This is a genomic window from Mycobacterium sp. (assembly GCF_049647605.1).
GTDB lineage: Bacteria > Actinomycetota > Actinomycetes > Mycobacteriales > Mycobacteriaceae > Mycobacterium.
This window is the reverse complement of the sequence record NZ_JBARXZ010000090.1, coordinates 1-56,722: the sequence shown is the minus strand read 5'-3', so window position 1 is coordinate 56,722 and position 56,722 is coordinate 1. Positions and strand designations below refer to the sequence as shown.

General features: G+C 66.5%; 55 protein-coding genes (1 of these 55 cut by a window edge). 34 read left to right on the top strand and 21 right to left on the bottom strand.

What is annotated here, in order from left to right:
- From WBB07_RS11605 to proB, 15 genes are all read left to right on the top strand, one after another.
- Positions 1-140: the final stretch of a protein glxC gene (locus tag WBB07_RS11605; RefSeq protein ID WP_526307745.1), read on the top strand. It extends 547 nt beyond the left edge of the window; the window shows 140 of its 687 coding nt (coding positions 548-687); its start codon lies off the left edge, out of view; the stop codon is at positions 138-140.
- Positions 141-167: 27 nt separating this feature from the next.
- Positions 168-1,508 (top strand): FMN-binding glutamate synthase family protein, encoded by a 1,341-nt coding sequence (locus WBB07_RS11600; RefSeq protein ID WP_526307743.1) that lies wholly within the window; start codon positions 168-170, stop codon positions 1,506-1,508.
- Complete coding sequence (locus WBB07_RS11595; RefSeq protein ID WP_526307741.1) at positions 1,501-2,688, top strand: NAD(P)/FAD-dependent oxidoreductase; 1,188 nt, start codon at positions 1,501-1,503, stop codon at positions 2,686-2,688. Before WBB07_RS11600 ends, WBB07_RS11595 begins: the two co-directional genes overlap by 8 nt.
- A 37-nt stretch (positions 2,689-2,725) precedes the next feature.
- Positions 2,726-3,373 (top strand): helix-turn-helix domain-containing protein, encoded by a 648-nt coding sequence (locus tag WBB07_RS11590; RefSeq protein ID WP_526307739.1) that lies wholly within the window; start codon positions 2,726-2,728, stop codon positions 3,371-3,373.
- A 111-nt stretch (positions 3,374-3,484) separates the two neighbouring features.
- Complete coding sequence (locus WBB07_RS11585; RefSeq protein WP_526307737.1) at positions 3,485-4,744, top strand: saccharopine dehydrogenase family protein; 1,260 nt, start codon at positions 3,485-3,487, stop codon at positions 4,742-4,744.
- An 89-nt stretch (positions 4,745-4,833) separates the two neighbouring features.
- Positions 4,834-5,424 (top strand): DUF937 domain-containing protein, encoded by a 591-nt coding sequence (locus tag WBB07_RS11580; protein WP_526307735.1) that lies wholly within the window; start codon positions 4,834-4,836, stop codon positions 5,422-5,424.
- A 112-nt stretch (positions 5,425-5,536) separates the two neighbouring features.
- On the top strand, positions 5,537-8,203 hold the full coding sequence (locus WBB07_RS11575) for a valine--tRNA ligase (protein ID WP_526307733.1): 2,667 nt from the start codon (positions 5,537-5,539) through the stop codon (positions 8,201-8,203).
- The gene (folC, locus tag WBB07_RS11570; protein WP_526307731.1) at positions 8,200-9,723 is read left to right on the top strand and encodes a bifunctional tetrahydrofolate synthase/dihydrofolate synthase; all 1,524 of its coding nucleotides are present in this window, start codon (positions 8,200-8,202) and stop codon (positions 9,721-9,723) included. The genes WBB07_RS11575 and folC overlap by 4 nt, the downstream gene beginning before the upstream one ends.
- Positions 9,720-10,127 (top strand): DUF4233 domain-containing protein, encoded by a 408-nt coding sequence (locus WBB07_RS11565; protein WP_526307729.1) that lies wholly within the window; start codon positions 9,720-9,722, stop codon positions 10,125-10,127. Before folC ends, WBB07_RS11565 begins: the two co-directional genes overlap by 4 nt.
- A 54-nt stretch (positions 10,128-10,181) precedes the next feature.
- On the top strand, positions 10,182-10,592 hold the full coding sequence (gene ndk, locus WBB07_RS11560) for a nucleoside-diphosphate kinase (protein ID WP_526307727.1): 411 nt from the start codon (positions 10,182-10,184) through the stop codon (positions 10,590-10,592).
- A 320-nt stretch (positions 10,593-10,912) separates the two neighbouring features.
- Positions 10,913-14,116, top strand: a complete 3,204-nt coding sequence (gene rne / locus WBB07_RS11555; protein WP_526307725.1) for a ribonuclease E — start codon at positions 10,913-10,915, stop codon at positions 14,114-14,116.
- A 208-nt stretch (positions 14,117-14,324) separates the two neighbouring features.
- On the top strand, positions 14,325-14,648 hold the full coding sequence (gene rplU / locus WBB07_RS11550; RefSeq protein WP_526307723.1) for a 50S ribosomal protein L21: 324 nt from the start codon (positions 14,325-14,327) through the stop codon (positions 14,646-14,648).
- 15 nt (positions 14,649-14,663) lie between these two features.
- The gene (rpmA, locus tag WBB07_RS11545) at positions 14,664-14,921 is read left to right on the top strand and encodes a 50S ribosomal protein L27 (RefSeq protein WP_526307721.1); all 258 of its coding nucleotides are present in this window, start codon (positions 14,664-14,666) and stop codon (positions 14,919-14,921) included.
- 91 nt (positions 14,922-15,012) lie between these two features.
- Positions 15,013-16,464 (top strand): GTPase ObgE, encoded by a 1,452-nt coding sequence (gene obgE, locus WBB07_RS11540; RefSeq protein WP_526307719.1) that lies wholly within the window; start codon positions 15,013-15,015, stop codon positions 16,462-16,464.
- On the top strand, positions 16,461-17,561 hold the full coding sequence (gene proB, locus WBB07_RS11535) for a glutamate 5-kinase (protein ID WP_526307717.1): 1,101 nt from the start codon (positions 16,461-16,463) through the stop codon (positions 17,559-17,561). Before obgE ends, proB begins: the two co-directional genes overlap by 4 nt.
- Before the next feature lie 62 nt (positions 17,562-17,623).
- Here proB and WBB07_RS11530 read toward each other — a convergent pair whose 3' ends face one another.
- The gene (locus tag WBB07_RS11530; RefSeq protein ID WP_526307716.1) at positions 17,624-18,259 is read right to left on the bottom strand and encodes a TetR/AcrR family transcriptional regulator; all 636 of its coding nucleotides are present in this window, start codon (positions 18,257-18,259) and stop codon (positions 17,624-17,626) included.
- Between the two features lie 65 nt (positions 18,260-18,324).
- On the opposite strand from WBB07_RS11530, the gene WBB07_RS11525 reads away from it, so the two are divergent.
- Positions 18,325-19,605: a cytochrome P450 gene (locus WBB07_RS11525; protein WP_526307714.1), complete on the top strand. Its 1,281-nt coding sequence runs from the start codon at positions 18,325-18,327 to the stop codon at positions 19,603-19,605.
- Between the two features lie 16 nt (positions 19,606-19,621).
- Here the strand turns inward: WBB07_RS11525 and WBB07_RS11520 are convergent, their stop codons facing one another.
- The 3 genes from WBB07_RS11520 to WBB07_RS11510 form a co-directional block, all read right to left on the bottom strand.
- Positions 19,622-20,455 carry an NAD-dependent protein deacetylase gene (locus WBB07_RS11520; RefSeq protein WP_526307712.1) on the bottom strand — a complete coding sequence of 278 codons (834 nt, stop codon included), beginning with the start codon at positions 20,453-20,455 and terminating at the stop codon, positions 19,622-19,624.
- Positions 20,456-20,548: 93 nt separating this feature from the next.
- Positions 20,549-22,027 carry a serine/threonine-protein kinase gene (locus WBB07_RS11515; protein WP_526307710.1) on the bottom strand — a complete coding sequence of 493 codons (1,479 nt, stop codon included), beginning with the start codon at positions 22,025-22,027 and terminating at the stop codon, positions 20,549-20,551.
- Complete coding sequence (locus WBB07_RS11510; protein ID WP_526307708.1) at positions 22,024-23,184, bottom strand: BTAD domain-containing putative transcriptional regulator; 1,161 nt, start codon at positions 23,182-23,184, stop codon at positions 22,024-22,026. The genes WBB07_RS11515 and WBB07_RS11510 overlap by 4 nt, the downstream gene beginning before the upstream one ends.
- Before the next feature lie 259 nt (positions 23,185-23,443).
- Here WBB07_RS11510 and WBB07_RS11505 point away from each other — a divergent pair, with 259 nt between their 5' ends.
- Complete coding sequence (locus WBB07_RS11505) at positions 23,444-25,501, top strand: NAD(+) synthase (RefSeq protein ID WP_526307706.1); 2,058 nt, start codon at positions 23,444-23,446, stop codon at positions 25,499-25,501.
- On the opposite strand, the gene WBB07_RS11500 is transcribed toward WBB07_RS11505, so the two are convergent.
- From WBB07_RS11500 to WBB07_RS11490, 3 genes are all read right to left on the bottom strand, one after another.
- The gene (locus WBB07_RS11500) at positions 25,487-26,089 is read right to left on the bottom strand and encodes a methyltransferase family protein (RefSeq protein ID WP_526307704.1); all 603 of its coding nucleotides are present in this window, start codon (positions 26,087-26,089) and stop codon (positions 25,487-25,489) included. The two genes, WBB07_RS11505 and WBB07_RS11500, sit on opposite strands and share 15 nt — an antisense overlap.
- Before the next feature lie 63 nt (positions 26,090-26,152).
- On the bottom strand, positions 26,153-27,010 hold the full coding sequence (locus WBB07_RS11495; protein WP_526307702.1) for a ribokinase: 858 nt from the start codon (positions 27,008-27,010) through the stop codon (positions 26,153-26,155).
- Complete coding sequence (locus tag WBB07_RS11490) at positions 27,007-27,627, bottom strand: maleylpyruvate isomerase N-terminal domain-containing protein (protein ID WP_526307700.1); 621 nt, start codon at positions 27,625-27,627, stop codon at positions 27,007-27,009. The genes WBB07_RS11495 and WBB07_RS11490 overlap by 4 nt, the downstream gene beginning before the upstream one ends.
- 124 nt (positions 27,628-27,751) lie before the next feature.
- Here WBB07_RS11490 and WBB07_RS11485 point away from each other — a divergent pair, with 124 nt between their 5' ends.
- The 8 genes from WBB07_RS11485 to WBB07_RS11450 all read left to right on the top strand — a co-directional run bounded on the left by WBB07_RS11485 (position 27,752) and on the right by WBB07_RS11450 (position 34,801).
- A complete protein-coding gene (locus tag WBB07_RS11485; protein ID WP_526307698.1) occupies positions 27,752-28,999 on the top strand; it encodes a glutamate-5-semialdehyde dehydrogenase in 1,248 nt (415 codons plus the stop codon).
- A gap of 63 nt (positions 29,000-29,062) precedes the next feature.
- The gene (locus tag WBB07_RS11480; RefSeq protein ID WP_526307696.1) at positions 29,063-29,938 is read left to right on the top strand and encodes an ATP-binding protein; all 876 of its coding nucleotides are present in this window, start codon (positions 29,063-29,065) and stop codon (positions 29,936-29,938) included.
- Positions 29,938-31,380 carry a vWA domain-containing protein gene (locus WBB07_RS11475; RefSeq protein ID WP_526307694.1) on the top strand — a complete coding sequence of 481 codons (1,443 nt, stop codon included), beginning with the start codon at positions 29,938-29,940 and terminating at the stop codon, positions 31,378-31,380. The genes WBB07_RS11480 and WBB07_RS11475 overlap by 1 nt, the downstream gene beginning before the upstream one ends.
- 143 nt (positions 31,381-31,523) lie before the next feature.
- A complete protein-coding gene (nadD, locus tag WBB07_RS11470) occupies positions 31,524-32,165 on the top strand; it encodes a nicotinate-nucleotide adenylyltransferase (protein ID WP_526307763.1) in 642 nt (213 codons plus the stop codon).
- Positions 32,162-32,551 carry a ribosome silencing factor gene (gene rsfS / locus WBB07_RS11465; protein ID WP_526307692.1) on the top strand — a complete coding sequence of 130 codons (390 nt, stop codon included), beginning with the start codon at positions 32,162-32,164 and terminating at the stop codon, positions 32,549-32,551. Before nadD ends, rsfS begins: the two co-directional genes overlap by 4 nt.
- A 2-nt stretch (positions 32,552-32,553) precedes the next feature.
- Positions 32,554-33,231, top strand: a complete 678-nt coding sequence (gpgP, locus tag WBB07_RS11460; RefSeq protein ID WP_526307761.1) for a glucosyl-3-phosphoglycerate phosphatase — start codon at positions 32,554-32,556, stop codon at positions 33,229-33,231.
- The gene (octT, locus tag WBB07_RS11455; protein WP_526307690.1) at positions 33,221-33,973 is read left to right on the top strand and encodes a diglucosylglycerate octanoyltransferase; all 753 of its coding nucleotides are present in this window, start codon (positions 33,221-33,223) and stop codon (positions 33,971-33,973) included. Before gpgP ends, octT begins: the two co-directional genes overlap by 11 nt.
- Before the next feature lie 3 nt (positions 33,974-33,976).
- Positions 33,977-34,801 carry a DegV family protein gene (locus WBB07_RS11450; protein ID WP_526307688.1) on the top strand — a complete coding sequence of 275 codons (825 nt, stop codon included), beginning with the start codon at positions 33,977-33,979 and terminating at the stop codon, positions 34,799-34,801.
- Between the two features lie 18 nt (positions 34,802-34,819).
- On the opposite strand, the gene WBB07_RS11445 is transcribed toward WBB07_RS11450, so the two are convergent.
- A complete protein-coding gene (locus WBB07_RS11445; RefSeq protein WP_526307686.1) occupies positions 34,820-35,878 on the bottom strand; it encodes an NAD(P)H-dependent amine dehydrogenase family protein in 1,059 nt (352 codons plus the stop codon).
- A gap of 178 nt (positions 35,879-36,056) precedes the next feature.
- Here WBB07_RS11445 and WBB07_RS11440 point away from each other — a divergent pair, with 178 nt between their 5' ends.
- The 3 genes from WBB07_RS11440 to holA are packed head-to-tail and all read left to right on the top strand — an operon-like array spanning position 36,057 to position 39,451.
- Positions 36,057-36,920, top strand: coding sequence for a ComEA family DNA-binding protein (locus WBB07_RS11440; protein WP_526307759.1), 864 nt, complete (start codon positions 36,057-36,059; stop codon positions 36,918-36,920).
- 6 nt (positions 36,921-36,926) lie between these two features.
- Positions 36,927-38,483 carry a ComEC/Rec2 family competence protein gene (locus WBB07_RS11435; protein WP_526307684.1) on the top strand — a complete coding sequence of 519 codons (1,557 nt, stop codon included), beginning with the start codon at positions 36,927-36,929 and terminating at the stop codon, positions 38,481-38,483.
- Positions 38,480-39,451: a DNA polymerase III subunit delta gene (gene holA, locus WBB07_RS11430; protein WP_526307682.1), complete on the top strand. Its 972-nt coding sequence runs from the start codon at positions 38,480-38,482 to the stop codon at positions 39,449-39,451. Before WBB07_RS11435 ends, holA begins: the two co-directional genes overlap by 4 nt.
- Positions 39,452-39,677: 226 nt before the next feature.
- On the opposite strand, the gene rpsT is transcribed toward holA, so the two are convergent.
- Positions 39,678-39,938: a 30S ribosomal protein S20 gene (rpsT, locus tag WBB07_RS11425; RefSeq protein WP_526307680.1), complete on the bottom strand. Its 261-nt coding sequence runs from the start codon at positions 39,936-39,938 to the stop codon at positions 39,678-39,680.
- Between the two features lie 186 nt (positions 39,939-40,124).
- On the opposite strand from rpsT, the gene WBB07_RS11420 reads away from it, so the two are divergent.
- From WBB07_RS11420 to WBB07_RS11410, 3 genes are read left to right on the top strand one after another with little or no spacing between them, the layout of a single operon-like run.
- On the top strand, positions 40,125-41,822 hold the full coding sequence (locus tag WBB07_RS11420) for a circularly permuted type 2 ATP-grasp protein (RefSeq protein WP_526307757.1): 1,698 nt from the start codon (positions 40,125-40,127) through the stop codon (positions 41,820-41,822).
- Positions 41,822-42,799 (top strand): alpha-E domain-containing protein, encoded by a 978-nt coding sequence (locus WBB07_RS11415; protein ID WP_526307678.1) that lies wholly within the window; start codon positions 41,822-41,824, stop codon positions 42,797-42,799. Before WBB07_RS11420 ends, WBB07_RS11415 begins: the two co-directional genes overlap by 1 nt.
- Entirely contained in the window at positions 42,800-43,639 is an 840-nt protein-coding gene (locus WBB07_RS11410; protein WP_526307676.1) for a transglutaminase-like domain-containing protein, read from the top strand. It begins immediately after the preceding gene.
- Positions 43,640-43,648: 9 nt separating this feature from the next.
- Here the strand turns inward: WBB07_RS11410 and WBB07_RS11405 are convergent, their stop codons facing one another.
- The 3 genes from WBB07_RS11405 to WBB07_RS11395 all read right to left on the bottom strand — a co-directional run bounded on the left by WBB07_RS11405 (position 43,649) and on the right by WBB07_RS11395 (position 45,318).
- On the bottom strand, positions 43,649-44,152 hold the full coding sequence (locus tag WBB07_RS11405; RefSeq protein ID WP_526307674.1) for a DUF5994 family protein: 504 nt from the start codon (positions 44,150-44,152) through the stop codon (positions 43,649-43,651).
- Entirely contained in the window at positions 44,149-44,292 is a 144-nt protein-coding gene (locus WBB07_RS11400) for a hypothetical protein (protein WP_526307672.1), read from the bottom strand. Before WBB07_RS11400 ends, WBB07_RS11405 begins: the two co-directional genes overlap by 4 nt.
- A gap of 195 nt (positions 44,293-44,487) precedes the next feature.
- A complete protein-coding gene (locus tag WBB07_RS11395) occupies positions 44,488-45,318 on the bottom strand; it encodes a ribonuclease Z (RefSeq protein ID WP_526307670.1) in 831 nt (276 codons plus the stop codon).
- A 214-nt stretch (positions 45,319-45,532) separates the two neighbouring features.
- Here WBB07_RS11395 and WBB07_RS11390 point away from each other — a divergent pair, with 214 nt between their 5' ends.
- Both WBB07_RS11390 and WBB07_RS11385 read left to right on the top strand, forming a co-directional pair.
- Positions 45,533-45,961 carry a CBS domain-containing protein gene (locus WBB07_RS11390; RefSeq protein ID WP_526307668.1) on the top strand — a complete coding sequence of 143 codons (429 nt, stop codon included), beginning with the start codon at positions 45,533-45,535 and terminating at the stop codon, positions 45,959-45,961.
- Positions 45,962-45,969: 8 nt separating this feature from the next.
- On the top strand, positions 45,970-46,569 hold the full coding sequence (locus WBB07_RS11385; protein ID WP_526307666.1) for a GNAT family N-acetyltransferase: 600 nt from the start codon (positions 45,970-45,972) through the stop codon (positions 46,567-46,569).
- A 5-nt stretch (positions 46,570-46,574) separates the two neighbouring features.
- Here the strand turns inward: WBB07_RS11385 and WBB07_RS11380 are convergent, their stop codons facing one another.
- Positions 46,575-47,213 carry a type II toxin-antitoxin system PemK/MazF family toxin gene (locus tag WBB07_RS11380; protein WP_526307664.1) on the bottom strand — a complete coding sequence of 213 codons (639 nt, stop codon included), beginning with the start codon at positions 47,211-47,213 and terminating at the stop codon, positions 46,575-46,577.
- Positions 47,214-47,270: 57 nt separating this feature from the next.
- Here WBB07_RS11380 and lepA point away from each other — a divergent pair, with 57 nt between their 5' ends.
- Positions 47,271-49,190, top strand: coding sequence for a translation elongation factor 4 (gene lepA, locus WBB07_RS11375; protein WP_526307755.1), 1,920 nt, complete (start codon positions 47,271-47,273; stop codon positions 49,188-49,190).
- Between the two features lie 266 nt (positions 49,191-49,456).
- Here the strand turns inward: lepA and WBB07_RS11370 are convergent, their stop codons facing one another.
- The 8 genes from WBB07_RS11370 to WBB07_RS11335 all read right to left on the bottom strand — a co-directional run.
- Positions 49,457-50,266 carry a nitrilase-related carbon-nitrogen hydrolase gene (locus WBB07_RS11370; protein WP_526307662.1) on the bottom strand — a complete coding sequence of 270 codons (810 nt, stop codon included), beginning with the start codon at positions 50,264-50,266 and terminating at the stop codon, positions 49,457-49,459.
- Positions 50,266-51,645 (bottom strand): aminotransferase family protein, encoded by a 1,380-nt coding sequence (locus WBB07_RS11365; RefSeq protein WP_526307660.1) that lies wholly within the window; start codon positions 51,643-51,645, stop codon positions 50,266-50,268. Before WBB07_RS11365 ends, WBB07_RS11370 begins: the two co-directional genes overlap by 1 nt.
- A complete protein-coding gene (locus WBB07_RS11360) occupies positions 51,642-52,205 on the bottom strand; it encodes an amino acid synthesis family protein (RefSeq protein ID WP_526307658.1) in 564 nt (187 codons plus the stop codon). Before WBB07_RS11360 ends, WBB07_RS11365 begins: the two co-directional genes overlap by 4 nt.
- Complete coding sequence (locus WBB07_RS11355; protein WP_526307656.1) at positions 52,202-53,065, bottom strand: nitrilase-related carbon-nitrogen hydrolase; 864 nt, start codon at positions 53,063-53,065, stop codon at positions 52,202-52,204. Before WBB07_RS11355 ends, WBB07_RS11360 begins: the two co-directional genes overlap by 4 nt.
- Before the next feature lie 2 nt (positions 53,066-53,067).
- A complete protein-coding gene (locus WBB07_RS11350) occupies positions 53,068-54,204 on the bottom strand; it encodes an ABC transporter substrate-binding protein (RefSeq protein ID WP_526307654.1) in 1,137 nt (378 codons plus the stop codon).
- 14 nt (positions 54,205-54,218) lie between these two features.
- Positions 54,219-54,953: an ABC transporter permease gene (locus tag WBB07_RS11345; protein WP_526307652.1), complete on the bottom strand. Its 735-nt coding sequence runs from the start codon at positions 54,951-54,953 to the stop codon at positions 54,219-54,221.
- 74 nt (positions 54,954-55,027) lie between these two features.
- Positions 55,028-55,780 (bottom strand): ABC transporter ATP-binding protein, encoded by a 753-nt coding sequence (locus WBB07_RS11340; protein ID WP_526307650.1) that lies wholly within the window; start codon positions 55,778-55,780, stop codon positions 55,028-55,030.
- A gap of 53 nt (positions 55,781-55,833) precedes the next feature.
- Positions 55,834-56,722 (bottom strand): ABC transporter permease (locus tag WBB07_RS11335; protein ID WP_526307648.1); only part of this gene is annotated, 889 nt, incomplete at its 5' end.

The following is a 56,722-nucleotide window of genomic DNA, read 5'->3' as shown; positions in this document are numbered from 1 at the left end:
CCAAAGCGATGGACGACCAACACCACGCCGAATTGGCCGCGCTGCTCAAGGAGGCCGGTTTCAGCGACGACACCAGCACCTACACCCGCTACGGCTCGGCACGGTCGCTGTATCACTTCCACGCCGCCAACACCTACTGATCCTGTCCGCATAGGAGAACAACCGGGATGAGCCATCTCCCCATGACCGACGGCGACCGTGCCCACCGTGGCCTGCGCGAATCGGCCACCTTCGATCGCGCCACCATCCACGACATCCAGCGCGCCGCTGCCACCGGGGTATACGACATTCGTGGCTGGGGCGCCAAGCGGCGGCTGCCACACCTCGACGATCTGGCGTTCCTGGGCGCCAGTATGTCGCGGTACCCCTTGGAGGGGTATCGCGAGCGCTGCGACACCGACGTGGTGCTCGGCAGTCGGCACGCCAAACATCCTCTGCATCTGAGCATTCCGGTGACCATCGCCGGGATGAGCTTCGGTTCGCTGTCGGCCAACGCCAAGGAGGCGCTGGGCCGCGGTGCCAGCGAGGTGGGCACATCCACCACCACCGGTGACGGTGGGATGACCCCGGAGGAACGGGGCCAGAGCAAGTATCTGGTGTACCAGTACCTACCGAGCCGGTACGGAATGAATCCCGACGATCTGCGCAAGGCGGACGCGATCGAGATTGTACTCGGCCAAGGCGCCAAGCCTGGCGGCGGTGGAATGCTGTTGGGGCAGAAGATCACCGAGCGTGTGGCGCGGATGCGCGACCTGCCCGAAGGTATCGACCAGCGCAGCGCCTGCCGGCACCCGGACTGGACCGGTCCCGATGACCTCACCATCAAGATCGCCGAACTTCGTGAGCTGACCGACTGGGAGAAGCCCATCTATGTCAAGATGGGCGCCTCCCGCACCTACTACGACGTGAAGCTGGCCGTGCACGCCGGCGCCGACGTTGTTGTCGTCGACGGGATGCAGGGCGGCACCGCCGCCACGCAGGACGTGTTCATCGAACATGTCGGCATTCCGACGCTGGCCGCGATCCCGCAGGCGGTGCAAGCTCTCCAAGAACTGGGGGTGCACAGAGAAGTCCAGTTGATCGTCTCGGGCGGAATTCGCAGCGGTGCCGACGTCGCCAAGGCGCTGGCGTTGGGCGCCGACGCCGTCGCGATCGGCACCGCAGCTCTGATCGCTCTGGGCGACAACGACCCTCGGTATGCCGCCGAGTACGAGAAGATCGGCAGTGCGCCCGGTTTTTACGATGACTTCCAGGACGGCCGAGATCCCGCGGGTATCACCACCCAGGATCCTGAGCTCTCCGCCAGGCTCGATCCCGTCGAGGCCGGCCGCCGGCTGGCCAACTACTTGCGGGTCATCACGATGGAGGCGCAGACCATCGCCCGGGCCTGCGGGAAATCGCACGTCCAGCACCTCGAGCCCGAGGATCTGGTGGCGCTGACGCTGGAATCCGCTGCCATGGCCCGCATTCCGCTGGCCGGAACGAACTGGATTCCCGGCCATGCCTGAGGTGATCATCGTCGGCGGTGGTCTCGAGGGGGCTGCCACCGCCTGGGCGTTGGCGTGCCGTGGGGTCACCGATGTGTTGGTGCTGGAGCGCTCCACCGTCGGGTCGGGAATGACCGGCAAGTCCAGCGGCATCGTGCGCTGCCACTACGGGGTCAGTTCGCTGGCTGCGATGAGTCAGTACGGACTCGAGGTCTTCGAGGCCGCCGCCGATCATTTCGGTCAGCCCATCGGGTTCCATGGCACGGGCTATGTCGTCGGTGTGGGGGCGGGGGACGTGGAGGCACTCGATGCCAACCTCGCCGCGCAACGGGCGGTCGGGGTGCAGACCGAGCGCATCGATGTCGCTGAAGTCAAAAAGCTCTGGTCCACAGCCTATCTCGATGACTTCGCCGGATTTGCCTACGAACCGCGCGGTGGGTACGGCGACGGTTACATGACGGCGCAGGCGTTTGCGGTGACCGCCCGGGCCGCCGGTGTGAAGATCCGCCAGGGCGCCGCGGTCGCCGAGATCGTGGTGGACGCCGACCGGGTTCAGGGAGTGCGCCTGAGTGACGGTGAGTTCATCGCCGGAGGCAACGTCGTGCTGGCCACGGGGGTGTGGTCGTCGTCGTTTCTGGCGGCGCTGGGTATCGACCTTCCGATCGCGGTGGTACGTGAGCAGATCGTGATGCTCAAGCCGCCCGCCGATGTCGGCGACGTCGACGCGCTGCCGGTGTTCTCCGACCTGGTGTCGCTGCAGTACGTCAGACCCGATGTCGGTGGTGAAATCCTCTTCGGTAACAGCGATCTCGACACGGTTGAAACAGCTGACCCCGACGCGTACAGCAATCGGGCCGACAGCGATTTCCTGGAGACCACCGTCGAGAAGCTCTCGCATCGATTCCCCGGTCTGGCCGACGGAGCCGTCGCCTCCACCTATGCCGGCTGCTACGACATCACCCCGGATTTCAACCCGGTGATGTCGCGGGCGCCGATCGAGGGTCTGGTGCTTGCCGTCGGGTTCAGTGGGCACGGTTTCAAGATCTCACCCGCCGTCGGTCGCCTGGTTGCGGATCTGGTGGTCGACGGGGTGAGCAGCGATTCACGAATACCGGAGTCGGACTTCCGGCTGTCTCGGTTCGCCGAGGGGCAGAAGCTGACCAGCCCGCATCCCTATTCCGGCGCTGGACAGCTGCGTTGACGCACTCGCAGCGACAGCCGGGGTAGCGTCTCCCGCCATGACCGACGATTCACTGCGGCGAAACAGTGCTGGTTCGGCCGGGCAACGCACCCCGGCCGAACCACTGCTCGCCGCCGGGCTGGAAGGCGCGATCGCCCGCAACGTCCGCGCGTTGCGCACCCAGAGTGGGCTATCGGTATCGGACATGGCTGATCGGGTGGGCCTTTCGAAGGCGATGATGTCGAAGATCGAGAACGCCCAAACCTCCTGCAGCCTGGCGACTCTGGCGCGGCTGGCCGCCGGTCTGGACGTCCCGGTGACGTCATTGTTCCGAGGTGTGGACGCCGAGCGGGCTGCGGTGTTCACCGCGGCGGGCACCGGCCCGCAGATCGCACGCAACGGCACCCAGGTCGGCCATCACTACGAACTGCTGGGCGCGCTGCGCGGCCAGCACAAGCGGCTGGAGTCGCTGCTGGTGACGCTGACGACGGAGAGCGAAACCTATCCGCTGTTCCAGCACCCCGGTACCGAGTTCATCTATCAGCTCGAGGGGGTGATGGAGTACGGCCATGGCGCGTCGGTGTATCGGCTCCAGCCCGGGGACTCACTGCAGTTCGACGGCGAGGGTGCCCACGGTCCGACGGCCCTGATCGCGCTGCCGATCAGGTTCCTGTCCGTCATCGCCTTCCCCGATGCCACTCCGTAGCGGTCGCGCCGTAGACAGCTGATCGGGGCTCGCAAGCATCCGCACATCGGAGTGGTGTCGGGTGCCCCAACGCGCTCGCCGGGGCAGGCAACCGGCCGGTAGGTTGGCTCTATGACCGGAGCCGAGCGTGAATTCGACATCGTGGTGTACGGGGCGACGGGCTTTGTCGGGAATCTCACCGCCGGCTACCTGGCGAAGGCGGGAGGGGACGCGCGGATCGCACTGGCAGGGCGCTCGCCGGAGAAGTTGCTCGCGGTACGGGAATCGCTCGGTCCCGAGGCGCAGTCCTGGCCGCTGATCACCGCCGACGCCTCGCAGCCCTCGACGCTGAATGCGATGGCCGCCCGCACCCGGGTGGTGATCAGCACCGTCGGCCCCTACACCAAATACGGGCTGCCGCTGGTCGCCGCGTGTGCCGCCGCAGGTACCGACTACGCGGATCTCACCGGGGAGACGATGTTCATCCGCGACAGCATCGACAACTACCACAAGGAAGCCGCCGACACCGGGGCCCGGATCGTGCACTCCTGCGGATTCGACTCGGTGCCTTCGGATCTCACCGTGTATGCGCTCTACAAGAGAGCGGAGGCCGACGGTGCGGGCGAGCTGCTGGACACCAGCCTGGTGGTGCGCCGGTTCGCCGGTGGGGTCTCCGGCGGCACCGTGGCGTCGATGATGGAGGTGATGCGCACCTCGTCCACCGATGCCGGCGCGCGGGCGGCGATGGCCGACCCCTACACGTTGACCACCAATCGCCCGGCCGAACCCGATCTCGGGCCGCAGCCCGATCTGGGCTGGCGCAAAGGTGTCCAGATCGCACCGGAGCTGCGCGGAATCTGGACCGGCGCCTTCATCATGGGCGCCGCCAACGCCCGGATCGTCAGGCGTAGCAACAGCCTGCTGAACTGGTCCTACGGGCACAGATTCCGCTACACCGAAGCGATGAGCATGGGGTCCACGCCGCTGGGGCCGGTGGCCGCGGCGGTGGGGACCGCCACCCAGGCCGCGGTGTTGGGGCTGGGCAGTCGGTACTTCGACAAACTGCCCACTCGACTGGTCGAGCGGATCGCCCCCATGCCGGGCACCGGCCCGAGCGAGAGCACCCGGGACCGCGGTCACTACACCGTCGAGACCTACACCACCACCGCCTCGGGTGCGCGATACCGTGCCACGATGGCCCAGCTGGGCGACCCCGGGTACAAGGCCACCGCAGTTCTGCTCGGCGAGTGCGGCCTGGCACTGGCGCTGCATCGGGACACCCTGTCGGATCTGCGGGGTGTGCTGACCCCGGCCACCGCTCTCGGCGACGCCCTACTCGATCTGTTGCCCGCCGCGGACGGCGTGACGCTGGAGACGGCGCGGCTGAACTGACGGAGTCCACCGATCCGGCCCCGGCGGCTCCCGGGAGGACTAACGTCGCCATTCGCCAGACCATCACGTCAGCGGAGAAGGTGGAAGTCATGGCCGGACTCGACGATCTCTACGCACAGATTCCCGTCGCCGATATCGCCCAGAAACTGGGGGTGGACCAGGCGGAGGTGAGCACCGCGGTTCGGGCCCTGGTACCCACCCTCGTCGGAGGGTTGCAGCACAACGCGGCGAACGACGACGCCACAGCGAGCCAGATCCAGTCGGCAGCCGCCGACCACGCCGCAGCCGGACTGCTCGACGGCGGGGTCCGCGTCGAGGACGTGGATCAGAACGACGGTGACAAGATCGTCGCCAAGATCTTCGGCGGCAACAACAGCGGCGTCATCGGTGACAAGCTCACCGGAGCGGGCGCCGGTGGTGGCGACCTGATCAAACGGCTGTTGCCGATCTTGGCCCCCATCGTGCTGGCCTACATCGGCAAACAGGTCGCCGACGGTGCCGGCGGCGGATCGGGATCCGGGGGCGGCCTGGGTGACATTCTCGGCGGGATTCTCGGCGGTGGCAGCGGCCAGACCTCGCGAGGTGACAACCCCCTCGGCGATCTCCTCGGCGGGGTGCTCGGCGGTAAGGGAGGCGGCCTCGGGGACCTCCTGGGCGGGTTGCTGGGCGGCAAGAAGTAAGGCGGTCCCGCGGCGGTGGGGCCGCTGACCCGACGGTGGTGCCGGGTCAGCGCTTGTCGTGGCGGTGCAACCCCCGGCGGTCCCCACGCGCGTCGCTACCTAGAATTGACCGGTGACTGCCAGCTCCCACGCCGATACCGCCGCTTCCCGGGCGGAAGCCCTTCCCAAAACCTGGGACCCGTCCGCGGTAGAGAGCGCGCTGTACGAAGGCTGGGTCAACGCCGGCTACTTCACCGCCGACCCGACCAGCGACAAACCGCCCTACTCGATTGTGCTGCCGCCGCCGAACGTCACCGGCAGCCTGCACATGGGGCATGCCTTGGACCACACCGTGATGGATGCGCTGACCCGCCGCCGCCGGATGCAGGGGTACGAGGTGCTGTGGCTTCCGGGTATGGACCATGCCGGTATCGCCACCCAGTCGCTGGTGGAGAAACAACTCGCCGCCGAAGGAAAGACCAAAGAGGATCTTGGTCGCGAACTCTTCATCGACAAGGTGTGGGACTGGAAGCGTGAATCCGGTGGCACCATCGGCGGTCAGATGCGCCGCCTCGGGGACGGCGTGGACTGGAGCCGGGACCGCTTCACCATGGATGACGGACTGTCCCGTGCGGTGCGCACCATCTTCAAACGGCTCTACGACGCCGGGCTGATCTATCAGGCCGAACGTCTGGTCAACTGGTCGCCGGTGCTGCAGACCGCGATCAGCGACCTCGAAGTGAAGTACGAAGACGTCGACGGCGAGCTGGTGTCGTTCCGGTACGGCTCGATGGACGACAACGAGCCGCACATCGTCGTCGCCACCACCCGGATGGAGACCATGCTCGGCGACACCGCGATCGCGGTGCACCCTGACGACGAGCGTTACCGGGCGCTGGTGGGGCAGAGCCTGGCGCATCCGTTCCTGGACCGGCAGATCGTCATCGTCGCCGATGATCACGTCGACCCCGAATTCGGTACCGGCGCAGTCAAGGTCACGCCCGCCCACGATCCGAACGACTTCGAGATCGGGCTGCGTCACAACCTGCCGATGCCGACGATGATGGACGCCCAGGGGCGCATCGCCGACACCGGTACGCAGTTCGACGGCATGGACCGCTTCGACGCCCGGGTCGCGGTCCGGGAGGCGCTGTCCGCCGAAGGCCGGATCGTCGCCGAGAAGCGGCCCTACCAGCACAGCGTCGGGCACTCCGAGCGCAGCGGTGAGCCGATCGAACCGCGGTTGAGCCTGCAGTGGTGGGTCAAGGTCGAGTCGCTGGCCAAGGCCTCCGGTGATGCGGTGCGTAACGGCGACACCGTGATTCACCCCGCCAGCCTGGAGCCGAGATGGTTCGCGTGGGTGGACAACATGCACGACTGGTGCATCTCCCGGCAGCTGTGGTGGGGGCACCGCATCCCGATCTGGCACGGTCCCGACGGCCAGAAGGTCTGCGTCGGGCCCGATGAGACCCCTCCCGAGGGCTGGGAGCAGGACCCGGACGTCCTGGACACCTGGTTCTCCTCGGCGTTGTGGCCGTTCTCCACGATGGGCTGGCCCGACCGCACCCCGGAACTCGAGAAGTTCTACCCCACAACAGTTTTGGTGACCGGCTACGACATCCTGTTCTTCTGGGTGGCGCGGATGATGATGTTCGGCACCTTCGTGGGCGACGATTCGGCCATCACCGCCGGGGGATCCCGCAGCCCGCAGGTGCCGTTCCAGAATGTGTTCCTGCACGGCCTGATTCGTGACGAATTCGGCCGAAAGATGAGCAAATCCAAGGGCAACGGCATCGATCCTCTCGACTGGGTGGAGATGTTCGGCGCCGACGCGCTGCGGTTCACCCTGGCTCGCGGCGCCAGCCCCGGCGGCGACCTGTCCATCGGCGAGGATGCCGCCCGCGCGTCGCGTAACTTCGCCACCAAGGTGTTCAACGCCACCCGCTTCGCGCTGATGAACGGTGCCCAGCTGGCGCCGCTGCCGGCTGAGTCGGTGCTCACCGACGCCGACAAGTGGATCCTGGGACGGCTGGAAGAGGTGCGCGCCGAAGTGGATTCGGCGCTGGAATCCTACGAGTTCAGTCGGGCCTGCGAGGCGCTCTACCACTTCGCCTGGGACGAGTTCTGTGATTGGTATGTCGAGCTCGCCAAGGTGCAACTCGGCCAGGGCGCCACGCACACCACAGCGGTGCTGGCCACGGTGCTCGACACCCTGCTCAAGCTGCTGCACCCGGTGATGCCCTTTGTCACCGAGGAACTGTGGAAGGCTCTCACCGGTGGTGAGTCGCTGGTGATCGCCGACTGGCCGCAACCCTCCGGCATCGTGCTGGACTCCGCTGCGGCCGAGCGGGTCGCGGATCTACAGAAGCTGGTCACCGAGGTGCGCCGCTTCCGTAGCGACCAGGGCCTGGCCGACCGGCAGCGGGTGCCCGCACGGCTGGCCGGTATCGACGAAGCCGGCCTGACCTCCCACGTCGGCGCCACCTCCTCGCTGGCCTGGCTGACCGAGGCCGGCGCGGATTTCACCCCGTCGGCCTCCGTCGAGGTGCGTCTCGCGGGTGGCACGGTGCTGGTTGAGCTCGACACCTCCGGCACGGTCGACGTGGCTGCCGAGCGTCGACGGCTGGAGAAGGATCTGGCCGCCGCTCAGAAGGAATTGGCGGGCACCACAGCAAAACTGGGCAACGAGGCGTTCCTGGACAAGGCGCCGGATGCCGTAGTCGCCAAGATCCGGGGCCGTCAACAGCTGGCAGCAGAAGAGGTGGACCGGATCACCGCGCGCCTGGCCGGACTGGCATGACCGACTCGGATTTTCCCTATGACGGCGACTTCCCGAGCGACGAGTTCGAGGGCGGCGAATTCGGTGACGGCTTCGATGACCCTGCGGCGATCACGCCGGAGGCGATAGTCGAACCCAGCCCCGACGAGGTGGCCGCCCTGCTGCAGGTCGAGCATCTGCTCGACCAGCGTTGGCCGGAAACCAAGATCGAGCCGAGCACGGCGCGAATCTCGGCACTGATGGAGCTGCTCGGCTCGCCGCAACGCAGCTATCCGAGCATCCACATCGCCGGGACCAACGGCAAGACGTCGGTGGCGCGGATGGTCGATGCCTTGATCACCGCCTTGCATCAGCGCACCGGCCGAACCACCAGCCCACACCTGCAGTCGGCCACCGAGCGTATTTCCATCGACAACAAGCCGATCAGCCCGGCCCGCTACGTCGAGACGTACCGCGAGATCGAGCCGTTTGTCGAGCTCATCGACCAGCAGTCACATGCCGCCGGCGGCCCGGCGATGAGCAAGTTCGAGGTCGTCACCGCGATGGCCTTCGCCGCCTTCGCCGACGCGCCGGTGGATGTGGCGGTGGTCGAAGTCGGGCTCGGCGGCCGCTGGGATGCCACCAACATCGTCGACGCGCCCGTCGCCGTGATCACTCCGATCGGGGTGGACCATGTGGAGTTCCTGGGCAGCGACATCGCCGGCATCGCGGGGGAGAAGGCCGGCATCCTCGGCAAGCGCGAACACGAGGGTGTCATCCCGGAAGGGACCGACCCCAGTATGGTCGCCGTGATCGCCCAGCAGGTGCCCGAAGCGATGGAAGTGATTCTGGCGCAGGCGGTTGCCGCCGATGCCTCGGTCGCCCGGGAGGGCTCGGAGTTCGCCGTGGTATCGCGTCAGGTGGCGATCGGCGGCCAGCTGCTGGAGCTGCAGGGCCTCGGCGGGCGTTACTCCGAGGTGTTCCTGCCGCTGCACGGGGAGCATCAGGCGCACAACGCCGTCGTCGCGCTGGCTGCGGTCGAGGCGTTCTTTGGCGCCGGAGCCTCGCGGCAGCTCGACATCGACGCTGTGCGGGCCGGTTTCGCGACGGTGGCCAGCCCCGGCCGTCTCGAACGGATGCGCAACGCGCCGACGGTGTTCATCGACGCCGCTCACAATCCGGCGGGCGCGGCAGCTCTGGCGCAGACCTTGGCTGAGGAGTTCGATTTCCGATTCCTGGTCGGCGTGCTCGCGGTGATGGCCGACAAGGATGTTGCGGGCATTCTGGAGGCCCTGGAACCGGTCTTCGATCACGTTGTGGTGACCCACAACGGCTCGCCGCGCGCGCTCGAAGTCGATGTGCTGGCGATGATGGCAGAGGAGCGCTTCGGACCCGATCGGGTCATCACGGCCCCGACACTGGCGGATGCCCTCGAAACTGCCACCGCGCTTGTCGAGGAGGCCGGCGCGGACGGTGGTGTGTCCGGGAACGGCATCGTGATCACCGGCTCGGTGGTGACGGCGGGCGCGGCCCGCACCCTGTTCGGCAAGGACCCCCAATGAGTGAAGCCCCGCAGCCACCCGACCAGCCACCGCCAGCGGATCCCTGGAAGAGCTTCCGGGGAGTCATGGCCGGCGTGCTGATCCTGGAAGCCATCGTGGTGTTGCTCGCCCTGCCGGTTGTCGGTGCTGTCGGCGGCGGGCTGAACGCGTTCTCCACCGCATTCCTGATCGGCTTTGCGGTGTTCCTGGTGCTGCTGTCCGGAATACAGGGCCGACCCTGGGCGATCTGGGTGAACACCGGGGTGCAACTGCTGCTGGTGGCCGGCTGGGTCATCTATCCGGGTATCGGCTTCATCGGCCTGGTGTTCGCCGTGGTCTGGGCGATGATCATCTATCTGCGCGCCGAGGTGCTCCGCCGGCAGCGTCGCGGATTGCTGCCCGGCCAGCAGCGCCCGTCGAACTGACCCTTTGACCAGGCGATACTGTGATTTCACCCGTTTTCGGTACTGTGTGCGACCGTGACTGAGCGGACTTTGGCCCTGATCAAGCCTGATGGCGTCGAGCGGCAATTGATCGGAGAGATCATCAGCCGGGTTGAGCGAAAGGGTCTTGCTATCGCAGCCCTGGAACTCAAGAACGTCAGTGAGGACCTGGCCCGGGCGCACTACGCCGAGCATGACGGCAAACCCTTCTTCGGATCGCTTCTGGAGTTCATCACCTCCGGACCCGTTGTCGCGGCGGTCCTCGAAGGCCCGCGTGCCATCGCAGCCTTCCGTCAGCTCGCCGGTGGCACCGATCCGGTCGAGAAGGCCGTACCCGGCACGATCCGTGGCGATCTCGGTCTGGAAACCCAGTTCAACCTGGTGCACGGCTCCGACTCGCCGGAGTCCGCGGAGCGCGAGATCGCGCTCTGGTTCCCCACCAACTGACCCGTCGCTGACCTGGGCGCAGCTTGGCTGCGCCCAGTCTTGGTCGGATGTACTGCTTCGGTGTGGGATACTGGGCGAGGGTGTACGTCGCCAGACCGGCGGCGGACGCCCGGATGAAGACTTAGACGAGCGCGACCATCGCAACCTGCGATGCGGCGCCGGACGTCACAGCCATCATTCAACCCAGGCGCCGGGTGGGTTCATAAGAGCCGCCCGGGGCGAGACCACAACAAGCTCGGGTGTTGCCCAGCCGAGCCCATAACCGAAGTCCTCGCGCGGCCGCGTCGCCATGACGCGCCCGGGGGCTCGAAGGAGAGTACGTGGACGACGATGCCAAAATCCAAGACCACACTGACAGCAGCGCCGCTGGAAGCAGCGATACGGAGAACAGTGCTGCGCCTGCTGAGCTGGAGCTGCCGGCACGCCTGAGGGTCCACTCATTGGCCCGGGTTCTCGGAACCACGAGTCGACGAGTTCTGGAAGCGCTGGCCGAGTTCGACGGCCGATCACGCAGTGCACATTCCAGTGTGGACCGGACCGACGCGGTCAAGGTGCGAGACGTGCTCGCCGCCGCCGCCGCCGAGACTGCGGCCGCTCCGACACCCGCGGAACAGAAAACCCCGGCACCTGCGGAACAGAGCACGGAGCCGGCGGTTGTCGCCGAGTCTCCGGCCGAACCCGCCGAGACCCAACCCGCCGAGGCCTCACAGCCCGACCCGGTAGCGGATGTTCCGGTGGCCGAGGAGCCGGCCGTCGAGGAGCGATCTGCTCCGGCACTCGAGGCTGAACCGGAGTCCCGGCTGTTGATCGAGACGGTTGGTGGCTGGCCCAGTGCCGACGACCTCTCCGGTGTCGGCGACCTCATGAGCATCGGTGACATCTCGAGTCTGAGCGACCCCACGACCACGGACCGGAATACGGCCGCCGTGGAAGTGGTCGCCGATTACCTGCCGCTGTTCGTAGCGCCGCAACCGGTGCAGACGCGTCCGGTTCCGGACCGCGTCGAACCCGAGGATCGCGACGAGCCGGACACCGACGAAGCTGACGACGACGGCGACGACGAGCAGGCCGAGAAGCCGGCCAACCGCCGGCGTCGGCGCGGTCGTCGCGGTCGCGGTCGCGGCCGCGGTGGCGAATCCGGTGTCGATGGTGACGAGGACGGCGCCGACGACGACAGCCGCACCGACGACGACACCGACACCGACACTGACGACAAGGCCAAGGGCAAAGGCGAGACGCCCGACGCCGAGGAAGATTCCTCGGACGAAGACTCCGACGACGATGACGGCGCATCCGGTGACGGCTCCAACCGTCGCCGCCGCCGGCGCCGTCGACGCAAATCCGGATCGGGTGACGACGGCGACGCAAGTTCGCCCGATGACCCGCCGAACACCGTCGTGCACGAACGGGCTCCGCGTTCCAAGGCCGAGCGGGCGGAAAAGGCCTCCAACGAGATCCAGGGCATCTCCGGGTCCACCCGGCTCGAAGCCAAACGGCAGCGTCGCCGCGACGGTCGGGACGCCGGCCGGCGTCGCCCGCCGATCCTGTCCGAGGCCGAGTTCCTGGCCAGGCGCGAAGCGGTCGAGCGCGTCATGGTGGTCCGAGACAAGGTCCGCACCGAGCCGCCGCACGCCGGTGCTCGCTACACCCAGATCGCGGTTCTCGAAGACGGCGTGGTCGTCGAACACTTCGTGACCTCGGCCGCTTCGGCATCGCTGGTCGGCAACATCTATCTCGGCATCGTGCAGAACGTCCTTCCCTCCATGGAGGCCGCTTTTGTCGACATCGGCCGAGGCCGCAACGGGGTTCTCTACGCGGGTGAGGTGAATTGGGAGGCTGCCGGTCTCGGTGGCGCCCAGCGCAAGATCGAGCAGGCTCTCCGTCCCGGGGATTACGTTCTTGTCCAGGTCAGCAAAGATCCGGTTGGCCACAAAGGTGCCCGGCTCACCACCCAGGTGTCGTTGGCCGGTCGCTACCTGGTGTACGTGCCGGGGGCGTCGTCCACGGGAATCAGCCGCAAGCTGCCCGACACGGAACGCCAGCGTCTCAAGGAGATCCTGCGCGAGGTCGTGCCGGCCGACGCCGGCGTGATCATCCGGACCGCGTCCGAGGGCGTGAAGGAATCCGATATCCGCGGCGATGTCTCGCGCCTGCAGGAACGCTGGACCCAGATCGAAGCCAAGGCAGCCGAGACCAAGGGTAAGGCCGCCGGTGCGGCGGTCGCCCTGTACGAAGAGCCGGACGTGCTGGTCAAGGTCATCCGTGACCTGTTCAACGAAGACTTCTCCGGTTTGATCGTCTCCGGCGACGGCGCCTGGAAGACCATCACCGATTACGTCGAATCGGTCGCGCCGGAGTTGGTCGGCAAGCTCACCAAGTACGAGGCCGCCCAGAACGGTGGACCGGATGTCTTTGCCGTCCACCGCATCGATGAACAGCTGACCAAGGCGATGGACCGCAAGGTGTGGCTGCCGTCCGGTGGAACTCTGGTGATCGACCGGACCGAGGCGATGACCGTCGTCGACGTCAACACCGGCAAGTTCACCGGCGCGGGCGGCAATCTCGAGCAGACCGTCACGAAGAACAACCTGGAGGCGGCCGAGGAGATCGTGCGTCAGCTGCGTCTGCGCGATATCGGCGGCATCATCGTCATCGACTTCATCGACATGGTGCTCGAATCGAACCGGGACCTGGTGCTGCGCCGGCTCACCGAGGCGCTGGCCCGGGACCGTACCCGCCACCAGGTGTCCGAAGTGACTTCTCTGGGCCTGGTGCAGCTGACTCGCAAGCGGCTGGGTACGGGGCTGGTCGAGGCGTTCTCCACGACGTGTAGCCACTGCGCGGGACGCGGCATCGTGCTGCATTCCGACCCGGTGGACTCCGGGCCGGCGGCGCCTCCGCGCAAAGCCGAGCCCACCAGCCGGCGCAGTAAGCGGTCGGCCAAGAAGGGCAAGGCCGAAGAGCCGGCTGTCGTGGCCGACATGTCCAGGGTGCCTGCGCATGCCGCTGCGGAGCATCCGATGTTCAAGGCGATGGCTGCGGCCAACGGCAAGCACGAGGACGACGACACCGATGAGGACACCGGTGTCGTGGAAGCCGGTCTCGACGCCGACCTCGACAAGAACCTCAATGAAGACAAGTTGCACGACGCGGTCGGGGAGGAACAGCCCGACGAACTGGTCTCCGTGGAGGAGTTCGATGACTCCGAGGACGAGGATTCCGAGGACGAGGATTCTGACGACGAGCTCGGTCTCGACGAGGACGACGACGACTCCGATGACGACGACGATATCGAACTGGTCGACTCCGACTCCGACGATGACGATGACTCCGATGAGGACGACTCCGTCGAGGACGACGACAGCGAAGACGACGACAGCGATGACGACGACAGCGATGACGACGACGAGGACGACGACAGCGACTCCGACGATGACGTCGAACCCGTCGTCGACGTGATCGCCGTTGCCAGACCACGCCGTCGCCGGGCGGCAGCACGACCGGCGGGGCCGCCTGCGTCCTAGAAGTTGGGGCCGCCCAGCCTCATAACTAGGCGGTTTGACCCGTAAGACGCTGCTCACGTAGCCTTGAGCAGTTGTCGCCAGGCCATCACCGGCGACAGCGGGTTCATATTGACCCCGCACCAAGACCCGCGTGTGCAGCCTCCGGGTGGCGCGCGCCCGCAAGAAGCATCACCAGAAGTAACTAACTAGAGATAGAGAGACACCAACGATGGCAGCCGAGAACGCCACGTACGCGATCGTCAAGACTGGCGGCAAGCAGTACAAGGTCGCCGTCGGCGACGTGGTCAAGGTCGAGAAGCTCGACTCGGAGCCTGGTGCCAAGGTGTCGCTGCCGGTTGCTCTGGTGGTGGACGGCGCCAAGGTCACCACCGATGTGAAGGCGCTGGAGAAGGTCACTGTCGCGGCCGAGATCCTCGAGCACACCAAGGGTCCCAAGATCCGCATCCACAAGTTCAAGAACAAGACCGGCTATCACAAGCGCCAGGGGCACCGTCAGCAGCTGACGGTCCTCAAGGTCACCGGAATCAAGTAGCAAGGGAGCGAACACATGGCACATAAGAAGGGCGCTTCCAGCTCGCGCAACGGTCGCGATTCCAACGCCCAGCGCCTTGGCGTCAAGCGTTTCGGTGGCCAGGTCGTCAAGGCCGGCGAGATCATCGTCCGCCAGCGCGGCACCCACTTCCACCCAGGCGTGAACGTCGGCCGCGGTGGCGACGACACGCTGTTCGCGCTGTCGCCCGGCGCCGTCGAGTTCGGCGTCAAGCGCGGCCGTAAGACGATCAACATCCTGCCGGTCGACGCCTGATTTCACGAGGACCACGCCTGCGACAGTGAAGCTGCTGCGAGTTCTCGAAAGTACTTCGCACTAGCTTCACATCGCACAGGAAGGTCTTCCGATGCCCCGGTTCGTCGACCGCGTCGTCATTCACGCCCAAGCCGGCTCCGGGGGTCACGGTTGCGCTTCGGTGCACCGTGAAAAGTTCAAACCTCTCGGTGGTCCGGACGGTGGCAACGGCGGACGCGGCGGCAGCATCGTGCTTGTCGTCGATCCCCAGGTGCACACGCTGCTGGATTTTCACTTCCACCCGCATGTGGTGGCCCCGTCCGGCAAGCAGGGGGCGGGCAGCAACCGGGACGGTGCTGCAGGTGCTGACCTCGAGGTGCGGGTACCTGACGGCACTGTCGTCCTCGACAGCGACGGTCGGATGCTGGCTGATTTGGTCGGTCCGGGCACCCGCTTCGAGGCTGCGGCGGGCGGCCGCGGCGGTCTCGGTAACGCTGCGTTGGCATCTCGCGCCCGTAAGGCCCCGGGTTTTGCGCTGTTGGGGGAGAAGGGTGATGAGCGCGAGCTCACCCTGGAACTGAAGACTGTCGCCGACGTCGGTCTGGTCGGCTTCCCTTCTGCGGGCAAGTCCTCTCTGGTGTCAGTGATCTCGGCGGCAAAGCCCAAGATCGCCGACTACCCCTTCACGACCCTGGTGCCCAATCTGGGTGTTGTCTCCGCCGGTGAGCACACGTTCACTGTTGCCGATGTTCCCGGCCTGATTCCCGGCGCATCCGACGGGCGCGGTCTTGGCCTGGACTTCCTGCGGCATATCGAGCGGTGTGCGGTGTTGGTCCATGTGGTGGACTGCGCCACGATGGAGCCGGGCCGCGATCCGCTGTCCGACATCGATGCGCTCGAAGCCGAGTTGGCTGCTTATCAGCCGACCCTGCAGGGAGATTCGACGCTGGGCGATCTCGCCGAGCGTCCTCGTGCGGTGGTGCTCAACAAGGTTGACGTGCCGGATGCCAAAGAGCTCGCCGACTTTGTCCGTGCGGATGTTGCTGCTCGCGGGTGGCCGGTGTTCGAGGTGTCGACGGTGGCACATATCGGCTTGCGCCAGTTGACGTTCGCGCTGTGGGACATGGTGTCGGCGTACCGTGCCGCGTTGCCCGTGCTCGCGCCGCGCCGGCCGGTGATCCGGCCCATTCCGGTCGACGAGACCGCGTTCTCGGTGGAGCCCGACGGCGACGGTGGCTACCGCGTGCGCGGAGTTCGCCCGGAACGCTGGATCGCCCAGACGAATTTCGCCAATGACGAAGCCGTCGGTTATCTGGGGGATCGGCTGGCCCGCTTGGGCGTCGAAGACAAGCTGGTGAAGCTCGGTGCCCGGCCCGGCTGTGCGGTCACCATCGGCGATATGACCTTCGATTGGGAGCCGCAGACCCCCGCCGGCGTCGACGTGATGCCGACGGGTCGTGGCACCGATGTCCGGCTCGAGCGCAACGAACGGGTGGGCGCCGACGAGCGCAAGGCCGCCCGCAAGGCCCGCCGGGAACAGCCCGACACCGGAGAGGGTCAATGAGCGTCCATCGCGACGCCATTCGGAACGCCCGCAGCATTGTCGTCAAGATCGGCACCACTGCGCTGACCACCCCCGCCGGTGTGTTCGACGCGAGTCGGCTGCAGTATCTGGTCGACGCGATCGAGAAGCGGATGAAAGCCGGCTCGGACGTCGTCATCGTCTCTTCCGGTGCTATCGCGGCTGGTATCGAACCGCTCGGATTGCCCAAGAGGCCAACGGATCTGGCGACGAAGCAGGCTGCGGCCAGCGTCGGTCAGGTGGCGCTGGTGAATTCCTGGAGCTCGGCGTTTTCCCGCTATGGCCGCACGGTGGGGCAGGTGCTGCTGACTGCACACGACATCTCGATGCGGGTGCAGCACACCAATGCTCAACGCACCCTGGACCGGTTGCGGTCCTTGCATGCGGTCGCGATCGTCAACGAGAACGACACGGTAGCCACCAACGAGATCCGCTTCGGTGACAACGATCGGCTCTCGGCGCTGGTGGCGCACCTGGTCGGTGCCGATGCGCTGGTGCTGCTCTCGGATATCGACGGGCTCTACGATTCGGACCCGCGGAAGTCGGATGCGCGGTTCATCGGCGAGGTGACGGGACCGGATGACCTCGACGGTGTCATCGCCGGCCGTGGCAGCCACCTGGGTACCGGCGGGATGGCCTCGAAGCTGTCGTCGGCGCTGTTGGCGGCCGACGCCGGGGTGCCGGTTCTGCTGGCCGCGGCGGCCGAGGCCGCCGATGCGTTGTCGGATGCTTCGGTGGGCACGGTGTTCACGGCGCGGTCGGATCGGATGTCGGCGCGTCGTTTCTGGGTGCGTTACGCCGCTGAGAGTGCGGGCAGTTTGTCACTGGACGAGGGTGCGGTGCGGGCGGTGTTGGAGCAGCGGCGGTCGCTGCTGGCGGCCGGGATCACCGCACTGTCGGGCCGGTTCTTCGGCGGTGACGTCGTCGAGTTGCATGGCCCGGACGGTGCGGTGGTGGCCCGTGGAGTGGTGGCCTACGACGCCGCCGAACTGTCGACGATGATGGGCCGCTCGACGCCGGAGTTGCCGGCCGAGATGCGGCGCCCCGCGGTCCACGCCGACGACCTGGTCGCGCTCTAGATCAGCGCGAGCGAGCGTGTCTGTACCCAACACGCCGCGGCGGAACGTACAAACACGTGCGCTCAGGCTGGGAGCGGGGCCAGATACAGTGCCCCCCAGGCGATCTGAGCCAATGATTCGGCCAGCTCGACGTCGTGTTCGGCCGTCTGGGATGGCAGTTCCTGTTGGCAGGCGCGTTCTACCATCCAGGACAGCGCACTCGCTGTGGCGGCCGCAGACAGCTCGGCCCGGATCGAGCCGTCGGCCTGCCCGTTTTCGATCACCTCACGCAGCCGGCCGGCGATATCGGTGAGCAACTCCCGGTACGTGGCGGCCACCTGGGGGTCGTAGCCGGCCATCTCGTTGAGTGCGACCAGAAGTGATTGGTGACGTCGGTACCCGGCGACGATCCCGGTTATCGCCACTCGGATGTCAGCCGGATCGCGGCGTGAGGCGACACTCCACCAGCGTTGCGCGCTGTCGGAGAGTTCGCCGAACACCTGACCGGCCAGGCTGCGCAGCAGATGGCCTTTGTCCTCGAAATAGATGTAGAAACTGGCCCGCGAGATGCCGGCTTCGGTGGCCAGCCGGTCGACGCTCAGTTCGGTGAAACTTGCACCGTCGTTCATCAGACGCTCGGCAGCTGCCAGCAGATCACGCTCGATCTGTTCGCGGCGTTTCTGGCGCTTGGCCTGCGGCTTGCGGGTGACCGACGGCATGGGAGCAGCTTAGCGATGCGATACGCATCTTGACTAGACACACTGTCTAGACTTATTGTCGCGGCATGACTGTGCCGTCGATCACATCTGCAGCCACCGGTGACCGCCCCTATGACCCGATCGATCTGTCGTCGCGGGCGTTCTGGTCCACCGCCGCGGCCGAGCGCGAGCGGTCCTTCGCCGAACTGCGGGCACAGCGGCCCGTCAGCTGGCATCCACCGGTCGACGACGCGCTGATGCACGACCCGAACGATCGGGGCTACTGGGCCGTCACCCGACATGCCGACATCACGGCCGTCAGTCGCAACAGTGAGGTGTTCCTGTCGGGCAAGGGCGTGCTGTTCGAGAACGTCCCCGAGGAACTGCTCGAGGCGTCGCAGTCGTTCCTGGCGATGGATGCACCGCGGCACACCATGATTCGCAAGGTGGTGCACTCGGCGTTCACCCCGCGACAGGTCCGCCGCATCGAGGAGTCCATCAAGGTCAACGCCGCGGCGATCGTCGGCGAACTCGTGCAGGCCGGCAGCGGAGCCGACTTCGTCGACCTCTGCGCCAAGGAACTTCCCGTCCGGACGCTGTCGGACATGGTTGGCATCCCCGAATCGGAACGCCAACAGGTGGCCCGCGCCGCCGACGCGCTGGTGTCCTGGGCGGATCCGGTGTATCTCGCGGGCCGCAACCCACTGGAGGTGTTGCTGGAGAGCCAGATGTACCTGCACCAGGTGGCGGGAACCCTGGCCGCGGAGCGTCGCGAGAATCCCGGTGACGATCTGATCAGTGCCCTCGTGCACGCCGAGGTCGACGGTGACCGGCTCAACGATGCCGAGGTGTCCGCGTTCTTCGTGTTGCTCGCTGTTGCCGGCAATGACACCACCCGTCAGACCGCCAGTCACGCGGTGAAGGCCCTGACCGACTTCCCGCAGCAACGTGCTTGGCTGCTGGAGGATTTCGATGCGCGCATCGGCTCGGCGGTCGAGGAGTTCGTCCGCTGGGCCAGTCCGGTGATGACGTTCCGGCGCACGGCCGCAACCGATTGTGATCTCGGCGGACAGCGGATCCTGGCGGGCGAGAAAGTGGTGATGTTCTATCCGTCGGGCAACTGGGACACCGAGGTCTTCGACGACCCCGCGGCCCTGAACCTGGGTCGTCATCCCAACCCGCACCTGGGGTTCGGGGGCGGTGGCCGGCACTTCTGCCTCGGGGCGCACGTTGCCCGGACACAGCTGCGGGCACTGTTCGGCGAACTGTTGACCGCGCTGCCGGACATCCGCGCCGGCGAACCCAGCTATGTGCCGGGCAACTTCGTGCACGCCATCCGGCACCTACCGATCTCGACGCACCCGTAACCGGAGCGGACCGCAGTCACACGGGGACGGCCGGGTACAGCTCGTCGGCGAGCAGCGTCAGCATTTCCGCGCAGCCGCTGTTGACCTTCACCGTGGCCTGGTCGTCACCGCGGGTGGGGCCGCGGTTGACGATTGCGACGGGCTTGCCCGTCGCGGCGGCGTGCCGGACAAACCGGTAGCCGGAGAACACCGTCAGCGAGGACCCGGCGACCAGGAGGGCGTCAGCGGCATCGAGCAGTGAATAGGCATGTGCAACACGATCTTTCGGTACATTCTCGCCGAAGTAGACGATATCCGGCTTGAGCATGCCGTCGCAGCGGGGACAGTCGAGGTAACGGAAGTTGGAGGTGTCGCTGACCGTGGCGTCGGCGTCCGGAGCCACCGCGATGCCGCCGAGTTGTTCGGCGCGCTCGATGAACCCGGGGTTGAGCGCTTCCAGTTCGTCGGCCAGCGCTTCACGTGACATGGCGTGACCACACTCCAGGCACACCACCCGGGCGTAGGTTCCGTGCAGGTCGACGACGGTCCTGCTGCCCGCCTTGGTGTGCAGTAGGTCGACGTTCTGGGTGATCAGACCGGTGACCACCCCGGTACGTTCCAGCTCCGCGAGCGCCCGGTGACCGGCGTTGGGCAACGTCTGATCCAGATGCCGCCAGCCGACATGGTTTCGGGCCCAATACCGTTGCCGAAACGTCGGGTCGGAGGTGAACTGGCGGATGGTCATCGGATTGCTGGGCGGTGAGTCCGGGCTCCGATAGTCCGGGATACCGGAATCGGTGGAGATCCCGGCACCGGTGAGTACGGCGAGTCGCCGGCCGTTCAGGAGGGCGACGAGCTCCGGTGCTTCCACGCCTTCGAGAGTAAGCGCTGCCGACGACAGTCCGCCGCGGAGAACGCCCGACGACGCTGCTGCGCTGTGGCGCCCGGGGCACCCGCGTTCCGCTCAGACGTAGTCGACCCACCATTGATGTAGTTCATCGAGGTCGCGGCCTTGCGCCACGCCCAACATCAGATCCGAGTTCTTGGTCCACATGATGTCGGGAGCGCCTTGGTAGTCGCCGCAGGCCACCGATCCCTCCACCTCCTCGGGAGTGGAGTCGTAATCCCAGGTGCCCGGGGATTCCAGGCCACCGGGGCAGTCGCGCAGCGTGTCCTCGCCATTGCTCTGGTCGAATGCGTCGTTGAGGTCGTCGATGGTGGGGAACAACGAGTACGACGCGCTCTGGGGTCCGCCCGGGTTGGAGTTCTGGCCGCAGTCCACGGTGGCCAAGGCCCCCCTCACCGGGGGCCTGACGGGCTCACACGACTCGTATCCCGAGGGCACCACCGACAGCAGGCGGCGCAACGTCGGGGACACGGTCTCGTGTGGCGGCAGGGAGATCGGTGCCCGCGGAGCCGAGGTGACGGTGCGGGTGATCGTCTGGGTGGAGTTCATCGAGGTGCCCGGGTCCCGCAATGTCCACGTGGCAGCGACGGCGGCGACCAGGACGACGACGGCCGCCAGGGCGGCGCCCACGACCCAGCCGCGGCGTTTCGGCGGTGGTGCGTGTGTCGACGGTGCCGGGGCCGTCACCGTGAACATGCCGTCGGTGACCCCGGCTGCGTGTGCGGCCGCCGAGGCCAGTTCCCCGGCGGTGGCAAACCGGTCATCGGGCTGCTTGGCCATCCCGCGGGCGATCACCTCGTCCAGGGCCGGTGGCAGGCCCGGTGCCGCCAGGCTGGGTCGTGGCGGCGGCTCCATCAGATGGGAGGTGATCAACACGCTCACGCTGTCGGCGCGGTACGGCTGGGTGGCGGTGAGGCACTCGTAGAGGACACAGGCCAGGGCGTAGACATCGGCTTTGAAACTGACCGCGGCGCTGGTGAACCGTTCGGGCGCCATGTAGGCGAAGGTGCCGATGGCCGAGCCCTGTTCGGTGATGGTCTCGTCGGTGGCGGCGTTGGCGATGCCAAAATCCACCAGGTAGGCGAAGTCGTCGGCGGTGGTGAGGATGTTCTCCGGCTTGACGTCGCGGTGAGTGACCCCGGCGGCGTGTGCCGCATCCAGGGCCGACGCGATCTGCCGCACGATCGCCACTGCGCGGGCCGGGGCCATCGGGCCGTCCCGGTTGAGGACCGACCGCAGATCGACACCGTTGATCAGCCGCATGTCGACAAACAGGTGACCGTCGATCTCGCCGAAGTCGTGAATCGGAACCACGTGCGGCTCTTGGAGTTTGCCGGCCGAGCGGGCTTCCCGTTCCAGCCGCGTACGGAAGGTGGCGTCGTGTGACAGGTTGGCGGGTAGCAGTTTCAGGGCCACCGTGCGGTCCTTGACCGTGTCGTAGGCCTCGTACACCTCGCCCATGCCGCCTCGCCCGATCAGCCGGGTCAGCTGGTAGGGGCCCACCTGGGAACCCTCCCGGGATCTGTTGTCGGTCACTGTGCACCTTCGGTGGTCCGGACAGTTCCCGTGGTGGTCCGGAAGACGAAGGTGTAATCGCAGATTCGGATCTGGTCGCCTTCGGTCAGGGTGGCGCTGCCTTGAACTCGGTTGTGCTGCACGTAGATTCCGTTGGCCGAACGTAGGTCGCTGATCACGTAGCTGGTGCCGGTGTCGATCACGGCCGCGTGATGCCTGCTGACCTTGGCGTCGGCGAGCACGATGTCGTTGTCGTCGAGCCGGCCGATCCGGGTGGCCACCGCGCGCAGCGGGTGCTGCCCGCCCGACGGGTCCTCCAGATAGGCGGTGGACGACGACGCCGACATCGCGGTTCGCTGGTCCAGCTGCGTGACGTTGCCGACGGCGGCGGTCTTGGCCGAGGCCTTTGCGTCCAACGGTTCCTGGCGCAGGATCTTCTGGTAGAGGTCACGCAGCGACGGCCCGGGGTCGATGCCGAGCTCGTCGGCCAGGTTGCGCTTGAGTCGCCCGTAAGCCTCGAGGGCGTCGCTCTGGCGCTCGCTGAGGTAGTAGGCGCTGATCAGCTGCGCCCACAGCGGTTCCCGGTAGGGGTGCTCGGCGGTCAGGGTTTCCAGTGCGCCGAGCACCTCCCCGGCCCGCCCGCACGCGATCTCGGCCTCGGCGTGTGCGGTGACCGCGCTCAGCCGGTCCTCGGAGAGCGCGGTGGCCAGCGCGTCGACAAATTCGAAGTCCTGCAGATCTTCCAGAACCGGCCCGCGCCATTCGGCCAGCGCGGCCGCCAGGTGTCTGCTGGCCAGCCCGAACTCGCCGGCCGCGGCGGCGCGGAACCCGGCGGCTTTCTCCGTGGTGAACCGGCCGAGGTCCAGCGCCGTCTCGGACACCGTGAGCCGGTAGCCGGGTGGGGCACTGGCCAGGGTGGCCTCGGGCTCGGCTGCGGCCGTGGACAGCAGCTTGCGCAGATTGGAGACGTAGGAGTGCAGACTGGCGCGCGCACCCGCCGGCGCCGCGTCCGCCCATGCTGCGGTCACCAGTGCGTCGACGGAGACAGGCCGATTGCGATTCATCAGCAGTACGGCCAGCACAGCCCGTTGTTTGGGGGTACCGAGCGCGATCGGGTTTCCGTCGACGGTGATCTGTAGTGGACCCAGCACACCGAACTGCACAGACTGTCCCGTCATGGCGCGTGTCCAGGTCCTTTGCTGTCGGGTGGTCGTGTGCTCCCTAGATTGTGCCGTGTCCGCGACGATGTCGCGGGCAAAGGCCGGCCCTGGCGGCGCTCGTCGAGCAAACGCGCTTGTCAGCGTAGTCCGAGACCCGGCGGCAGCCGAGATGCCGGAGACCGGCGGCGGTGTCGAGGCCCTGGGCACGAAACGACTCGAGCGCAGAAGTTGGGTTAGTGCCAACGGTGTGGGGTGGGCCGGGAACAATGAGGTGGTGATGGACTTCTACAGCGCCTATCGCCATGGCTTCCTCCGGGCCGCCGCGTGCACTCTGCACACCACGATCGCCGACCCGGGCGCCAACGTCGAGGCGGTGTTGCGGGTCGCCCGGGACTGCCATGACGACGGCGTGGGGCTGGCGGTGTTCCCGGAACTGACGCTGTCGGGCTACTCCATCGAGGACATCCTGCTGCAGGACACGCTGCTGGATGCGGTGCAGGACGCCCTGGCGACGCTGATCGCCGCATCGGCGGAGCTGTTGCCGGTACTTGTTGTCGGCGCACCGCTGCGGTACCGGCACCGGATCTACAACTGCGCGGTGGTGATTCACCGGGGGACAGTGCTCGGCGTGGCGCCGAAGTCCTATCTGCCGACCTACCGGGAGTTCTACGAACGCCGCCAGGTGGCGCCCGGCGACGACGTGCACGGTGAGATCGCGGTTGCCGGCCGGTCGGTGCCGTTCGGGCCGGATCTGCTGTTCGAGGCGACGGACATGGCCGGGTTCGTGCTGCATGTCGAGGTGTGTGAAGACATGTGGGTGCCGGTGCCGCCCAGCGCTGCGGCCGCTCTCGCCGGAGCCACGGTGCTGGCCAACCTGTCGGGAAGCCCGATCACGATCGGCCGGGCCGATGACCGCAAGCTGCTGGCCAGATCGGCGTCGTCGCGGTGCACGGCTGCCTACGTGTACGCCGCGGCCGGGGAGGGGGAGTCCACCACCGACCTGGCGTGGGACGGCCAGACGATGATCTTCGAGAACGGGACGCTGCTGGCGGAGTCCGAGCGATTTCCCAAGGGCGCGCAACGCAGCGTGGCGGACATAGATGTCGACCTGCTGGCCTCCGAGCGGCTGCGAATGGGCACGTTCGACGACAACCGCCGCCATCACCAGGACATGCTCGAGTCGTTCCGGCGCATCGAGTTCACCCTCGATCCGCCGGCCGGCGATATCGGGTTGCGGCGCGCTCTGGAACGGTTTCCGTTTGTGCCGTCTGATCCGGCACGGCTGCAACAGGATTGTTACGAGGCCTACAGCATCCAAGTGGCCGGGTTGGAGCAGCGGCTGCGGGCGCTGAACTACCCGAAGGTGGTCATCGGCGTCTCCGGCGGGCTGGACTCCACCCATGCGTTGATCGTCGCGGCCCGGGCGATGGACCGTGAGGGCCGGCCGCGCAGCGACATCCTGGCGTACACCCTGCCCGGTTTTGCCACCGGTGACCGGACCAAGGGCAACGCGATCGCGTTGAGCAAGGCGCTCGGGGTGACGTTCTCCGAGATCGACATTCGCGACACCGCGACATTGATGCTGACCGAGATGGGGCATCCGTTCGGTCGGGGGGAGAAGGTTTACGACGTCACCTTCGAGAATGTGCAGGCCGGGCTGCGCACCGACTACCTGTTCCGCCTCGCCAACCAGGAGGGTGGCATCGTGCTGGGCACCGGCGACCTCTCCGAACTGGCGTTGGGCTGGTCCACGTACGGGGTGGGCGACCAGATGTCGCACTACAACGTCAACGGGGGCGTACCGAAGACGTTGATCCAGCACCTGATCCGCTGGGTGATCTCCTCGGGCCAGTTCGACGACGACGTTGACGCGGTGCTGCAGTCGGTGTTGGACACCGAGATCAGCCCGGAGCTGGTGCCGGTCGGCGAGGACGAGGAGATCCAGAGCAGCGAGAGCAAGGTCGGGCCGTATGTGCTGCAGGACTTCTCGCTGTTCCAGGTGTTGCGGTACGGGTTCCGGCCGTCGAAGGTGGCGTTCCTGGCCTGGCATGCCTGGCACGACGCGCAGCACGGACATTGGCCGTTGGGATATCCGTTGGACAAGCGGCCGCAGTATTCGCTGTCCGAGATCAGGCATTGGCTGCAGGTGTTTGTGCAGCGGTTCTACTCGTTCAGCCAGTTCAAGCGTTCGGCATTGCCCAACGGGCCGAAAGTGTCTGCCGGTGGGGCACTGTCGCCGCGTGGTGACTGGCGGGCGCCGTCGGATATGTCGGCCCGGATCTGGCTCGAGGAGATCGAGCGCAATGTCCCGGAGGGGCCGCTAGCGGCTGACTGACCGGCCGACTCCTGGGGCGAAGCGCCCCACCGAGCTGCAGTAGTCGCGATACGAATCTCCATGTTTTCCAAGAAGATACGGTTCCTCGACCAGGCGTACCTGCACCTCGATGGAGGCGACCAGGAGGATGAACCCGACCACTGCGACGACATTGGGTGTCACCAGCAGCATTCCGGCGGCGAACACCATCATGGCGCTGAAGACGGGGTTGCGCACCACCGCAAAAGCCCCGGAGCGCACCAGTGTGGTCGTCTCGCCGGCGTCCACGCCGACCCGCCACGAGTCACCCATGTCGATCTGGGCGTAGACGGTGGCGATGATCCCGGTCACCGCGACCGCGATGCCGGCACCGGGTAGCCACGGTGCCCGGAGCGCGTCGACGGCGCCGAGCAGCTGTAGCGCGGGCGCTGCCACGGCGATCGCCAGTGCGGCGACAAACCCGAGGCCGGCGAGCCATTCGAGTGATCCGGGTTCACCGGAGATGCCACGGAAACCGGTGGATCCGGTACGCCGGCGCTGTAACCAACTACGCCAGCCGAATGCGACCAGGATGAACACCGTGAACAACACCAGCGCGGGAATCGGCATACCCGGGATAGTACAGAAAATTCTGTACTAAGGGTATCCGGTGGTCACCGAGACCGGCGTCTACTAATCGCGCGCCAGTGCATCCTCGATGGTCTCGTCGAACGGTGCGCAATCGCCGGCGCCGGGTACCAGTGTTGCCAGTGCGCCGGCCGCGCAGGCACGCCGTAGCGCGTGATCTCGATCCGCGGCCCAGCCTGCGGCCAGCACACCCGCGAACACATCACCGGCGCCGGTGGTGTCGACGGCCTCGACCGCCGGTGCCGGCACCTCGAACTCCTGATCATCGCCGACATAGCTGGCGCCGCGGCCACCGCGGGTGATCACCAGATGCGGCACTGGCCAGCGCCAATGCTGATACTCGGACTCGTTGACGATGACCACATCGGTGACGGCTGCCAGCTCCGCCAGCTGGTGCTGGTCGTCCGCGGCGGGTGAGGCGTTGACGATCACCGTCGTTCCCGCCGCCTTGGCCACCCGGGCGGCCACCAGCGCGGTGGACAACGGGATCTCCAGCTGTAGCAACAGCACGTCGGCTCCGGCGACCAGATCCCGCAAGTGTCGGGAATCCAATGTCAGATGGCCATTGGTCCCGGGGGCGACGACGATCATGTTCTCGCCGTCGGCATCGACGAAGATCGCCGCGGTCCCACTCTGGCCCGGCAGCGTGATCAGTCCGTCGACACCGATGTTGTTGGCCACCAGATGGTCTCGTAGATGCAGGCCGTTGGTGTCGCTGCCGATGGCCGCGACCAGCTGAACCTCGGCCCCCGCGCGTACCGCGGCGATCGCCTGGTTACCGCCTTTGCCGCCGGGTACCGATCGCGCCGCCGACCCCAGTACCGTCTCGCCCGGAGTCGGCATCCTGGCCACGTCGAACACGACGTCCATGTTGACGCTGCCGACCACCGTCACCCGACTCATGCCGTCACCGAGAACGGTTGAGGCAGCGGTGCGCGGCCGGTCAGTGCCCGCAGCACCACGTCGCCGCGGCCCATCGTCACCGAGATCTGTGCGCTGAGCGTGGTGGCCGCCAGCAGTGCGGGCTCAGGTGGTGTGAAGTTCAGCCCGGTGGCGTCGGCGATGTCCATGCTGTGCACCACCAACTCGAAGATTCGGGTCGGCAGGTAGTCGGTCAACCGCATCCCGGTCCCGCCCAGAACGGCGATCAGCGTGTCGTCGCGACCGTCGAGGGCATCCAGAGCCCGGGACACCAGGGCCTCGACCGCGGTGGCCGGATCGGGACCCAGCTCGACCCCGGCCCGCACCCCCCGCTCCAGCACACCTGCCGCATCGGCGGCCGCCAGGTCCGCCGCCAATCGGTAGTACTCGGCCGGGCCGTCGACATCGACCTGCTCAGCGGGCAGATCGAGGTAACTGATCACAGTGATCAGGGACCGCGACGTGTGCCCGACCAGGGCCCGGAGATCCCAGGAGCCCAGACCGGGGCCGGCGAACCGGTCGGCGGGGACACGGCGCACCAGGTCGGCGAAACTGTGCGCCGCGGCGGCGTAGGTCGCGGCGACCTCTCGGACGTCCATGCTCGGTGAACCTACCGGCGAACCGGGCCGCGGCGGGGGACGGTCGGCCAATCTCGCCGGGTTGCGCCCGCCCGCCGCACCGGGCCGTTCCCCTCCACCGCCCGGAGCCCGATAAGCTGGGCTAATGAGTCTGGAGGCACCAGCGCTGTCAGGTTTGCGCGACACCGTGCACGACGCCGCCAAGCGCGCCCGGGTGGCGGCCCGCATCCTGGGAACACTGTCCACCGTGGTCAAGGACCGTGCGCTGCACACCGCCGCCGATGCGGTGCTGGCCAACAGTGAGCGCATCATCGAGGCCAACGCGGTCGATCTCGAAGTGGCCCGGGCGGCGGGAACATCCGCTGCGATGCTGGACCGGCTGGCACTCAATCCGCAACGCATCGACGGTATTGCCGCGGGTCTGCGCCAGGTGGCCGGACTGCCCGACCCGATCGGCGAAGTGCTGCGGGGGCGCACCCTGCCCAACGGGCTGCGGCTGCGTCAGCAGCGAGTTCCGCTCGGTGTCGTCGGCATCGTCTACGAGGGTCGGCCGAATGTCACCGTCGACGCCTTCGGCCTGACGCTCAAGAGCGGCAACGCCGTTCTGCTGCGGGGAAGTTCGTCAGCCTCGCACTCCAACCAAGCACTGGTGTCGGTACTGCGCGACGCCCTGGTCGATGAGAGTCTGCCCGCCGATGCGGTGCAGCTGCTGCCCAGCGAGGACCGGGCCTCGGTGACTCACCTGATCCAGGCCAGGGGACTGGTCGACGTGGTGATCCCGCGCGGTGGGGCCGGCCTGATCAACGCGGTGGTCCGCGATGCGTTGGTGCCCACCATCGAAACCGGTGTCGGAAACTGCCACGTATTTGTGCATGCCGACGCCGATCTCGACGTCGCAGAACGAATCCTGCTCAACGCCAAAACACGTCGTCCCAGTGTCTGCAACGCCGCCGAGACCTTGCTCGTCGACACCGCCATCGCCGAGACCGCGTTACCCCGACTCGTCGCGGCATTGCAGAACGCCGGTGTCGCAACACATCTGGACCCCAGTGATGAGGAACTCCGAGCGGAGTTCCTGTCCATGGACATCGCGGTCGCCGTCGTCGACGGGGTGGATGGGGCGATCAACCACATCAACGAATACGGCACCGGACACACCGAAGCCATTGTCACCGCAGATCTTGCCGCGGCCCAGCGCTTCACCGACCAGGTGGACGCGGCGGCGGTGATGGTGAACGCGTCGACGTCGTTCACCGATGGCGAGCAGTTCGGGTTCGGCGCCGAGATCGGTATCTCCACCCAGAAGCTGCATGCCCGCGGGCCGATGGGCCTGACGGAACTGACTTCGACCAAGTGGATCGTCTGGGGAGACGGCCAGATTCGACCCGCTTGATCGCCTGAACCGCGCGCACCGGTGGAGCCTCCGGCTCACCGCCGACTAGTACTAGGAGCCGTATTGGACACCCCCACACGCTCAGTGCCGTTGTTCACCGATATCGATGACGTGGCCCGGCGGTTGGCAGAGACCGGCTACCTGCCCGATACCGCCACCGCCACCGCGGTGTTCCTGGCTGACCGGTTGGGTAAGCCACTGCTGGTCGAGGGCCCCGCCGGTGTCGGCAAGACGGAGCTGGCGCGGGCGGTGTCCCAGTGCGCCGGGGCCGAGCTGGTGCGGTTGCAGTGCTACGAAGGCGTCGACGAGGCCCGCGCACTGTACGAGTGGAACCACGCCAAGCAGATCCTGCGCATCCAATCGGGCTCGAGTGACTGGGACCAGACCCGAGATGACGTCTTCAGCGAGGAGTTCCTGCTCTCGCGGCCGCTGCTGACCGCGATCCGCCGCACCGAGCCCACCGTCCTGCTGATCGACGAAACCGACAAGGCCGATATCGAGATCGAGGGCCTGCTGTTGGAGGTGTTGTCGGATTTTGCGGTCACCGTCCCTGAACTCGGCACCATCAAAGCCACCCGCACGCCGTTTGTGGTGCTCACCTCCAACGCCACCCGGGAACTCTCCGAAGCACTCAAGCGGCGCTGTCTGTTCCTGCACATCGATTTCCCCGACCCCGACCTGGAGCGGCGCATCCTGCTGTCCCGGGTCCCGGAGTTGCCGGAGAAGATGGCCGAGGAGCTGGTCCGCATCATCGGAGTACTGCGGGGCATGCAGCTCAAGAAGGTGCCGTCGGTGGCCGAGACCATCGACTGGGGCCGCACCGTACTGGCGCTGGGCATGGACACCATCGATGACGCCACCATCGCCGCCACCCTCGGTGTTGTCCTCAAACACCAGTCCGATCAGCAGAAGGCGTCCGGGGAACTGAGACTGAACTGATGACCGCCCGACGAATCCGTCCACCGCAGCCCCTGGCGCCACACGGGTTGCCGGGACATCTCGTCGAGTTCGTCGAGGCGCTGCGTCGCTCCGGTATCGCCGTCGGCCCGTCGGAAACCGTCGATGCCGGCAAGGTGCTGGCGACCCTGGGTCTCGGGGATCGCGACGTGCTCCGTGAAGGGCTGGCATGTGCGGTGTTACGTCGCCCGGATCACCGCGACACCTACGACGCCATGTTCGACCTGTGGTGGCCGGCGGCGCTCGGTGCCAGAACGGTGATCGAGCCGCAGGAACCCGAGGACGCCGCACCGGAACTGCCGGCCGAGGATGCCGAGGCCATGCGCGGGATGCTGCTGGATCTGCTCGTAGACAAGGACGCCCCGACCTCCACCGATCAACGGCTCGAGGCGATGATCGCGGCGATCGTCGAAGCCTACGGTCGCTACAACTCCAGCCGTGGCCCGTCGTACTCGTCGTATCAGACCCTGCGGGCCATGGCACTGGACCAGCTGGAGGGCAAGTTGTTGGCCGGGCTGCTGGCCGGGTATGGCGAGGCGCCCACCCCGTCGCAGGAAGAGATCGCCAAAGCGCTTGCTGCGCAACGCATCGGCCAGCTACGCAAGATGGTGGAGGCGGAAACCAAACGCCGCACCGCCGAGCAGCTGGGCCGCGATCACGTCCAGATGTACGGCATCCCGCAGCTGTCCGAGAACGTCGAGTTCCTGCGTGCCTCCGGCGAGCAACTGCGCCAGATGCGCCGGGTGGTGGCGCCCCTGGCCCGCACCATGGCCACTCGGCTGGCGGCCAAACGGCGTCGGCACCGCGCCGGGCAGATCGATCTGCGTAAGACGCTGCGCAAGTCGATGTCCACCGGGGGAGTGCCGATCGATGTCGTGATGAAAAAACCACGCCCGGCCCGTCCGGAGCTGGTGGTGCTCTGCGATGTCTCCGGGTCGGTCGCCGGGTTCAGCCACTTCACCCTGCTGCTGGTGCATGCATTACGCCAGCAGTTCTCTCGGGTGCGGGTGTTCGCCTTCATCGACACCACCGATGAGGTCACCGACATGTTCGGACCCGAAGCGGACCTGGCGATCGCCGTGCAGCGCATCACTCGCGAGGCAGGTGTCTACACCCGAGACGGCCACAGCGACTACGGGCATGCGTTCAGTTCGTTCACCGAGCTGTTCCCCGGTGTGCTGTCGCCGCGCAGCTCGCTGCTGGTGCTCGGTGACGGCCGGACGAACTACCGCAACCCGGCCACCGACATCCTGGCGCACATGGTGTCGGCGTCGCGGCACGCCCACTGGCTCAATCCCGAACCCCGGCAGTTGTGGGGTACCGGCGACTCCGCGGTCCCGCGGTACGCCGAGGTGATCCCGATGCACGAGTGCCGCTCGGCCAAACAGCTGGCCGCGGTGATCGACCAACTGTTGCCCGTCTGAGGCCGAGGCTGCCCTGAGGTGCTGGCGCGCCCAAACTCACAATCCGGCGAACTTCTACGAGAGCGCGGCGGCGAAACGTCGATCTCGACGCCTGCGCCGCTGCCGTAAGCTGCCTAGTCGTGACTCGACGCAGACTGGGGGTGATGGGTGGGACATTCGATCCCATCCACCACGGGCACCTGGTCGCCGCCAGTGAGGTCGCCGACCTGTTCGAACTCGACGAGGTGGTGTTTGTCCCCACCGGGCAGCCGTGGCAGAAGGCCGGCCGCCATGTCACCCCCGCCGAGGACCGGTACCTGATGACGGTCATCGCCACGGCATCCAATCCCCGGTTCTCCGTCAGCCGGGTCGACATCGAGCGCGGCGGCAAGACCTACACCAAGGACACCCTGCGTGACCTACAGGCGCTGAACCCTGACACCGATCTGTTCTTCATCACTGGGGCCGACGCACTGGCGTCGATCCTGTCCTGGCAGAACTGGGAGGATCTGTTCTCCATGGCACGGTTCGTCGGGGTGAGTCGGCCCGGTTTCGAACTCGACGGCAAGCACATCGCGGCGGCGCGCACCCAGTTGCCGTCGGATGCGCTGTCGCTGGTCGAGATTCCGGCACTGGCGATCTCGTCGACAGACTGCCGTCGCCGCGCCGAACAGTCTCGCCCGATCTGGTATCTGGTGCCCGACGGCGTGGTGCAGTACGTGTCCAAACGCGGGCTGTACCAGAACAACCTCAATACCGCACATGGCCGCAGCCTGGCCCACACGACGAAACAGGAGAACCCGTGACCGCCACCGACGAGGCCACCGCGATGGCAGCGGTTGCCGCCCGAGCCGCGGCGGCCAAGCTTGCCGAAGACATCATCGTCATCGACGTATCGGGCCAGCTGGTCATCACCGACTGCTTTGTCCTCGCGTCCGGTTCCAATGACCGGCAGGTCAATGCGATCGTCGACGAGGTCGAGGAGAAGATGCGCCTGGCCGGCCACAAGCCCGCCCGGCGGGAGGGCACCCGCGAGGGGCGCTGGGTACTGCTGGACTACATCGACATCGTGGTGCATGTCCAGCACCGCGACGAGCGCGATTTCTACGCCCTCGACCGGTTGTGGAAGGACTGCCCGGTGATACCGGTCGATCTCGACGACGTTGTGGCGGAGCCGGAGGCCGGTCTGTGAGCGTGCCGCGTCGAGTTCGACGACTGGTCCTGCTGCGGCACGGCCAAACCGAGTGGAATGCCAGCAGCCGCATGCAAGGTCAGATCGATACCGTTCTGACCGAACTGGGTCGGGCCCAGGCGGTGGCCGCCGCGGAGGTGCTCGCCAAGAGGCAGCCGTTGCTGATCGTGTCCTCGGATCTGCGCCGCGCCTATGACACCGCGGCCGCCTTGGGGGAGCAGGCCGGTCTACCCGTGGAGGTGGACACCCGGCTGCGGGAAACCCACCTCGGTGATTGGCAGGGCCTGGACCACCACGAGGTGGACGTGGTGGCACCCGGTGCGCGGTTGGCATGGCGTGACGACGCGCGCTGGGCGCCGCATGGTGGTGAGAGCCGGGTGGATGTCGCCGAGCGCAGTCTGCCGTTGGTGACCGAACTTGTTGCCAGAGAAAAGCAATGGGGTTCGGAACCCGAGGCGGACCGGCCGGTGGTGCTGGTGGCCCACGGCGGCTTGATCGCGGCACTGACGGCCGCGTTGCTCGGGATCCCGGTCGACAACTGGCCGATTCTGGGCGGTATGGGTAACGCGAGCTGGGTTCAGCTGTCGGGGCACTCGGGATTCGGTGCGCGGCCGCAGGACGTCAAGTGGCGACTCGACGTCTGGAATGCCTCCGCCCAGGTCGCCAACGATGTCCTTTGAGCCTGGGGTCCCCGATTCGCGGCCAGTGCTGCTGGTCTTCGCCGATTCGTTGTCGTACTACGGTCCGGCCGGCGGATTGCCCGCCGATGATCCCAGGATCTGGCCGAATCTTGTTGCCGATCAGTTGGGTTGGCGGCTGGAACTGATCGGCCGGATCGGCTGGACCTGCCGTGACGTCTGGTGGGCGGCTACCCAGGACCCCCGGTCGTGGGCGGCGTTGCCGCACGCCGGAGCGGTGATCTTCGCCACCAGTGGGATGGACTCATTGCCGTCACCGCTGCCGACGGCCCTGCGCGAGATGATCCGCTACATTCGTCCGTCGTGGTTGCGCCGGTGGGCCCGCGACGGCTACGGCTGGGCACAGCCCCGGCTGTCGCCGTACGCGCGTGCGGCGCTACCGCCTGAGATTTCGGTCGAATACCTCGAAATGACCCGCGGTGCCATCGATTTCAACCGGCCGGGAATACCGGTGGTGGCCTCGCTGCCGAGTGTCCACGTTGCCGATGCCTACGCCCGTGCGCATCATGGGCGAGCCGGTACCGTGGCGGCCCTCACCAGCTGGGCGCGCGAGCATGACGTTCCCCTGGTGGATCTGAAAGAGGCAGTGGCCGAGCATATTTACGCCGGCCGTGGCAATCCCGACGGGATTCACTGGAACTTCGAGGGTCATGAGGCCGTCGCGGATCTGATGCTCACGGCGCTGGCTGCTGCCGGTGTCGACGACCCGCGGCGCGGTGGCTGACAGATGACTGTCGGCATCGTCACGGATTCCTCGGCGCGGCTACCCCGGGGGCTGTTGGATGCGTACGGAATCCAGGTGGTGCCGATGCACATTCTGGTCGACGGCACCGACTTGCGGGATATGGTGGACGAAGTTCCCGACGGCATCCACGATCGTGATGCCTCCACAGCCGGGGCGACCCCGATGGAGCTGGGCGCTGCCTATGGTCAAGCTCTGCAGGGCAGCGGCGGCGACGGGGTTCTGGCCGTGCACATCTCGTCGGCGATGTCGGGGACCTTCGGCGCCGCCCAGCAGGCGGCGCGGGAGTTCGACGGGGCGGTGCGTGCCGTCGATTCACGTTCTGCGGCAATGGGTACCGGTTTTGTCGTGCTGGCCGCGGCAAAGGCTGCTGCAGCCGGCGGGGATCTGGACGCGGTGGGGGCGGCCGCCGAGGCGGCGGTGCGTCGCAGCCACAGTTTCATCGTGGTCCAACAGCTGGACAATTTGCGCCGAAGCGGACGTATCGGTGGGGCCGCCGCATGGTTGGGTACCGCCCTGTCCCTGAAGCCACTGCTGCGAATTGATGACGGCAAACTGGTTCTGGCGCAACGGATTCGCACTGCATCGAAGGCTGTGATGGCGATGCAGGATCGAGTCTGTGAGCTGATCGGGGATCGGGTGGCGTCCATCGCGGTGCATCACGTCGCCGACCCGGCCGCCGCCGACGAGTTGGCCGCGGCCCTGCAGTCGCGATTGCCCGGATGTGAACCGCCGATTGTCACCGACCTCGGTCCGGTGCTGGCATTGCACGTCGGCGCAGGCGCGCTGGCCGTGGTCGTCGATGTGTGAGGTCGGTGAACGGCCAGATCACCCGGAAAAGCGGCCGGTCACCGGCGGCAGATCCTTCAGCGTGACGATGCCCGGGCGGGCGGCTACGACGGCAGGTACCGCGTTGGTGACCGGCATCGCGGTGTAGATCATTCCGAGGCCCATGAAACCGGGCTCGGTCCAGTCCCGCGGTGGCAGGCAGTGCAGCACAGTCCGCATGTTGGGGGTGCCGAACACCTGGATGACGTGTCCGTGCTCCAGGGGTTTCGGCGGAGTGACGTGTTCGCCCATCGTCCAGTTGAATCCGACGCTGACGACGTTGCGGTCGCCCACCCAGCCCCGGTGATAGCCGTACACGGAGCCGACGGTGCCGGCCGGGATCGTCATGAATCCCAGATCGGTGTCGCCGGTCGCCGCGGTGAACTGGACGTCAAAGGTCATCCGGTCCAGCTCTGCTCCGATCGCGTCGGCCATCATCGCCGCTGATTCGGCAAACACCTCGCTCTCGCGACGCACGCTCTCGGCCAGACCCGGAGTGTCGGGATCTTGACCGAATCCCATCGCCGACTGGGTTCCCGCCGATTCGTAGGTCGAGCAGTCCACCGACTCGGTGATCCGGATTTCGTCGACGCGCTCACAGGAGCCCGACAACACCATGCCGACCATGTTGGTCATCCCCGGATGGGCGCCGCTGCCGAAGATCGTGGAATTGCCGGTCTCGCACGCGGTCAGGATGCGCGCCCGGTCGGCGGCGCTCTGTTTGCCGCCGGTGATCCAGGCGGCGGTGGTGCAGACATTGACGCCGTTCTCCAGCAAGGCGACCAGCTCGTCGATACTCGGCCACAGCGGGTTGTAGCAACACGCGTCGGCGCCGAGCTGCAGGAGCGCGTCGATGTTGTTGGTGGCCAGTACCCCCGTCGGCTCCGGATGGCCCGCCAGTTCGGCGGCATCCTTGCCGACCTTGTCCTCGCCGTGCGCGTACACGCCCACCAAGTCCAGGTCGGGGCGGCCGATGATCGCGTGTAGCGATCGGCGGCCGATGTTCCCGGTGGTCCACTGGATGACCCTGAGTGGTCGTTGGCTTGGCGTGGCAGTCATCGGCACTCCCCGGTAGTAGACAGTTCTGTGATTATGTACTCAGTGGTTGCCGGGCAGGGGCGGAACCTGGTTATCCACACTCGGGGGACCATCCACAGCTGACGGTGGCCGGGTCGCCTCTGGCCGCTCGGAGTCGCCGTGGCTACCTACGGTCGGGCGTATGCCAGCTGAACGGCGTATGCCAGCCGAACTGCCCACCGAGCGATTGCGCCGCCGACTCGGTGACGTCTCCAGTGATGTGTTCAGCGACCCCGAATCCGACATTGACACCGACACGGACGCACCTCGGACCGATGACCCGCACGACCTCCTGCCGCGCTGGCTTCCCGACGCCAAGGGGCAGCGGCCCGGATGGTGGGAGACGGTGCGTGCCGACCCCGGTCGCGCCGGCACAGTGGCGCTCGCCGCGGTGGCCGTGCTGGCGGTCCTGGTCACAGTCTTCACGCTGATCCGTGATGAGCCGGACCCGGTGGTGGCGGCGAAACTGCCTGCGGTGGAGATGGTGTCGTCGGGCAGCCCGCGTCCCGACGACACCCCAGCCGCGAATCAGCCGGTCATCGTCAGTGTGGTCGGCCTGGTGCAGAAACCGGGCCTGGTGACACTCACGCCGGGCGCCCGGGTCGCCGATGCGCTGGCGGCCGCCGGTGGGGTGACCGACGGTGCCGACACGATCGGGCTGAATCTGGCCAGGCATCTCGGCGACGGTGAACAGGTGGTCGTCGGGCTGGCGCCGCTGCCGGGGCAACGCCCCGGGCTGGCCAGTTCGGTGACCTCGGACGGTTCGGGAGCCACCGACGGTGCGGTGGCCACCCAGCCCGGCCCGCGGGCCGGGCCGAGTGACCGGGCGGGCACCCTCATCGACCTCAACGCCGCAACCATCGAACAACTGGACACGCTGCCCGGGGTAGGGCCTGTCACCGCGGCGGCCATCGTGGCCTGGCGTGAGGCCAACGGGCCATTCGGCAGTGTCGAGCAGCTCGGTGAGGTCGACGGCATCGGGCCTGCCCGCCTGGACAAGCTGCGAGACCTGGTTCGGGTGTGACGGTCGGTGACTGATGCGGCGGCCGAAGCGACCCGTTACGACCTGCGGTTGGTGCCTGCCGCGGTGACCGGTTGGGTGATCACCGCGGCAGGCGTCCTGTGGCCCGTCGGGGTGCCGATGACTGCCCTGTGTGCGGTCATTGCCGTGGGAGCAGCAGTGGCATCGCGATGCCTGACGTCACGGGCGGTGAGCCTCGCCGTTCTGGCGGCCGCAGCTGTCGGGGTGGGCTTCGGTATTGCGGTGACCATGCGCGACAACGCGATTCGTGATCACCCCGTCACCCAGAGCATGGGGCGTCAGGTCGAGGCGACGGTCCTGGTGACGGAGAGTCCGCGGGTTGTCGGCGGTAGCCGCATGCTGATCCGCGCGGATCTGCGACTACTGAACGACCGCAACATCCGGGGACGGATCATCATTTTTGCCTCGGTGCGCGATTTCGGGGAGGTCACCGCGGGGCAGTCGGTGCGGCTACGGGCCAGGATCGGGCCGCCGACACGACGTGATCTCACCCTTGCGGTGTTCACCGCAACCGGCCGGCCGACGATCGGGCCGGCCACCGCCGTCCAGCGTGGAGCCCAGGCGTTGCGCAGCCGGTTGGCGGAGTTGGCCCGCGAGGTGCTGCCCCCTGATCAGGCTGCGCTGCTGCCGGCATTGGCGCTGGGGGACACGTCGGGGCTGTCGCCGGTGTTGGTCAAAGACTTTCGAACCTCCGGGCTCACCCACCTGACCGCGGTCTCCGGAGCCAACGTCACCATCGTCTGCGGTGCGGTATTGCTGTCGGCGGTGCTGGTGGGACCCCGCATTGCCGTGGCACTGGCCGCCGTAGTCCTCGTCGCCTTCGTGGTGGTGGTGCAGCCGACGGCCAGCGTGCTGCGGGCCGCCGTGATGGGCGCGATCGCGCTGGTGGCGATCGTGTCGTCGCGACGTCGGCAGGCAATCCCCGCACTGGCGGCCACGGTGATCGGCCTGCTGGCCGTGGCGCCCCAGCTGGCCGTCGACATCGGATTTTTGCTGTCGGTATCGGCGACGGCAGCACTGGTGGTGCTGGCGCCGATCTGGTCGCAACGGCTGGTGGGGCACGGCTGGCCCAAGCCCGTCGCCGACGCGGTGTGCGTGGCGACGGCGGCCCAGCTGGTCACTGCACCACTGGTCGCCGGGATCTCCGGAGCCTTCAGTGTCGTTGCAGTCGTCGCCAATGTGCTTGTCGCGCCAGTCATTGCGCCGATCACCGTGTTGGGGACAACCGCCGCAGCGGTATGTCTGGTGATGCCCGGCGTAGGGGCGCTACTGGTCCGCTTCAGCGGGCCCGAATTGTGGTGGTTGTTGTCGGTTTCGCAGTGGTCCGCCGGAATCCCGCACGCGGCAGTACCGGTGCCGTCAGGGTTCGCCGGTGCGGCGGTGGTTGCTGCGGCGACAGTGGGTACTGTGCTGCTCTGGCGTCTGCTGTCTACCCGCATCGCACTGGCCGCGCTGGTGATCTGTCTGCTCGCCTGGTTGATCTCTGGCTGCACCGACGGGCGGCTGACCGGCCTGTCGGCAGGACATGGCACCATCATCGAGTGAGCCAACAGGTTCAAGGATTACATCTGATTCTCGGCGAGGAAGATCTGCTCGTCGAGCGTGCCGTGCTGGCTGTGCTCAACCAGGCACGTGACCTGGCCGGAACGATGGACGTTCCCGTGGACAGGTTGCGGGCCGGCGACGTGAGTACCAGTGAGCTCGCCGAACTGCTGAGCCCGTCGCTGTTCGCCGATGAGCGGGTGGTGGTTCTGGAGGCAGCGGCCGAGGCGGGTAAAGATGCCGCGGCGATGATCGCGGCGGCAGCCGCCGACCTGCCAGAGGGCACCATGTTGGTGGTGGTGCATTCCGGCGGCGGTCGTGCCAAGGCGCTGGCCGGGCAGCTGCGTGAGCTCGGAGCCGACGTCCACCCGTGCGCCAAGATCACCAAGGGCAGTGAGCGCGCCGACTTCGTGCGCGCCGAGTTCCGGTCGCTGAAGATGAAGGTCAGTGAAGATACAGTCACGGCGCTGATCGATGCGGTGGGCTCGGATATCCGAGAGCTGGCGTCAGCGTGCTCGCAGCTGGTCGCGGACACCGATGGTCTGGTTGACCCGGCCGCGGTGCGTCGCTACCACAGCGGCAAAGCTGAAGTGAAGGGCTTCGACATCGCGGACAAGGCCGTGGTCGGTGACGTCGCGGGTGCCGCCGAAGCGCTGCGCTGGGCGATGATGAGCGGTGAGCCCCGGGTGGTTCTCGCCGACGCGCTGGCCGAAGCGGTGCACACCATCGCCCGGGTGGCGCCGCTGTCCGGCGACCCCTACCGGTTGGCCTCGGAACTGGGAATGCCGCCGTGGCGGATCCAGAAGGCACAGAAACAGTCGCGACGGTGGTCCCGTGAAGGTGTGGCGACCGCGATCCGCTTGGTGGCGGCGCTCAACGCCGACGTCAAGGGTGTCGCAGCAGACGCGGACTACGCCTTGGAAACGGCGGTGCGGAAGGTTGCCGAGATCGCGGCTGGCGGTCGCGGCTGAGGCGTGCCCGGGACCACGCCCGGCTAGCGCCACCCGGACAACGCCACCACGATAACGCTGCCGAGAACGACAACGCTGCCGAGAACTCTGCCCGGAAACCGTGCCACGGAAACACTGACGGCAGCCGCATCCCTCGGACGCGATCACAAGGATCACGTCGTGATCACGTGGATCACTATGAGGTGGTGCGACTGCCGCGGACGTCTCGGGCGTAGCGCCCGGACGCTCAGAGCTTGTTGAGTGCCAGCGCCAGCGCGGACTTCTTGTTCGCTGCCTGGTTCTTGTGGATGACACCCTTGGTGGCAGCCTTGTCGAGCTGACGGCTGGTCGATTCGAGCAGCTCGGAAGCCTTGCTCTTGTCGCCGGCGTCGACGGCTTCACGGAACCCGCGGACAGCCGTGCGAAGCGACGACTTCACCGCCTGGTTGCGCAGTCGGGCGCGCTCGTTGGTACGGATGCGCTTTTCCTGCGACTTGATGTTGGCCACGCGTGAGTTCCTTCGCACTTTCTAGAAGCTTGTGTCTGGACGCCCCAAGGGTGGAGGCCAGCGCGCCCGGCAACGGGCAGCGAGTGTTCAGGTTACCAGCAGGGCCGCCGATCTCCCAAAGTCGACTCGACTAACCTGCCGAAACGCCGATTGTGCGGCAGCATGTGACGGGTGAGTCTTCGAACCTTGCCCAGTGAGACTGGTCGGCAGTCGCGTGCCACCGCCCGATCGGCAAAAAAACACGAGCAGATCTTCGGTGGCTACGACCAACGCGGCTCCTATGACCAGGCGTTTGACGAGATGTTCGACGCTGCGGGCAATGTTCGCGGTCCCTACAAGGGGATCTACGCCGAGCTTGCGCCGTCGGATGCTTCCGAGCTTGCTGCGCGCTCCGATGCGCTGGGGCGCGCATTCATCGACCAGGGCATCACCTTCTCACTGTCCGGGCAGGAGCGGCCGTTCCCGCTGGACCTGGTGCCTCGGGTGATTTCGGCCGCGGAGTGGTCCCGCCTGGAGAAAGGCATCACCCAGCGGGTCAAGGCACTCGAGATGTACCTCGACGACATCTATGGCGACCAGGAGATCCTGCGTGACGGGGTGATCCCGCGCCGGCTCATCACCTCCTGCGAGCACTTCCACCGGGAGGCGGCCGGCATCGTCCCGCCCAACGGGGTGCGTATCCACGTTGCGGGTATCGACTTGGTGCGTGACGGTCAGGGCACCTTCCGGGTACTCGAGGACAACCTGCGGTCTCCCTCGGGGGTGTCCTATGTGATGGAGAACCGTCGCACCATGGCCCGCGTGTTCCCCAACCTGTTTGCGTCGCACCGGGTGCGTGCGGTGGGTGACTACTCGTCGCACCTGCTGCGGGCGCTGCGCAAGTCGGCGGCCACCAACGAGGCCGATCCCACGGTGGTGGTGCTGACCCCGGGTGTCTACAACTCGGCCTACTTCGAGCATTCGCTGTTGGCCCGACAGATGGGCGTCGAACTGGTCGAAGGTCGTGACCTGTTCTGCCGCGACAACACCGTCTATATGCGCACCACGGAGGGTGAGCGCCAGGTCGACGTCATCTACCGGCGGATCGATGACGAGTTCCTGGACCCGATGCATTTCAAGCCGGACTCGGTGCTCGGTGTCGCCGGTGTGCTCAACGCCGCCCGCGCCGGCAACGTGGTGATCTCCAGCGCCATCGGCAACGGGGTCGGTGACGACAAGCTCGTCTACACCTACGTACCGACCATCGTCGAGTACTACCTCGGTGAGAAACCGTTGCTGGCCAACGTCGACACCTTCCGGTGTTGGCTCGACGACGAACGCGAAGAGGTGCTCGACCGCATCGACGAGCTGGTCATCAAACCGGTGGAAGGCTCCGGTGGCTACGGGATCGTCTTCGGGCCCGATGCCTCCGAGAAAGAGTTGGCCGCCATCTCCAAGAAGGTTCGCAGCGATCCGCGCGGCTGGATCGCCCAACCGGTGGTGCAGCTCTCGACGGTGCCCACCCAGATCGATGACAAGCTCGCGCCCCGCCATGTCGACCTGCGCCCGTTTGCTGTCAACGACGGTGACAGCGTGTGGGTGTTGCCTGGCGGTCTGACTCGAGTCGCGTTGCCCGAGGGGTCGTTGGTGGTGAACTCCAGCCAGGGCGGCGGCTCCAAGGACACCTGGGTGCTGGCCTCCCGCACTTCGGCCGCCGTTCGTGAGCTCGGTGCCGCCGAAGTGGTGCGTGCCCTGCCGAAATCCCCGAGACCGGGTGCCGAACGCAACGGTGATGCCGGGTTGTCCCAGCAGCAACAGCAGCAGTCCGCGGTCGTCCGTCATGCACAGGGATCGCAAGGCCAGCAGCAACAGCAACAGCAGCAGCAGCAGGCGGTGGTCGACTGATGTTGGCTCGCAACGCCGAATCACTGTATTGGATCGGGCGCTACGTCGAGCGCGCTGATGACACCGCGCGGATTCTCGACGTCACAGTGCATCAGCTGCTCGAGGATTCCAGTGTGGATCCCGATCAGGCATCGCGGGTGCTGCTGCGGGTGTTGGGGATGAAGCCACCCACAAGACCGCTCGACGTGTGGTCGCTGACCGATCTGGTGGCGTTCAGCCGTGACACCGACGGCGGCTGCTCCATCGTCGAATCCATCTCAGCGGCCCGTGAAAATGCCCGTGGTGCAAGGGAAGTCACCTCGACTGAAATGTGGGAGTGCCTCAACGCCACCTACAACGCGCTCGGTGAGCGAGAGCGGGCGGCCAAGCGCCTGGGCCCGCACGAATTCCTGGGTTACGTGGAGAACCGGGCGGCGATGTTTGCAGGCTTGGCCGATTCGACGTTGTCGCGTGATGACGGCTACCGATTCATGGTTCTCGGGCGGGCCATCGAACGTGTCGACATGACGGTGCGAATGCTGTTGGCGCGAGTCGGGGACAGTGCGTCCTCCCCGGCCTGGGTCACCGTGCTGCGCTCAGCGGGAGCGCATGACACCTACCTGCGCACCTACCGGGGGGTACTCGACGCCGGCCGGGTGGTCGAGTTCATGTTGTTGGACAGGCTTTTCCCGCGGTCGGTGTTCTACTCGCTGCGGCTGGCCGAGCACAATCTCGACGAGCTGATGAACCGTCCGCACAACCGGCTCGGGGCCACCGCCGAGGCCCAGCGGTTGCTGGGCCGGGCGCGCAGCGAGCTGGAGTTCCTGGGGCCGGGGTTGTTACTGGAGTCGCTCGAAGAGCGGTTGGCGGCTCTGCAGAAGACCTGCTTCGACGTGGGAGAGGCGTTGGCGCTGCAGTACTTCCATTCTGCTCCGTGGGTCGACTGGACCGACGCCGGCCGCAACGGATCAGTGGTCATCGAAGAAGGCGAGATTTAGATGTGGCGTATGCGGGTGGTGCACGCGACGGGGTATGCCTACAAGTCGGCGGTCACCGCGTCCTTCAACGAAGCTCGGCTGACGCCACGGTCGGACTCACGTCAGAACGTGATCCTCAACAGGGTGGAGACGGTGCCTGCGACGCGCTCGTACCGGTACGTCGACTACTGGGGCACCGCGGTGACGGCGTTCGACTTGCATGCTCCGCACACCGAACTCGAGGTCACCTCCTCGTCGGTCGTCGAGACCGAGAAGTCCGAACCGCCGGAGACAACCGTCAGTTGGGAAGACCTCGCCACCGACGCCGTGGTCGACAAATTCGATGAATACCTGCGGCCTACTCACTACACACCGGCCAGCAAGCGCATCGAACGGGTCGGCAGGCGCATTGCCAGGGACTACGAACCCCAGCAAGCCGTCATCGAGGCGGCGCGGTGGGTGCAGGCTGAGTTGCAGTATGTGCCGGGTACCACCGGGGTGCATTCATCGGGACTGGACGCATTGCGGGAAGGCAAGGGCGTCTGTCAGGACTTTGCGCATCTGAGTCTGATCCTGTTGCGCGGGATGGGAATTCCTGCCCGCTATGTGTCGGGATACCTGCATCCCAAGCCGAAGGCCAAGGTGGGCGACACCATCGAGGGACAGAGCCATGCGTGGGTGCAGGTGTGGACGGGCGGCTGGTGGAATTACGACCCCACCAACGACGCCGAGATCAACGAGCAGTACATCAGTGTGGGGATGGGCCGGGATTACGCCGACGTCACGCCGCTGAAGGGCATCTATTCCGGTGCGGGCTCCACCGATCTCGACGTCATCGTCGAGATCACCCGCCTGGCCTAGAGATCCGATTCAGGAGGTTTTGGTGGGTGCGGCCTCGGCGCGTCTCGAGGCCGACCAGCGGGCGCTTTCGCTCTGAGCGGCGAGCATGACGGCGTCCGCGATCTGGAGCAGCTTGGTGTCCTGCGGCGGATGCTGGATCGGTTTGGCGACCGACCGTCGCATCACCACAGAGCCGAGCTGGTCCGATGTCATGTGAGGCACCACCAGCAGGGTCGCGATGGAGTCGTTTCCGGCCACCACCATCAGGCGGGGCCGTCGAGCCGGGTCACCGCTGACGAACTGTCCGGCGGCAAACGTGTTGAGGTCGCGCGGACCTTCGGTTACGGACCAGTTGATGAGGATGTCGACGACTGCGCCGAGGGACTGCTGGAGAACGCCGACCAATTCGGGGAGTTCGCTGGCTATCGAACCGGTGTGGGGCCACCAGGCCCCGTCGATGTCGCTGCCCAGCGGTTTCGTGAGGGCAATTCTGACGGGTCGGGCCAAGCGCCGCGAGCCGTCGAGTCCGTTCACGGCCTCGCCGGCGACGAGGACTGTTGGTGCGGGCTGTCCGAGAAGAGCGGAGCGGTCGGGGCCGGGATCTTGGTGTTGTCTTCGCCGGTGGTCGACTCCGGGTCGTAGGGATGGGAAAACAGGTTGTACAAATCTGTCACGGGTGTCCTTCAGTAACTGATCGGCTGTGCTGGTGCGCCACGGGGGACGGTCCAATCTGCGGCCTTGGTCAGCCGGATAATTAGTGAACCGGCAACGGCACGGGCTTGAGCTGCCACGTGCTCGGCATGCCACCAGTGCCACCAACCCTACGCTCCTGTCTTGAGACCGCAACGCCGACACGGAGAATTCAGGGGTCAGCCGATCTCCACGCGGTGCAGATCGTCACCGAGTTCAACCCGTCCGCTGAACTCGGTTGCAGCCAGTGCCCGCCACTGATCCTCCTGGCCGGGGATCAGCGCCGGGACGTAGTGCGTCAGTATCAGTGTCTGCACTCCGGCCCGTGCGGCCGTCGCGGCGGCCTGCTCCACCGATGAGTGGTAGTCCATGATGTCCTTGAATCGCTGCATCGGCACCAGGTCCACGAGGTCTTTTCGGATCACGGTGTGTACCAACGCATCCGCGCCGGAAGCCAGTTGATCCAAGTCGGCACACGGCACGGTGTCGCCGGCCAGCACCACGGACGCTCCGTCGTGTTCGATCCGGAATCCGACGGTCGGCTCGACGGGCCGGTGGTCGGTGCGGCCGGCGGTGATGAGCACCCCGCCCTCATGCCACACCGTGCCGTCGGCGTACTCCACTATCACCGGAGGCGGTTCGTTCAGGTCGGCGTGATGGGCGATTCGGTAGCCGATGTCGAAGCGGAAAGCCTTGAGGGTGGCCTCGACGACCTCGGCGGTGCCGGGCGGCCCGATGATCTGCAGCGGCGGAAGGTCGGGGGTGAAGTTGCTGACCCACCGGGTGATGATCACGTCCCCCAGGTCGGTGATGTGATCACTGTGCAGGTGGGTCAGCAGGAGTGCGGTGATGCTGGTGGCGCCCAATCCCACCGCAGCCAGGCGTTGCAGTACGCCGCGCCCGCAATCGATGAGGAAGGTCTGCCCGCCCGCGCTGACCAGCGTCGAAGGCCCGGCCCGGTCGGCGTCTGGAATCGGCGAGCCGGTGCCCAGGAGAGTGACGTTGATCATTGCCCATACCTAACCGGACGGCCCGACGATGTGTGGCGTGTTCCGGCCGCAGAGTGTCGGCCGTTGCGGGCGGGTGCGGGCCCACTGGTGGCCACATCCGTTGCGATGACCCCGAGCCCGGTGGTCGCGATGCCAGGAGTTGGATACAGCATCTTCACAGCCGGCGGGTCAAGGCTTAGCCTGATGTGAGATAGATCACTTGATGGGAGGAGCGATGCGCATCGCGGACGTGCTGCGGGCCAAGGGGGATGCCGTGGCAACCATTACCCCGCAGACCTCGGTCGGTGGGTTGTTGTACGAAATGGCGTTGCACAACATCGGGGCCATGGTGGTGGTGTCGCCCGATGGGGTGGTGGGGATCGTGTCCGAGCGTGATGTGGTGCGCAAGCTACACGAACTCGGTGCCGATCTGGTGCGACGGCCGGTGTCGGACATCATGTCGGTGCGAGTGGAAACCTGCGCGCCGGGCGATTCGGTGGACAGTGTGAGTGCGTTGATGACGCACAACCGGGTGCGGCATGTACCGGTCATCGACAACGGGCGGCTGGCCGGCATCGTGAGTATCGGCGATGTGGTCAAGACTCGCATGGAGGAGCTGGAGGCCGAGCAGGAACAGCTACAGGCCTACATCACCCAGGGTTGAATGAGGCGGTGACCCGTCCGGCGCGCAAATCCGACCTACCCGGCCTATCGCGCACGCTGGGCCGTGCGTTCTTCGATGATCCGGTGATGTCCTGGATGTTGCCCGACCCCGAGAAACGGGCCAGGGGATTGCCCGGGCTGTTCGCGACGATGACGCGGTTCCACTTCCTGCCCGGAGCCGGTACCGAAGTGGCGACCACAGCGCCCGGCGACATTGCCGCCGCCGCACTCTGGGATCCGCCCGGCCGGTGGAAACAGTCGCTGCTGGAGGGCTTGCTGATGCTGCCCGGGGTTCTGCGGGCATTCGGTCCTCGGGTGCTGGCCGCCCAGGTGGTCGCCGCCCTGATGAACGAGCACCACCCCGAGGAGCCGCACTGGTATCTGTCGGCGATCGGCAGCGATCCCGCTCACCGCGGCACCGGATTCGGGCGGGCCCTGATGGAATCGCGGCTGGACCGGTTGGATGCCGAACACGCGCCGGCCTACTTGGAGTCGACCAAGGAGGACAACGTGCCCTACTACCAGCGGTTCGGTTTCGAGGTGACGCGGGAGATCACGCTGCCCGACGGTGGACCGATGATGTGGGCGATGTGGCGACAGCCACGCTGACCGCCTCAGGACCAGGAGTAGTCGGCACGTAGTCGGGTGGCCACCACGTCGAAAGTGGTGCGCTCGACGATCGCTCCTTCTCGCCGGATGCCTTCCTCCGGCACGTCGAGAACCCGGTCGAGCCGCACCCAGCTGGGCCGTCCCTCGTGATCCCACGGGCCGCTGCCGATGCCGATCCAGTCGGGATCCTCGGCGTGGTGTGCCTGGCTGGACAGCATCAAGCCCAACAGCGTCTGACTGTCGCGGCCAACGACCAGCACGGGACGGTCTTTGCCCCGGGTGGGGTCGTCTTCGAACACCACCCAGGTCCACACGATCTCACCGGGATCGGCGCGACCGTCCAGATCGGGGGAGTAGGCGACCTTACGGGCGCGCTGGCTGGTCGGGACCACGTTGTTGGTGATGGGCCGTCCGGCGGGAATTGCGGCGCGCTTCTCGGCGGCACGCTGTTCGGCAGCATTGGCGGCCAGCGCATCGATGCCGACCTTGAGGCCCTGGACCAGCCCCCGCTGAAGACCCTGCTGGAGGTTGCGCTGCATCGCCTGCGGGTTCTGTAACTGCTTGACGAGCTTGGGTGCTTCGTTGAAGACCAGCCCACCGGCGGCCTTGAGTACCTGCTGGAACGACTTCCACTGCGTCGCCATGACATGCAGCATAGGCGAGGTTCCTGGCCGCGATTGTGTCGTGAGGGTCGCCGCTCGATACTCTGGACAGGCCTAACCGGGCGTTATGAGGGCAAGCACGACCCATGTCACCAGGAGATTCCCATCAGCAGTTTCGCCGACAAGACCTTCACCGCCCCGGCGCAGATTCGCAACTTCAGCATCATCGCCCATATCGACCATGGCAAGTCGACCTTGGCGGACCGCATGTTGGGGATCACCGGGGTTGTCGCTGACCGCGATATGCGAGCTCAGTACCTCGATCGGATGGACATCGAGCGCGAGCGCGGCATCACCATCAAGGCGCAGAACGTCCGGCTGCCGTGGACGGTCAACGATGAGCAGTTCGTCTTGCATCTCATCGACACGCCCGGCCACGTCGACTTCACCTACGAGGTGTCCCGCGCGCTGGAAGCCTGCGAGGGCGCCGTGCTGTTGGTGGACGCCGCGCAGGGCATCGAGGCGCAGACGCTGGCGAACCTCTATCTGGCGCTGGACCGTGACCTCACGATCATCCCGGTGCTCAACAAGATCGACCTGCCCGCGGCGGATCCCGACCGCTATGCGGGCGAGATCGCGCACATCATCGGCTGCGAGCCCGAGGACGTGCTGCGGGTGTCCGGTAAGACCGGGGTCGGGGTGCCCGAGCTGCTGGATGCGGTGGTGCGTCAGATTCCGGCTCCGCAGGGTGAGGCCGACGCGCCGGCACGGGCCATGATCTTCGATTCCGTGTACGACATCTATCGGGGCGTGGTGACCTACGTCCGCGTGGTGGACGGCAAGCTCACCCCGCGCGAGAAGATCAAGATGATGTCCACCGGCACCACTCACGAACTGTTGGAAGTCGGCATCGTCTCGCCGGAACCGAAGGCCACCGCCGGTCTCGGCGTCGGCGAGGTCGGCTACCTCATCACCGGTGTGAAAGACGTGCGGCAGTCCAAGGTCGGTGACACAGTGACGACGGCGCGCCACGGTGCCACCGAGGCGCTGACCGGCTACCGCGAACCCAAGCCGATGGTCTACTCCGGGTTGTATCCGGTGGACGGGTCCGACTACCCGAACCTGCGGGAAGCCCTGGACAAGCTGCAGCTCAACGACGCCGCGCTGACCTACGAACCGGAGACTTCGGTGGCGCTCGGGTTCGGTTTCCGGTGCGGCTTCCTGGGCTTGCTGCACATGGAGATCACCCGTGAACGCCTGGAGCGTGAGTTCGACCTCGATCTGATCTCGACCTCGCCGAACGTCGTCTACCGGGTGATCACCGAGGGCAAGAACACCCCGGACGAGGCGCTGATCGTCACCAACCCGTCCGATTGGCCGGAAGGCAAGATCCGGGCTGTCTACGAACCGGTCGTCAAGACCACCATCATCTCGCCCAGTGAGTTCATCGGCAGCATCATGGAGCTGTGCCAGTCCCGGCGCGGTGAGCTCGGCGGTATGGACTACCTGTCGCCGGAGCGGGTGGAGCTGCGCTACACCATGCCGCTCGGCGAGATCATCTTCGATTTCTTCGACATGCTGAAGTCGCGCACCCGCGGTTACGCCAGCCTCGACTACGAGGAGTCCGGCGAGCAGGAGGCCGAGCTGGTGAAGGTCGACATCCTGCTGCAGGGTGAGGCCGTTGACGCCTTCAGCGCGATCGTGCACAAGGACTCGGCTTCGGAGTACGGCAACAAGATGACCGGCAAGCTCAAGGAACTGATCCCCCGCCAGCAGTTCGAGGTGCCTATTCAGGCCGCCATCGGCGCGAGAATCATTGCCCGCGAGAACATCCGGGCCATCCGCAAGGATGTGCTGTCCAAGTGCTACGGCGGTGACATCACCCGCAAGCGCAAGCTGCTCGAGAAGCAGAAGGAGGGCAAGAAGCGCATGAAGACCATCGGCCGGGTGGACGTGCCGCAGGAAGCCTTCGTCGCGGCGCTGTCAACAGACTCCGCGGGCGACAAGCCCAAGAAGTAGCCAGACAGCCCGCACTTCCAGAACAGGCCGAGCGAGCGTGTTTGTCCGGCGACGCTCCGTGTTTGCCGTACAAACACGTGCCTTCGAGCGGGTGGTGCGATCTCTAGGAGGCGACGACGATCGTCGATGCCCTTGTCGAGAACGCCGACTGAGTCGGTCCTGCTCATGCAGGACCGACTTCGACTGTCGGCATGTTGACCACCGGTGCCGTTGACCAGGATCGGGGCCGATCGCGCTGAGCGGCACCAAGATCCGTTGTCAGTTCCTCAGCCCAGCGCCCCATAGAGCTCGGGTCGACGATCGCGAAGGAAGGGACGCGTCCGGCGGGTCGCCGCAATGGTGTCGGCGTCGAGATCAGCGATGGCGATACCCGCGCCCTCGTCGACCTGAGCGAGTATCTCGCCGCTGGGCCCGTACACGGCGCTCATTCCGAAGTAGTCCTTTTCGATCTCCAGACCGGATCGGTTTGCGCAGACGACCCCCATGCCGTTGGCGATGGCCAGCGCACGCAACTCGATCTGGAACACCTCGCGCATGGGCGCACTTGCGCACGCGACGGGCAGAGCGAGGGCAATGCCTCCATCGAGTGCCACGGCGCGGGCAAGCTCAGGGAAGTGCCGCTCGTAACAGATGATGGTGCCGACCCTGCCTGCCGTCGTGTCGACGGCAGTCGGTGGTTCGGCGCCAGGGCGGAAGTAGAACTTTTCCGGAAAGCCGTTCGAGAACGGCAGGTGCGACTTGCGGTACGTCTGAACGAGCTCGCCCGCCGAGTAGGTACAGGAGGTGTTGTGGTAGACACCGGGCACCGCCGCCGCCTCGAAAACCGAACCGACAACGGTGATTCCGTGGCGCTCCGATGCCTCGCGTGCCATGGTGTTCGACGGCCCGTCGAGCGCCTCGGCGAGGGCGAAGTACTCGGGGTCCGGGGTCGGTTGCACAAACGGCACAGCGAACAGCTCGGGTAGGACGACGAGGTCGGCGCCCTGCGCGGCCGCCTCGTCGACAAGCGCCTGCGTCGCCCGAATGGTGTCGCTGACCGTCCCACCGACGCTGGTCTGGATGGCAGCAGCGCGCATCAGTTATCTCCTCGCTTCAACCGGTCGTTTGCCGCCGAGAAGATCCCGTCGAGCATCTCGATACCGAGGTCGAGCTCTGCCTCGGTGATGACCAGCGGCGGGGTCAGGCGCAGCACGTTGTTGTTCGCCGATAGGTAGATGCCCTTGGCCCAGCCGTCGGCGACGATCTTCTGCATCGGGGCCGCGGCTGGGCCGGTGGCGTTGAATGGCACGAGCGGAGCCTTGGTGATGCGGTCGCTGACGAGCTCGACCCCGAAGAACAGTCCCTTGCCCCGCACGTCACCGATGATCGGGTAGCGATCACGCATACCTTGCAGGGCTCGCTCGAGCTGCGTACCGCGTTCGCGCACGTTGTCGAGGATGCCCTCCTCCTCGATGATGCGCAGCGAGGCGACCCCCGACGCGCACGCCAGCGGGTGTCCGGCATAGGTCTGGCCGCCCCAGAATTTGTTGGCCTCGAGCCATTCGCGCGAGCGGTCGCCCACGATCATCGCTCCGAGCGGCACATATCCCGAATTGAGGCCCTTGGCGCTGGTGATGATGTCAGGCACCACGCCCCAATGGTCGACGGCGAACCACTCACCGGTTCGGCCGAGACCGGCCATCACCTCGTCGGCGATGAGCATGATCCCGTAGCGGTCACACACTTCACGCAACGAGCGTAGATAGCCGTCAGGTGGCACGAGCAAGCCGTTTGTCCCAGTGATGGACTCGACGATGATCGCGGCCACCGTAGAGGGATCCTCGTACTGCAGGATCTCCTCGACGTGCGGAGCGCCGAGGCAGACCGGGCACTCTTCGGGGGGCCGACCGGTGGGCGTGCGGTACACGTCAGGGTCCTGAAACCGCACGATGCCGGGCACCAGTTGGCCGCCTGCGTTGTGCCGAGGATCGCCCGTGGCGGCCAGCGCGCCCAGTGTTGCCCCGTGGTAGGAGCGGTACCTCGCCATCACCTTCTGCCGCCCGGTGATGTGCTGAGCGAGTCGGATGGCGTTTTCGTTCGCTTCGGCACCACCGGTGGTGAACAACGACATCGACAGGTCACCCGGAGCGATGTCGGCGAGCATCTCGCCGAGCTCGGAGCGGGCGCGTGCCGCAAAGCCCGGACCGACGTACGCCATCTCTGCGACGGCCTGCTGGATGGCCTCGACCAGGCGGGGATGCTGGTGGCCGAGGTTCAGATTCACCAGCTGGGACTGGAAGTCCAGGACGCGCCGACCGTCTGCGGTGAAGAACCACGATCCCTCGCCGTGGGTGACGACCGCTTGGGCGGGTTTACCTTGCTGCGACCAGCTACGGATGACGTAACGCTGGTCGGAGGTCAGTACCCGCTCAGGCGTCCACACCTCGGAGCGCGCCCGTATCAGTACATCACTCATTTCGCCACCTCCGCTCCAAAGGTCGCCAGCCGCGCCAGGGGACGTCCCGTGTTGGCCGCCAGGCATGCCACCACGATCTCGTCGGGCCGCGGTGCGTCGGCGATCGTCAGGGTGATCGTCTGATGGTGGGACCGTGTCTTCGAATCGAGCTTGTGCTTCAACGGTACGTCGATGGAAGCGCCTGTCACGCCGACCTTCTCGGCGGCAGGGAGCAGCTCGGTGCCGCCCGCGGCATTGCGGAACTCGTTTCCGAAGCGCAGATTGTGAATGAGGGCCGAACCGTGCTCGACCTCACCGCCGATGCCCACGAGCGCGGCCTTGCCGAAGGCCTCGACCTCGGTGCCGAGCAACTCGACCGTCGCCGGGCCCAACAGTGCCCCGATCTCCTGGCCGATCTCATCGGCCTTCGTCACCAGGTCCTCGATGTATCCGCCAGTACCGTAAGGGTTTTCGATTACTGCGGCGACCCAGGCGACGACGTGCAGGCGGGGGACGTCGTGACCGTTCTCCCGGGTGGTCTCCTCGCGGTGACGGACGATCTTCCTGACGACGATGCTCATGCCTGTATCTCCTGGGGGATGTGTTGTAGATACGCCTCGGGGCGGCGGTCGCCGAGAGGACGGTTGAAGGGGTCGCTACGCCTAGCCTGGCGCGAGCCGACCGGGTCGATGTCGGCCCAGATGAGATCTGGCTTGTCCGTTCCTGGGCGAGACAGGAGCCAACCGTCGTGGCCGACGATGACGCTGGAACCGATGAACTGTTGCCCGCGCTCGACGCCGACGCGACTGGCTGCCGCGACGTAGAGCTGGTTCGAGTGTGCAGCCGACATGGTTACCAGATGCGCCAAGGGCGGCATATCCGGGGGCTGATGCGGGTTGGGCACCCAGTCGCTGGGCGCCAACACCAGATCGGCGCCTTGTAGTGCCATGGAACGGAAGCTCTCGGGGAACCAGGCGTCGTAACAGATCAGCATGCCCACCCGGCCGAATGGTGTATCGACGACTGGGAATCCGCCGTCGCCGGGTGTGAAGGAGTCGTGCTCGGAATTCCAGAGATGTACCTTGCGGTACACCGCCGCGACACCGTCGGGCGAGACGAGAGCGGAGGAGTTGTACACCTGGTCGTCATCGCGGAGCTCGGTGAAACCGCCGCAGACCCAGAGGTTTCGGTCGCGCGCCTGGGCGTGCCAGGCCCGGATCGTCGGACCGTCGAGCCGTTGAGCAGTGGCGCGTGACTCGACTGTCCCAGTGAAAGCCCAACCTGCCGAGGCGCATTCGGGCAGCACCACCAGGTCTGCATCCACCTCGGCGGCAGCCCGGATGGCCTCCACGGTTGCCGCGATGTTCGCCGCAACGTCACCGATGACGGGGTCGGTCTGCGCGCACGCCACGCGGATCGCAGACGCCGTCCTGCGGGTCATGGCTATCGGCCACCCTCTTGGAGTTCGACCTGCGCACGCTGCCAGTCGGTGCCCATGGAGTCGTAGCCCTGTTCGGCCATGATGTTGCGCGCTGCCTCGGTCAGGTCGGTGCGGTAGCCGTTGACGGGTGGCGCAGTGAGTACCCCGCCGGCGATTGCGTTGCGCACCGTTTGGTCCCAGGCGGCTTCGTCGACATCGCCGATTCCGTTGGTGGACGGCCAGATCAACGCGTTCACCTCGTTCATCATCCACTTCTGATGACTGGTACCGAGGGCGCTGCCCTGCTTGAGCACGAAGTCGACGCAGGCGTTGCTGTCGTCGCGGCAGTCGGCCCACCCCATGTAGCTTGCGGCGAGGAAGCGTGTGGCGATATCGGCGTTGTCGCCTTCGGCGAGCCAGCTTTCGCGGGCGTAGATGCCGTCCTCGAGCGAGGCGTAACCTTCGTCCTGGAGGTTGATCACCGAGAAGTCCTGGGGCTGGTACAACTTGCCGGTATCGGGGTTTTTGGTCTCGAGCAGCTGGGCGTACTCGTTGTAGGTCTTCGCTTGAACGCTGTCGGCTTCGCGGTTCACCAGCATCGACATGTCGAACGGCTGCTGTAGTACGTCGACATCGGTGTTCGGCTCGACGCCGTTGTCGCGCAGCGCCGTGTAGAGCACGAGTTCGTTACCGCCGCCCCAGGATCCCATGCGGGTGCCTTTGATGTCGGCGAGCGAGTCGATGCCTGAGTCGGCCCAGGCAACCTGTAGATAGGCGCCGCGCTCGAAAACCTGGCCGATGTTCACGATGTCGGCGCCCTGCTCGCGCGAGACCATGCTCTTGACGACATGCGAGACGGCGAATTGGGCGTTGCCCGAGGCCAGCACCTGCTGCGGCACCACGTTGGTGCCGCCCTCTTGAATGGTGACGTCGAGACAGAGATCGGCGTAGTGCCCGTTCTCTTTTGCCGCGTAGTAGCCGGCGAACTGCGCCTGCGCCACCCACTGGAGTACGACGGTGACTTTGTCGACGCTTTCGCAATCGGCGTTCACCGGCGCTGCGGTGGGTTGCTCGCCCATGCCGGAGCATGAGGACAGGACGATCGCGGCCGCTGCGAGCGCGGGAACAACGCGCGCTGTGCGCCATTTGCGAGAAAACATGACGGGTGAACCTCCTAGGTCCGGCTGAGGGAGTGGTGCCACGGCATGGCCAAGCGCTCGAGCAGCAGCACGAGGCCGTAGATGGCGAGTCCGAGGACGCTTGCGGCCGCGACGGCGGCCCAAGTCTGTTCGAACCGGGACAGCGCCGCAGTATTGGCAATCAACACGCCCAGCGCATTGATGGTGCCACCGAAGTATTCGGCGACGATGATGCCGATCACCGAGAGAGTCGAACCGATCTTGAGACCGTCGAAGAGCGACGGCAGCGCGCCGGGAATCCTGACCCACAGCATGAGTTGCACGGGCGAGGCCGAAAGCGAGTCCATGAGCTCGCGGTGGAGCGGGTCGACGCGCAGCAGCCCGCGGGTGGTGTTCACCATGACGGGAAAAAAGACCATGATGGCGGCCACCGCGATCTTCGACATCAGGTTCGTCGTACCGAACCATTGGTTGAAAATCGGTGCGAGCGCGACGATGGGGGCGCAGCTGACGATCGCGACCATGCCCAGGACGGTGACGGCGAATCGCTCGAACATGCTGACCACGAATGCGGCGAGCACGCCCGTCACCGCACCCAGCGCCATTCCCCCCACCACCGCGGTCGCGGTGACCTGCATCGCCGAGAGAATCATCGACATGTTGGTGTTCAGTGCAGCGGCGATCGCGCTGGGGGCAGGCAGCAGATAGGCCTGCACGTTCAAAGCCCGCACCAGAAGTTCCCAGAGCGCCAGGGAGCCGATACCGACCACGACGGGTGGCAGTACCTGATGGAGCATCATGTGGGCACGTGCTCGGCTGCGGCTGCGAGGCAGCGTCGCCGAGGTCACACGCTGCTCCGCGTCTCGTCGAGCACGCCGTGCAGGGCTTCGCGTACCGCTGACTCGGCGTGGAAATACCCATCGCTCAAACGGGTCTCGTCGTTGCGGTAGGTCGGAAGGTCGATGGTGATGCGTTGGGCGATGCGGCCTGGTCGCGGGGACATGACCACGACCTCGGTCGACAGGAAAGCCGCCTCGGCGACAGAGTGCGTGACAAAGACGACGGTGGTGTTCGTTTCCTGGTAGATCCGCAGCAGCTCGCGTTGCATGTGTTCGCGGTTCATCTCGTCCAGTGCGCCGAGGGGCTCGTCCATCAGCAGCACGCGGGGCTGGAACGACAGCGCGCGGGCGATCGCGACGCGCTGTTGCATGCCGCCCGAGAGTTGACGGGGGCGGTGGTCTTCGAAGCCGTCGAGTTTGACCAGCCGCAGCATCTCGCGGGCGCGCTCGCGGCGCTGCTCGCGTGGGGCGCCCTGCACCTGCAACGGCAGTTCGACGTTGCGCCGGACCGTGCGCCAGTCCATCAGCCCGGCCTGTTGGAACACCATGCCGTAGTCGCGGCGCTTACGCGCCTCTGCGGCGGTGCTGCCGTGGAGTTCCACATCACCGGTGGATGGCTTGATCAGGTCGCCGATCACCCGCAGCAGCGTGCTCTTTCCGCAGCCGGAGGGGCCGAGCAGCGAGACGAACGCGCCGGGTTGGATATCGAGGTTGATGTCGTCGAGCGCGTGTACGGGACCGCTCGCGGTCTCGAACACCTTGCTGACGCTTCGCAACGAGATGGCCGGGGGGCTGGTACCAGGGGTGGTGGTCATAGAGTCCTCTTCCGCAGCACGAGTGTTTCGACGACGGTGATGATCTGCACGAACAAGACGCCTGCAAGGGACGCCACGAGTACGGCCGCGAAGAGCTTCTCGGGGCCGGTCGAATAGAAGTAGGCGGCGCTGAGAATGGCGCGACCGATGCCCCGTCCCGTGCCTGCTGAGAGCTCACCGACGATCGCGCCGATGACACTCGCAGTCGCGGCGAGTCGGAGGCCGCTGAACAGCGAGGGGATCGCCGCCGGGATACGGACCCACGCAAGGGTCTGCAGCCGGGACGCGTGCAGTGACCGCATGAGCTCGACGTGGATCGGGTCGGCTGAGTTGAGCCCGGTGAGCACGTTCACCGTGACGGGGAAGAACGACAGATACGCGGAGATGATCGTGACGGCAATCCAGCTGGGTAGGCCGAGGCCGCCCACCCAGATCACGATGATCGGGGCGAGCGCAACTAGGGGGATCGTCTGTGAGACGACGAGCCACGGCATCACACCGCGGGCAGCGATCGGGATCTCCCGCAGCACGATGGCGAGCACGATGCCGAGCGCACTGCCCAGCGCCAGCCCGAACGCCGCTTCGCGCAGTGTCACGCTCGTTTCCACGAGCAGGTAGCTCAGCAGCGACGCGTCAGTCGCGCTCGATGCCGGAGCGAAAAGGGCCGAGAAGATGGTCCAAACGTGCGGCATCGCGGTGTCCGAGGAGGACACCGGCAGTGCGACGTCGGTGAAGGGAACGCGGTCACCCGTCGCTGCGCCGAGCGCCTTGTACGCCTCCCACAGCGCAAGGGCGCCGACTATCAAGGCCGCGACGATCGCCGCCTGCTGCACGACACCGCGGCGGCGACGGCTGCGGTTCGCGGCTGTCCGCGCGGCGCGCACG

What these genes read in the sequence shown, in the direction of transcription:
- WBB07_RS11600 (WP_526307743.1), top strand. Translation starts at nt 168, where the DNA reads ATGAGCCATCTCCCCATGACCGACGGCGACCGTGCCCACCGTGGCCTG.
- WBB07_RS11595 (WP_526307741.1), top strand. Translation starts at nt 1,501, where the DNA reads ATGCCTGAGGTGATCATCGTCGGCGGTGGTCTCGAGGGGGCTGCCACC.
- WBB07_RS11590 (WP_526307739.1), top strand. Translation starts at nt 2,726, where the DNA reads ATGACCGACGATTCACTGCGGCGAAACAGTGCTGGTTCGGCCGGGCAA.
- WBB07_RS11585 (WP_526307737.1), top strand. Translation starts at nt 3,485, where the DNA reads ATGACCGGAGCCGAGCGTGAATTCGACATCGTGGTGTACGGGGCGACG.
- WBB07_RS11580 (WP_526307735.1), top strand. Translation starts at nt 4,834, where the DNA reads ATGGCCGGACTCGACGATCTCTACGCACAGATTCCCGTCGCCGATATC.
- folC (WP_526307731.1), top strand. Translation starts at nt 8,200, where the DNA reads ATGACCGACTCGGATTTTCCCTATGACGGCGACTTCCCGAGCGACGAG.
- WBB07_RS11565 (WP_526307729.1), top strand. Translation starts at nt 9,720, where the DNA reads ATGAGTGAAGCCCCGCAGCCACCCGACCAGCCACCGCCAGCGGATCCC.
- rplU (WP_526307723.1), top strand. Translation starts at nt 14,325, where the DNA reads ATGGCAGCCGAGAACGCCACGTACGCGATCGTCAAGACTGGCGGCAAG.
- rpmA (WP_526307721.1), top strand. Translation starts at nt 14,664, where the DNA reads ATGGCACATAAGAAGGGCGCTTCCAGCTCGCGCAACGGTCGCGATTCC.
- obgE (WP_526307719.1), top strand. Translation starts at nt 15,013, where the DNA reads ATGCCCCGGTTCGTCGACCGCGTCGTCATTCACGCCCAAGCCGGCTCC.
- proB (WP_526307717.1), top strand. Translation starts at nt 16,461, where the DNA reads ATGAGCGTCCATCGCGACGCCATTCGGAACGCCCGCAGCATTGTCGTC.
- WBB07_RS11530 (WP_526307716.1), bottom strand. Translation starts at nt 18,259, where the DNA reads ATGCCGTCGGTCACCCGCAAGCCGCAGGCCAAGCGCCAGAAACGCCGC.
- WBB07_RS11525 (WP_526307714.1), top strand. Translation starts at nt 18,325, where the DNA reads ATGACTGTGCCGTCGATCACATCTGCAGCCACCGGTGACCGCCCCTAT.
- WBB07_RS11510 (WP_526307708.1), bottom strand. Translation starts at nt 23,184, where the DNA reads ATGACGGGACAGTCTGTGCAGTTCGGTGTGCTGGGTCCACTACAGATC.
- WBB07_RS11505 (WP_526307706.1), top strand. Translation starts at nt 23,444, where the DNA reads ATGGACTTCTACAGCGCCTATCGCCATGGCTTCCTCCGGGCCGCCGCG.
- WBB07_RS11500 (WP_526307704.1), bottom strand. Translation starts at nt 26,089, where the DNA reads ATGCCGATTCCCGCGCTGGTGTTGTTCACGGTGTTCATCCTGGTCGCA.
- WBB07_RS11495 (WP_526307702.1), bottom strand. Translation starts at nt 27,010, where the DNA reads ATGAGTCGGGTGACGGTGGTCGGCAGCGTCAACATGGACGTCGTGTTC.
- WBB07_RS11490 (WP_526307700.1), bottom strand. Translation starts at nt 27,627, where the DNA reads ATGGACGTCCGAGAGGTCGCCGCGACCTACGCCGCCGCGGCGCACAGT.
- WBB07_RS11485 (WP_526307698.1), top strand. Translation starts at nt 27,752, where the DNA reads ATGAGTCTGGAGGCACCAGCGCTGTCAGGTTTGCGCGACACCGTGCAC.
- WBB07_RS11475 (WP_526307694.1), top strand. Translation starts at nt 29,938, where the DNA reads ATGACCGCCCGACGAATCCGTCCACCGCAGCCCCTGGCGCCACACGGG.
- nadD (WP_526307763.1), top strand. Translation starts at nt 31,524, where the DNA reads ATGGGTGGGACATTCGATCCCATCCACCACGGGCACCTGGTCGCCGCC.
- octT (WP_526307690.1), top strand. Translation starts at nt 33,221, where the DNA reads ATGTCCTTTGAGCCTGGGGTCCCCGATTCGCGGCCAGTGCTGCTGGTC.
- WBB07_RS11450 (WP_526307688.1), top strand. Translation starts at nt 33,977, where the DNA reads ATGACTGTCGGCATCGTCACGGATTCCTCGGCGCGGCTACCCCGGGGG.
- WBB07_RS11445 (WP_526307686.1), bottom strand. Translation starts at nt 35,878, where the DNA reads ATGACTGCCACGCCAAGCCAACGACCACTCAGGGTCATCCAGTGGACC.
- WBB07_RS11440 (WP_526307759.1), top strand. Translation starts at nt 36,057, where the DNA reads ATGCCAGCCGAACTGCCCACCGAGCGATTGCGCCGCCGACTCGGTGAC.
- WBB07_RS11415 (WP_526307678.1), top strand. Translation starts at nt 41,822, where the DNA reads ATGTTGGCTCGCAACGCCGAATCACTGTATTGGATCGGGCGCTACGTC.
- WBB07_RS11410 (WP_526307676.1), top strand. Translation starts at nt 42,800, where the DNA reads ATGTGGCGTATGCGGGTGGTGCACGCGACGGGGTATGCCTACAAGTCG.
- WBB07_RS11395 (WP_526307670.1), bottom strand. Translation starts at nt 45,318, where the DNA reads ATGATCAACGTCACTCTCCTGGGCACCGGCTCGCCGATTCCAGACGCC.
- WBB07_RS11390 (WP_526307668.1), top strand. Translation starts at nt 45,533, where the DNA reads ATGCGCATCGCGGACGTGCTGCGGGCCAAGGGGGATGCCGTGGCAACC.
- WBB07_RS11380 (WP_526307664.1), bottom strand. Translation starts at nt 47,213, where the DNA reads ATGGCGACGCAGTGGAAGTCGTTCCAGCAGGTACTCAAGGCCGCCGGT.
- WBB07_RS11370 (WP_526307662.1), bottom strand. Translation starts at nt 50,266, where the DNA reads ATGCGCGCTGCTGCCATCCAGACCAGCGTCGGTGGGACGGTCAGCGAC.
- WBB07_RS11365 (WP_526307660.1), bottom strand. Translation starts at nt 51,645, where the DNA reads ATGAGTGATGTACTGATACGGGCGCGCTCCGAGGTGTGGACGCCTGAG.
- WBB07_RS11360 (WP_526307658.1), bottom strand. Translation starts at nt 52,205, where the DNA reads ATGAGCATCGTCGTCAGGAAGATCGTCCGTCACCGCGAGGAGACCACC.
- WBB07_RS11355 (WP_526307656.1), bottom strand. Translation starts at nt 53,065, where the DNA reads ATGACCCGCAGGACGGCGTCTGCGATCCGCGTGGCGTGCGCGCAGACC.
- WBB07_RS11350 (WP_526307654.1), bottom strand. Translation starts at nt 54,204, where the DNA reads ATGTTTTCTCGCAAATGGCGCACAGCGCGCGTTGTTCCCGCGCTCGCA.